The organism is Pseudomonas sp. FG43 (genome assembly GCF_057809175.1).
In genome coordinates this window covers 1-54,056 of record NZ_JBMDJL010000017.1, presented here as the reverse complement: position 1 = coordinate 54,056, position 54,056 = coordinate 1, and the positions used below count along the sequence as shown (strand labels likewise).

Below are 54,056 nucleotides of genomic sequence, written 5' to 3'. Positions count from 1 at the left end.
ATTCCGGGCCTGGAAAAGGCACTGGTCGGCAAAGACGTCGGTGACGAGCTGAAAGTCGCCATCGAGCCTGAAGATGCCTACGGTGAATACTCTGCCGAACTGGTCAGCACTCTGAACCGCAGCATGTTCGAAGGTGTCGATGAACTTGAAGTCGGCATGCAGTTCCACGCTTCGGGCCCTGACGGCAGCATGCAGATCGTGACCATTCGCGACCTGGATGGCGACGATGTTACCGTTGATGGCAACCACCCGCTGGCGGGTCAGCGCCTGAATTTCGAAGTCAAGATCGTGAGCATCCGTGATGCCAGCCAAGAAGAACTGGCTCATGGCCACATTCATGGCGAAGGCGGTCATCAGCACTGATTTGTGCTGCTAAGCTCAGGTAACTGACAAGGGCGCTCTGGCTGTTCTGCGATGACGACTTTCGTTACGCGGTCTGCCACGGCGCCTTTTTGGTTCGCTCGGGCTTCAGGGGGGAGGATTTCATGAGTGCTTTTCACGACATCACACTGAAGGCGCTGAACGGGCAGGAACTGCCTCTGGCGCCTTTGAAGAACAAAGTGGTTCTGGTCGTCAATGTGGCCTCCAAGTGTGGGCTTACACCACAATATGCGGCGCTTGAAAGCCTTTATCAGCTGTACAAGGACAAAGGCTTCAGCATTCTGGGCCTGCCGTGCAATCAGTTTGCCGGACAGGAACCTGGCTCCGAGCAGGACATTCAGGCCTTCTGCGAACTCAATTACGGCGTGACCTTTGCGCTGGGCGAGAAGCTGGAAGTCAACGGGGCGCAACGTCACCCGCTGTACCGTCTGCTGGCTGGCGAGGGGGCCGAGTTTCCTGGCGATATCACCTGGAACTTCGAGAAGTTTCTGGTCGGTCGCAATGGTGGCGTGATTGCCCGTTTTTCACCACGCATGGCGCCGGATGATCCTGCCGTTATTCAGGCAATCGAAAAGGCTCTGGCCTGACGTCATCGTACTGCGTTTGCCCGGCATTCAGCCCGAAATGGATTTGACGGTCTGGCCTTTGGCCTGTGCATCGTTGGCCGGGCAAGCGCTGAACAACTGCTGCTCGAACTGATCGATGATCGCCGTCCAGCCCTGACGACTTGCATGCTTGCGAGCATTCAGACGTACCCTGCGCAGGGCTTCACTGTCCTCTATCAGCCAGTGTGCGGCATCAATGAACGCTTCCTCATCACCGGGCATGGCCAGCGCGCCATTGTGACCGTGACGAATATGCTGCCCGGCAGCCGCCTCGTCGTAGGCGACCACACCAAGCCCTGATGCCAGCGCCTCAAGCACGACATTGCCGAATGTCTCGGTCAGGCTTGGAAAAAGAAACAGATCGCCGGATGCGTAATGCGCTGCCAGCGCCTCGCCGCGCTGCGCCCCGCAGAAAATCGCATCGGGTATCTGCTGTTCCAGAGTGGCACGTTGCGGCCCGTCTCCGACCACAATCAGTTTCAGGGTGCGCCGCGGATAGCTCTCTTTCAGTGTCTCGAAGCACGTCTTGAGCAAGCCGAGGTTCTTTTCCGGTGCCAGCCTGCCGACATGCAGGATGGCGGTATCACCCACCTGCAACCCCCAACTTTCGCGAAGCGCCTGCGAGCGTCTGGAAGGATGAAACAACTGGCTGTCCACGCCGCGAGACAACAACTCGATCCGCTCGAAACCACGCCGCTCCAGCTCCATCTTCTGGCTGATACTGGGGACAAGCGTCATGCGCGAGCGATTGTGGAACCAGCGCAGATAGTGGGTCAGCAAGCGGGTGATGAACCCCATGCCGTATTGCTGCGTGTATTGCGGGAAATTGGTATGAAAGCCACTGATCACCGCAATCCCCAACCGCCTGGCCGCTCGCAATGCAGAAAGCCCCAGCGGCCCTTCGGTGGCGATATACAACACGTCCGGGCGCCGCCGCTGCCAACGGCGCAACAGCTTGTGCATCGAAGACTGGCCCCATTGCAAACCCGGATAACCCGGTATCGGCCATCCCCGGCACAGCATCAGATCGTCGGCCGCAGTAAAACCTGCCTCATCACTCTGGCGAGGCCGAATCAGCTCGACCTGATGCCCGCGCAAACGCAACCCGTCACACAGCCGCCCCAACGTATTGGCGACGCCATTGATCTCGGGAGTGAAGGTTTCAGTGATAAGAGTGACATGCAGGATTTTGCTCATGAGAGCAGTCTCGGCTTGTTGCATGTCGGTTATGTGGCTTTTGGGTGATGGATTTGTGACGGGGGAGTTTGAAGGTTAAAGAAAGTCGGCTGTATGAGGTCTCCTTTTAAGAGCAAATAGGAGATTTCAACAAAGGTAAAGTTTGTTTTTTATAGGTACTACATTGTGCGGAGTTTTGATCTGGCAAAGGCGTAGGTTTTTTCTGTAAGTGTTCAATGTATTTGATTGAGTGTTGAAGTCGAGTGCTTTCTGAATAACGTCAGGCTATCGAGTTTCAAGTTCGATAGGCGAAGGCGGTAAGCCGGGTATACCGGTGATGCCTTCTTGATGTGAAAAATAAGGAAGCATGAAATGAAAGTTGACTATAAAAAGTTGAAGTGGATTCGCTCGGCCTTGGGAATTGTGCTGGCGCTTTCAGGGTATGTAGAAATGGCCATGGCTGGTAGCTATCAGTCCTCGGTGAATTTACCAACGGTTCATTCACGAGGGTATCTTTATACTGCCAATATTCCATTGCGCGGAGCGCCGCCAGAAGGTGCGTGGATCAAGAATGTCAGTTGGAACTGGAATGTGACGGGATGGCCGCGAGGGTTGGAGGTTAAATTGTGTCAGGTCAATAACTGCATTGATATTTCTCGTATGCGTGTCGGCTCTACCCAGGTTTTTAGAGGTCAGCTTGCCAATAGAGGTTTTTATTATTCAATCAAGGTGAGTGGTGCAGGCCCTGTGCCTGTCGCCGGGCAATTTGGCCGCATTACAGTAGATTGGTAATCACTATCCCCCTCTCAATCTGAGAGGGGGATGGCTTGCTACCAGTGGGCCATGTCTTTGAACTTCTGAGGAAGGCTGTCATTGAAATCCAGGATTTTCTCTAGGATTTTCGCAGGTGGTGTACCTTTAAAAAGCTCTGTTTCGTAAAGTTCTCCGCGAAGCTTTTGCACTGAAGACATCGTTTTTGCAAAATACAATCTTGTTTCGTCAGTGACTATCTGGCCGGTTGTGGTATAGCGGATGATTGGGTAGTCAGTAACATCAAATAACTCAAATACCAACGAGTTATAAGCGTACTCATATGCCATTTTTGCTGCTTGAGTCGGGTCCTTGCCGGCCTCGTCAAGGAGTTCAGACCGGAATGTTGATCCCTTGGGAAACGTGTCTCTTTTTCCTTGACTGACTATCGAACCCTCGTTCTGAGTCGCATCCAACACTTGCTTGAATGACATCCCTTCTTCAGTTTGCGCAGTAGCCGTGGCTTTTGATCGCGGGCCCAAGCAGGTGACATTGGGAAATGGCGAATCGGTATGAGTTTGCATTTTCCGACTCCGCTCAGGTTAAACAGCATCGTGCTTGAGTTGACGGCTCTGCTGGCTAGTCACTCTTTCCAGCGCTGCCGGCCTGGGCTCGAAGTCTTTGTCGTTGACGGCGGACTTCCTTTGTTCCGGGCTCATGTTCTGCAGGAAGTAAGTGGATCGTGGTTGCACCAGACGGGTCAGCGTTGCGGCTGAGGGAATGATTGCCGTGCCGGGGCCTTGTGCCGCTTTTTTAACGTCACTGAAAACCTGGGCAAAACGGCTGGAGCGCGGTTCTGGCATTTTTTCCAGCGCGGCAGGTTTGTAAGCGGTTTGTGTTGCGGCAGTTTTTGTTTTGACTTCCATGGTGTTGCCTCCTGTGGGTTTATTGCAGGAGAGCAAAGAGGGTGCCAGTTTTTATAATTTGTTTTTGACGGTGGGCGATGCTTAGTGTTTAAAGGGTTTTAATAAGTGTCCTACATAAAGATCCTACAGCTTGTTTTATATTGATATCACGGCAAGGTTTTTCCCATGGCGGTAATGTATTGCCAGTGGTTTTTTTAGTTGTTTTATAGGGGGGGTTAAAGCGTGTTCTTTTCATTGCGTAGGATATTTCTTTTTATAGGTTTCAGAAGCGCATCCATGCGCTCCTGTAAAAATCAGCGTTCTCTCACCCAGAACAACGTCGCCCCAGCCACTGCCGCTGGCATCATCAGGATATTGAGCATCGGTACCAGCAACGCCAGATAAACGATGCCGCCGAAGCTCAGGCTTTGCCAGCGCTTGCTTTTCAGCCAGTCGAGCATTTCGTTCCAGCCCAGCTTGTGGTTGTCCGCCGGGTAGTCGATGTACTGGATAGCCATCATCCAGATCCCGAAGAGCAGCCAGAGCGGGGCGGCGATCAGGTTGACCACCGGGATGAAGGACAGAATGAACAGCCCGAGCATGCGCGGCAGCATGTAGCCCAGCTTGCGAGCCTCGCGGGCCAGTGTGCGGGGGATCATGGCCGCCAGTTCGGCCCAACTGAAGTCAGGTGATTCATCCTTGCCACGAATCACGGCTTCGACTTTCTCGGATAGAAAGCCATTGAAGGGGGCGGCGATGATGTTGGCTATCATGGTGAAGGTGAAAAACACCATAAACAGCACCAGTGCCACGAACAGCGGCCAGAGGATGTAGTTCAGAAAGCTCAGCCAGTGCGGCAAGGTCGGCATGAAAGCATCGACCCAGATGCCGAACTGATGCAGGGCCAGATAGATCAGGCCACAGAACAGCACCAGGTTGATGCTCAGCGGCAGCAGGACAAACAGGCGCAGGCCAGGGCTGAGGACCAGTTTCAGGCCTTCTTTCAGGTATTGCGGGCCTGTGAGGGCAGGGGCGGGCATGGCAGCCTCCGAAAAATGGAAAACGCTCGACCTTACCGACTTTGCCGGGCGCTTGAAAGGGCTGTCAGCGGCTCATTGAGCGGTATCGGCATGGCCGTTGTGCATAGAAGTGGACTATGAGGTGGATTGTGAATCGATATTTCCTTACCCTTCTTCACCCCGATAGGCTCTGCATCACTTTCTTGACCTATCCTTTGCAACTCTTGATGGAGTCATCAATGAGGGTGCTGGTAGAAAAGGCATGACGGCTGGCCCTCAGGGCGTTGCCGATTACCAGACCTCGTCGAACATCTAGAGCGCGTAATGTGTTGCTGCGGCAGGGGCTCGCAGTTTCAGAACTTTCAGGATTGCCGAGCTACAGAGCACTTCCCCAAGTGTATCGGCAGTCCTTTTTTATCCAGCCGTTCCGACCGCGGCAAACCGGTCGGTCGATAGGAGTGTGTCATGTCCGACGTACGTCATTCCCGAGTGATTATTCTCGGCTCCGGCCCTGCCGGTTACAGCGCTGCGGTCTATGCCGCACGTGCCAACCTCAAGCCTTTGCTGATCACCGGCATGCAGGCTGGTGGTCAATTGACCACTACCACTGAAGTCGATAACTGGCCGGGCGACCCCCATGGCCTGACCGGTCCAGCATTGATGGAGCGTATGCGTGAGCATGCCGAGCGTTTTGAAACCGAGATCGTGTTCGACCACATCAATTCCGTGGATCTGGCTGGCAAGCCATTCAGCCTCACTGGCGACAGCGCGGTCTACACCTGCGATGCTCTGATCATCGCCACTGGCGCCAGCGCTCGTTACCTGGGCTTGCCGTCGGAAGAAGCGTTCATGGGCAAGGGCGTTTCCGCTTGCGCCACCTGCGATGGTTTCTTCTATCGCAACCGTGAAGTGGCTGTGGTCGGTGGTGGTAACACTGCTGTGGAAGAGGCGCTGTATCTGGCCAATATCGCCAGCAAGGTAACTCTGGTTCACCGTCGCGAGACTTTCCGTGCCGAGAAGATCCTGATCGACAAACTTCACGCTCGTGTGGCCGAAGGCAAGATCGAACTCAAGCTGAACGCAACCCTGGATGAAGTGCTGGGCGACAACATGGGCGTGACCGGTGCTCGCCTGAAGAACAACGACGGCACCAGTGACGAGCTGAAAGTCGACGGTGTGTTCATCGCGATCGGCCATACCCCGAACACTTCGCTGTTTGAAGGTCAACTGGCCTTGAAAGACGGCTACATGGTTGTGCAGGGTGGTCGTGAAGGCAATGCCACTGCGACCAGCGTGGAAGGTGTGTTTGCAGCGGGCGATGTGGCTGACCACGTTTACCGTCAGGCCATCACCTCTGCCGGCGCGGGCTGCATGGCTGCACTGGATGTCGAGCGTTACTTGGACGGTCTGGCGAACGCTTCGTTCTGATCTGCCCCGTAGGAGCGGATTTATCCGCGAAAATCTTCGCGAATGAATTCGCTCCTACGGCGTTATCAGCCCTTGCGCTTCAAGGGCTCACCTTCAAACTTCACACCGGCCAGGCCATGGGCGATCAATGCCCGGATATTGCCGTGGTCGTTGCCTTCTGGCGTGGCTTGTACCGAGCGGTAGTGCTCGCCGAAAGCCAGCAGGGTTTCTTCGTCACTCAAACCTTCCAGCAGGGCCAGGCCCAGTGTCTTGCACGAGCCTTCGTTCTGGCCGGCTGCGTTTTCGACGCTGCCGTTCTTGAACGCTTGAGGCTGATAGTCATAGCCCGCCGCAATGAATGCCAGGGTATCGGCAAAGGCGTGTTCGCCGCTCTTGAGGCTGGTACGCAGGGTGTTCAGATCAGTCATGCTTGGTTTCCTTGGCAAACGCCGCTTTCTGTTCGGCGCTGGCTTCTTTCTGGTATTGGGCTTTCCACTCGTTGTACGGCATGCCGTAAACCACTTCGCGTGCCTCGTCGAGGCTGACATCGATCTGTTTCTCGTCGGCAGCGGCCTTGTACCACTTGGACAGGCAGTTGCGGCAGAAACCGGAGAGGTTCATCAGGTCGATATTCTGGACGTCCTTGCGGCTGTCCAGGTGCGCGACAAGACGGCGGAAGGCGGCGGCTTCAAGTTCGAGGCGTTGTTGCTCGGTCATGATGGGCTCTGTTGGCTAGGGGGCAAGGGGAGGCAATGAGTCATTCACCGGATCTCCCTTTCTTCAAGTGTCGACCTCCATTGATGACGACACTGCTTCCTGTGGTGTATCGGGCTTCCAGCAAATAGAAGACGGCTTCGATCAAGGGCTCTGCGCCAGGCTCGAATTGCAGCAGCGCTTTTTTCAGCGTCTGGCGTCGATATTCCTCATCGCTGTCCGGTTTGAGGATCAGCAGCCCCGGCAAGATCGCGTTTACACGAATGTCCGGAGCATATTTCTCGGCGAACGACAGCACCATGTTTTGCAGGGCGGCCTTTGTGGCGGCATAGGCAATATGGCTTTTGCTGCCACGAGACGAGGTGTCATCGCATATGTGGATGATGTCGGTTTTTTCCGGGCTGGCCAGCAATTGGCCCAATGCCAGGTTCAGATGGTAAGGCGCTTCGACGTGGAGCTTGAACATGGTGTTCAGGTTTTCCAGGCTATCGTCCAGCCACAACGAGGCGTTGTGGATGATTGCGCGCAGGCCATCGTAGTTCGAGTTGATGTAGTCGATCAGCGCCAGACGATCCTGCTCCACTCCCAGATCGGCTTGAAACTGCACGATATCGGGATGAGGCGAGGTTTCTTTCAAGGTGCGGCTGACGCTGATGACGCTATAGCCTGCCTGTGCCAACCGTATGGCAAGTTCCAGGCCGACTCGTTGGCTGGCGCCGGTTACAAGGATCGTTTTATTCATGCGGTGCAGTTGGCTTCAAGGTTTTTCGAGCATAAAACCTGCCCGACTCAAAGGCCCAAGCATAACTGAAGTTATGCCAAGAGTGCGGGCAAGCTCTTGAAACCCGAGTTTTACACAACGCTATCTCAATTGCTGCCAACCGATTTACCTGTCGCTTCAGGCGCGGAAGGTATCTTGTTCAGCCAACTGGCCAGCAGGTGGGTAGACAGTGGAATGAACCAGTAAACCATCAGCGGCGTAAGAATCAGGGTGCTGATCATGATGCGTGGCGCCAGTTCCAGATGACTGAGCAACGGCCCCAGCAGGAAATTGAAGATCAGCGAGACGGGGAAGAAGGCCAGCCAGATGGCCACGGCCTGTTTCCAGCGCGGAGGGCGTTGGTTAGCCGTACCGAACCAGCCATCGATTCCGCTGACACGGCGCTCCGAAGGCTGGGCAAAAAGCCCGCTTCCACGCACCAACCATGAGCGTCGAGAGGCTGAGTGCTCCCATGCGTGCATGGTTTCGGCATCGGCGAAGCGGAAAATGATCTGGAATTCATCGTCCCCGGGAGGCGGCGCGAGGACACCGGAGCCCAGATAGCCGGGAAAATCGGTAGCAAGCTGTTCGCCTTCATGCAGCCAGGTCATGAGTTCCTGGTAACGGCCATGGGCAACGCGGCGTGCAACCATCAAGGTGACGGGATGGGTAGACATTGTGTATCTCCGATAGACGAGTGAGATTCCCGGGTAGGGAAGTCACATGACACGGCTCCGGGGTGGTGGGGCTGTGTCAGCTTCGTTTGAAAACAAGCAAGGATTGTTCCTGAAAACGCTGTAGGAAGCTATCTGAGGTTATCGGTGCATGGTGGGGTGCAGGCGTTGATGCTGCTTGTGCAGGTAGCGAAGCAAACGCTCCGCGTCTTCCTTGTTGTCCTGATTCAGTCGATAAGCCCCCATGCCGTTTTCAGTCACGCGCTCCAGCGTTCCCTTTATCGGAATCGGGGCGTTTCCCAGTGGATTGAACCAGGCGCTGAACTGCTTGGGCAATTTCCTCTGCTTGCGGTACTCAAGCAAGACACCCTTGAAAGACACCTCATGAATCCAGAGTGAAGTCAGCGAGCCCTTTTCGGTTTCCAGTGCAAGGGGCTCCGCGAGGATAAGGCGCCATGGACGGACCCGCGGACCCTCTTCATAGATGCTGGGTGTGCCGAGTTCCAGATGCAAGGCATGAAACTCATCCTCGACCAGATGCAGAGGGAAGTTCATTTGCTGATCTTCGAACTGTGCGTGGAGCGTCACCTGCTCATGGGCCGCCAGACGTGTCAGCAGGTTCTGGATCTGCACGCCGCCGTTCACCATCAGGCTGCGCGTACTGTCACGTACGTTGAGCCTTGGGTTGTGCTGCATGCTCTGGATGAAATCCAGTTCAGCCTGCGTGAGGATGGAATCGGGCTGCATGATGAACTCGTACGGACCGGTAGACGATGAGGAGAAAGACCGTAAATTCCCTGTTCTGTTCTGACCGTTCGTCATTTTTGTTCAAAATATTTCCCGGAAATTTTGCGGGAGTCCAGCGGATAGGCTACTGCTGCAAAATGCAATCTCAGTAGGCGGATCGATAAGGCATAATGTCCGACTCTTTTACTCTGCCACAGGATTTGTCATGAGAGTCGCTATCATTTCCGGCTCGGTCTATGGATCGGCCGAAGAGGTTGCCCGTCATGCAGGCGCGATTCTGCGCGATGCGGGCCATGAACCCTTGCACAACTCGCGCATCACACTGGCCGAGTTACAGGCTTTCGAGCCTCAGGCCTTGCTGGCCGTGACCTCAACGACTGGCATGGGTGAACTGCCCGACAATATCCTGCCCATCTACTCACAGCTCCGTGACAGTCTGCCTGCCTTCCTGAGAGGCCTGCCCGCCGGTGTGATTGGCCTGGGCGATGCCAGCTATGGCGATACTTTCTGTGGCGGCGGCGAACAGATACGCGAGTTGTTCGCCGAACTGGGCGCAGTTGAGGTGCAGGAAATGCTGCGTCTGGATGCGAGCGAAAGCGTTACGCCGGAAAGCGATGCCGAGCCCTGGCTGGCGGAGTTCATCAAGCATCTGGGGTAAGACCCTTATATTGAATTGGCGCGGGAATGTTCATGCATTTCAGCGCCTTTTAAGTGCAAGAAAGGCTTTTTCTTTTTGATATGTAAGATATATGTATTACATATGTAGGACGCGGATGGATTTTTATCCGGCTATCAATTGATATTCCCCAGCTCCGATATTCAAAGAGTGCCCACTCGATGAATAAGGAGTATCAAATGCCAAAGTCTATTGTTGGCAACCTGCCACAGTTTTCTATAAAAGCACCTCCCAAGAAAGAAGCCCCCAAGATAAACGCGCCCCAGGTCAGCCAGATCCTGAGCGAGGCCAGCAGCACGAACTTTGGTGCCATCAGCCTGCTGGTGATGGAAAAAAGAGGCATGAAGCCGCTTTTCAAGGGCTTCAATCCCGAGCAGATCACGCCCAAGGAACTGACGAGGGCGGGTATGAGGCTTTATAACGGCGGGTTGATCGATAATCACACGGCAGAGCTCTTGAGCCGTACCGGGGACGAGTTCGACAAGAAGGGCAAAGTTGTAAACCCGGACAAGCAAATAAATGCTCTGGAGTTTTTTGCCGAACGAATTGCCGAGATGAAAAGCAAGGCCTTGATGGGCGACCCTTATGCACAGATTCTGCTGCCCGATTACGTCAAGGCCATCCATGTCATGCAGAACCTGTACACCTTTGCTACCACCGGCACGAGCATGGAGGTGATGAAAATCAAGGAAGCAGAGAAACTCGGAAGGCCTCCCTTGATTCCGAGGCCTGACAAGTAAAAATATCAGGCCCTGCCGTCAATGAAATGCACTGTTGGGCGGTAGTTGGCTCAGCCTCTCCATCACCTTGAGCCGTTGTACAGGATCGTTACTCAGTAGCAGTGCATGCTCCAGGTCGAAGCGTTCGGCCTGCGGGCATTCAAGGGTCTGATACAGGCCGGCGCGAGCCAGGTGGTCGTGGCTGGTTGCATGGCCCAGTTCGACTATCCGGTCGGCATCCTTGAGTGCGGCAATGAAGTTGTCATTGACCAGATGCAAATGGCGCAAGTTACGTGACATGCGCTGCAACATATCCAGGGGGGTGGCACGGGCCATGTGCTCGACCCGCAGTTGCATGTCCGGCCCGAATTGGCGCACCAGCAGTTCACGGCAATCCTTGGGATAAAGCCGGCGCCCGCTGCAAGGGTCCAGCAGGTGATCGGCACCCGGCACGCGCAGCAGAAAATGCCCGGGGAAGTTGACGCCCTCCAGCGTGATGTTAAGGCGCCTGGCCAGCTCCATCGCAATCAGCGCAATCCCCAGTGGCTGGCCCTGACGGCGTTGCACGATCTTGTGCAGCAGGGCCGATTCCGGCTTGGGAGGGTTCCAGTCGTCCTGCTTGAACCCAAGGCTGTTGAGCTGCCGCAACAAGGGCTGCGCCAGTTCCGACTCAGGCAAGACCGGCAGGGCTGCACTGAGCTGGCGCTGCAACTGGTTGATCTCTTCTGTCGCCAGATGAGGCAAGAACTGTGGCTCATGCTCGGCCGAAATCCATAACGCGGCCTCGAACACTGAGGGTGGTGTGCGTTGCAGGCACGCCATGCAATTTTGTCGTGGAGTCATTGGCCACTCCGTGTGGGCTCGTTCGTCTGAAACACTCACAACCATGCCTTTTTTAACCCTGGCTGCGGCTTTCGTCCAGCGGTGCTTGCATATGCCTGAATGGTCAGTTGCTTTCCCCGGTAGCGCCTATACTCGCTTTATTAACAAGAACCGGGGAGCACTATTAAATGTTTGCTCTCATGCAACGGTCACGTACCGAAGCTCTTCATCTGGTCTGCGACCCGCAGACAGGTCTCAAGGCTGTCATCGCGATTCATAACAGCCGCCTGGGGCCAGCTCTGGGTGGATGTCGTTATATGACCTATCCAGATGAAGAGAGCGCCATCGAAGATGCTATCCAGTTGGCAAGAAGCATGAGCTACAAAGCGGTTCTCGCCGGCTTGCCTCTGGGGGGCGGGAAAGCGGTGATCATGCGGCCTCCACACCTCTACAGTCGTGCTGCTGTCTTTGAATCCTTTGGCCGCTTCATTGAAACCCTGGATGGTCGTTACATCACGGCTGTGGACAGCGGCACTTCCAGCGAAGATATGGACTGCATTGCCCTGCATACCCGCCATGTCACCAGCACCAGCGAATCCGGGGACCCTTCACCCTATACCGCCATGGGCGTCTTCGCAGGTATTCGCACCACGGCCATGGCGCGTCTGGGCAGCGATAATCTCGAAGGTTTGCGCGTTGCGATTCAGGGGCTGGGTCATGTGGGCTACGCCCTGGCTGAAATGCTTCATGCGGCAGGTGCCGATCTGTTGGTCAGCGATCTGGACAGCGGCAAGGTGCAACTGGCGATGGAGCAGTTCGGTGCTCACCCTGTCGCGTGCGAGGCTCTGATGAGCACGCCTTGCGACATCCTGGCGCCTTGTGCTCTGGGCAGCGCCTTGAACTGCCAGAGTGTGCCGCAACTGCGTTGCGCTGCCGTGGCCGGTGCCGCCAATAACCAGTTGAGCAGTCTGCAGGTCGCGGAGCAGCTTGAAGCACGCGGTATTCTTTATGCGCCGGACTATGTCATCAACTCCGGCGGGCTCATTTATGTAGCACTCAAACACAAAGGAGAAAATCAGAACGCTATCACCGCGCATCTTTTACGAATCGGACTACGATTGACGGAGGTGTATGCCCATTCTCAGGCCGAAAAGCGCTCACCCGCGTGTATCGCCGATGAATTGGCAGAACGCCTGTTGAATGTCGAATGACGGCCCACCATCCCGGTGCCTTTCGACCTGATCTTCGCAGCCAAAAGCCGCGAGTCATGATCATCACGCATACCCCGCGTGATAGGAGTAGCGAATGTCCAATAAGATCGAGCTTGCGTACACCCGTTACCTGGCCCCCGACGGTCGTTTGACCGGAGAGCTTCCCCCTTGGGCCGATGATTTCAACCTGCTGACCCGCCTTTACCGGCAAATGGTGCTGACCCGGCTTTTCGACCAGAAAGCCGTCGCCCTGCAACGCACCGGCCGCATCGGCACCTACGCGCCAACCCTTGGCCAGGAAGCCATTGGTGTTGCCATTGGCAGCCTGATGCATCCTGAAGACGTACTGGTTCCTTATTACCGTGACACCGCCGTGCAACTGATGCGTGGCGTGCGCATGGAAGAAATCCTTCTTTACTGGGGCGGAGACGAACGAGGCAGCGCCTATGCCGAACCTGCCGTGGCCCAGGACTTTCCCCTGTGCGTACCGATTGCAACCCAGGCCTTGCATGCCTGCGGTGTAGCCAGTGCGTTCAAGATCAGAGGCGAACATCGCGTGGCTGTTACCACCTGTGGCGATGGCGCGACCAGCAAGGGCGATTTTCTCGAAGCCCTCAATGTCGCGGGCGCCTGGCAATTGCCGGTGGTGTTTGTCGTCAACAACAACCAATGGGCGATTTCCGTTCCCCGGCGCATTCAGTGCGGCGCGCCGACCCTGGCTCAAAAGGCCATTGGAGCGGGGTTCCATGGTGAGCAGGTCGATGGCAACGACATCGTCGCCGTCTACGACCGCATTCAGATTGCCCTTGAACGGGCGCGCAAAGGTAAAGGTCCGGTATTGCTCGAATGCCTGAGCTACCGACTCGGCGACCACACCACCGCCGACGACGCAACCCGCTATCGTTCCGGCGAAGAGGTCAAGCAGGCCTGGCTGGAAGAGCCCGTCAAACGGCTGCAATCCTATATGGTCAGCCAGGGCGTGTGGGACGAAGGGCGCGAGCAGACCCTGATCAGCGAGTGTCAGGGCCTGGTGCAAATGGCGGTAGAAGTATTTGAAAGCACCGGCACCCAGTCTCCCGAGTCCGTCATGCAACACGTCTACGCCAAATGGCCCGCCGCGCTGGCGGAACAGCATGAGTGGTTCATGGAACGTGCTGCACGGCGAGCCGGAGGTGATCATCATGGCCAATGAAAAAGTCAGTCTGCTGGAAGCTGTGAACCTGGCGATGCACCGGGCCATGGCCGAAGATGAAAACGTTGTGGTGCTGGGCGAAGACGTCGGAGTGAATGGCGGCGTGTTCCGCGCGACTCAGGGGCTGCGTGACAGCTTCGGTTTCAAGCGCGTGATCGACTCGCCACTGGCTGAAACCATGCTCGGTGGCCTGGTGGTCGGCATGGCGGCTCAGGGTTTGAAACCCGTGGTGGAAATCCAGTTCATGGGCTTTATCTATGCGGCCATGGAACATCTGGTTTCCCACGCCAGCCGCATCCGTAATCGCACCCGTGGGCGCCTTTCCTGCCCGATGGTGCTGCGCACGCCAATGGGCGCGGGGATTCGTGCTCCCGAGCATCACAGCGAAAGCACCGAAGCCATGTTCGCTCACGTACCAGGCTTGCGAGTCGTCATCCCTTCGTCACCCGCCCGCGTCTATGGATTGTTGCTGGCGGCCATCGACGACCCCGATCCGGTGATCTTCCTGGAGCCGACCCGGCTCTATCGCATGAACCCGCAACCCCTTGTCGATGACGGCAAGCGTTTGCCGCTGGATAGCTGTTTCACCTTGCGTGAAGGCAGCGACATCACCCTGATCAGTTGGGGCGCCAGTGTGCATGAAACCCTGCAGGCTGCCAGTGCGCTGGCCGAGCGCGGTGTTTCGGCAGAAGTCATCGATGTGGCCTGCGTCAAACCCCTGGACCTCGACACCCTTGAAGCCTCCGTGCGCAAGACCGGGCGCTGCGTGATCATCCACGAAGCACCGCGTTCATGTGCCGTCGGTTCTGAAATCGCCGCCAGCCTTTACGAGCGGGCCTTCATGGATCTGCAGGCACCCATCCAGCGTGTCACTGCCCCGGATATTCCACCGCCGTTGTACCGGCTGGAACAGCTCTATATCCCGGCAGTTGAAGACATTCTGCATGCCTGCGACACCGTGCTCGATTTCGCCTGATGCCCAAGGAGGCTTGCGATGAAATATTTCAAACTGCCCGATCTGGGCGAAGGTCTGCAAGAAGCGGAAGTGGTTCAGTGGCACGTCAAGGAAGGTGACACCGTACATGCCGATCAACTGGTGGTTTCGGTGGAAACTGCCAAGGCCATCGTCGATATCCCCGCACCTTATGACGGCGTGGTGGCCAAGCTGTTTGGCGGCGACGGCGATGTTCTGCATGTGGGCGAACCCCTGATGGCCTTTGAAGGCGAGGGCGATGCGGGCACCGTAGTCGGACGCCTTGAAGGTGGTGGCAGCCAGGACGATCAGTTCTGTGTCGGTGCAGCGCCTTCGACCCGTGAACATCTGTCCGTAAAAGCCACGCCCGCAGTGCGCCAACTGGCCCGGCAACTGGGTGTGGAATTGAATGCCCTGGCTGGCTCAGGCAATAACGGCCTGATCACTCGCGCCGATGTCGAACGGGCGGCACAGATCGAACGCGACCGCTTTGGCGGCCAGCGCTTGCGCGGTGTGCGGCGCAGCATGGCGCTGAACATGGCCAAGTCCCATGCCGAAGTGGTGCCGGTGACCATCTTTGGTGATGCCGACTTGCATCGCTGGGCGCAGGCTCGTGATCCATTGATCCGCTTGGGCAAGGCCATGGCCGAAGCCTGCAAGGTGGAACCGGTGCTCAATAGCTGGTTCGACGGCAAATCCCTGTCGATCAAGCAGCATGAAACCCTCAACCTGGGTATCGCCGTGGACACGCCCGATGGCTTGTTCGTACCGGTGCTGCGAGATGTGGGCAACCGAACGGCGGCTGACCTGAAAGAGGGCATGAGCCGATTGCGAGCGGACGTAAAAGCCCGCTCCATCCCGCCGCAGGAAATGATGGGCGCAACCATCACCCTGTCCAACTTCGGCACCCTGTTCGGGCGTTACGCCAATCCGATTGTCGTACCGCCGCAAGTCGCAATCATTGGTGCGGGTGGCATTCGTGAAGAGCCGGTGGCCATGAACGGAGAGGTTGTTATCCACCCGATCCTGCCGCTGTCACTGACCTTCGATCATCGGGCCGTAACGGGAGGCGAGGCGGCGCGCTTCTTCAAGGCGCTGGTGGATGAGCTGGAGAAGCCGGAGTGATGGAGGTGTAACAGGTTGCATCTTTCGCGAATGAATTCGCTCCTACACGGATCGAATTCATTCGCGAACCCCCGATTCACTCGGTTTCAGCTTCGGTTTCACTCAGCAACTCATTCAAGGCATCCGGCTGGCTCTTGAAGGCGCGGGCGAAGATATCGCGGTTTTTCGCCATGTAAATCCCGGCTTCTTCAACCTGGGCTTCCGTCAGCGACGGCACGGCCTTGTTCAACACTGTTGCCAGCAACTCAGCGAGTTCAAGCATCTTGTCATGACGATCAGCTTCGGCTTTATCCATGAACAAACGCTCCAGATCTCGGCTGCTGCGGTATACCACTTCGACGGCCATTCACTACCTCACATGCCCTTGCGATAAATTTAATGAATACTGTATTTTTGTACAGTGTTTAGCATAAGCCAATCCGCTTCCCTTGAATAGTGGCCTTAAAACACATTTTTTGTCTGCCCGGTGTGCCTTGCGACAACCCGTCGCGCTCTCAACCATAGCCTATGGCCCTGTTCCTGCTTTAAAAAGCAGCAGTGCAGAGTGTCATGTGCATACAGCATCATCCGGTTGGTAAAAATTCAGGTTCAGAGGTAGAGCGTCATGGGAAACAAATGGGCAGAAAAGATGCGGCAAAAAGTGCATTCGCAGGCCGAATCGCTGGGGAATCTCTGTGTGGAGAGCTTCCACTTCCTGGCACTGTTCGCCATCGGCGCCATCACTGCCTGGGCATCGGTCGTCGCCTTCCTGGGCATGGTCGAGAAGGGCAACATCACGGTCGATGACATCCTGCTGCTGTTCATCTACCTGGAACTGGGTGCGATGACGGGGATTTACTTCAAGACCAACCATATGCCCGTCCGCTTCCTGATCTACGTCGCCATCACGGCACTGACCCGGTTGCTGATCTCGGACGTCTCCCACCACAACCCGCCGAGTATCGGAATCATCTACCTGTGCGGCGGCATCCTGCTGCTGGCGATTTCGATTCTGGTGGTGCGTTATGCGTCGTACAAATACCCGTCGGCGAAGATTCCTGATCCGTTCAGTAATGTGAAAGGGGCGGTGACGGAGGAGAAGGGCGAGGTTTGATTAAGGGCATTTGGTAGGAGCGAATTCATTCGCGAGAGGCCCGTACATTTGAAGAAGATTTATCGCCTTCAATGACGTCATCGCGGATGAATCCGCTCCTACTGCTGCTTTAAGAGGTTTCAGTCAGTACACATTTTTATGATTGCATCTTTTTGGGCAGGCTGCGCAGCTGCGTTTATGAGTTCTATACACTTTTCAAGCGTGCTGTATTTTTGTATTCCCTGCGTCAGATTTTGTGCGGCGACGCCCGTAGAGAACATTTTTCCAAGGTTTTGAGAAACACCTGATGTGTTTGTGCCGTTTACGGAGGAACTGAAACTGCCGAATACAGACATTGCGTCACGTTTCTTGATGTCGACGGAGTTGTTTAACTCTATTATTTTATTGTTTTCTTCGACTGTTAAGTTGGAGATGTTTTCTTTCAATGCCTCGGCGGATTCTTTTAAGGCAGTTTCATCGACTTTTTTGTTTTGTTCGATGCTCTCTTTTATTAAGGGAGCTGTTTCTGGTGACTGTTTTATTTTCTGAATGCTTTTACTGATTTCTTTGATGACAAGGCTGCCCTTGGGTGCCGTTTCAAGTGCTTTTAGCAGGGTGTTGTAGTTTTCGGATTTAAGCACCAGTGTTTTCAATTGGGCAATTTTTTCGTCTTTCTCTGATTGTATCTCTTTGATTTTTTCTACGATGGGCTTTTGCTCGGCTGTCAGTTTTTTTTCTGAGTTGCTGTGATTTTGCCCTTCGCCATAGGTGGCATATATATCTTTGACAAGTGTGTCATCCTTGGACCCTGTTTCCTTGGATACCGCAACAGGCACATAAGCCGCATCAATATTCTTGAACCCCACGTTCAAGCTGATACCTGCCGACTCAGTTGTCGGTGCTGAAATATCAATGCCCAGTACCTGTTTGGACGTATAGACCAATGGCGCTTGTTGCAATGGGGCACATCCGCTGATAAGAACGGTGGCAGTCAGGATGTATTTATTCATGTCGTGCTCCTTGCATAGGGTAAATGCATACGGTGTTCAGGTCAGTGTTGGCGGCTTCAAGTATTGCCCGCAGCTCCTTGACTGCTTCGGGAGATGGATTGATGAAAACAGCCCTGCAGTGTTCTTTTGAAAGTGTCAGATACGTTTCCTTGGCATAACCCAGCGATACGCCTGTGGGGCCATTGATAAGGCCGACTCCGGAGCTTTCAATGTAAACGGAGTCGTCAGGTGTCGGGGTTGTGAGGGTATATATGGGGAGGCCGAAGTGCTGTTTTACGAGTACTCCTTTTTCATGAATATTGATGACGCTGCAGCCGGAGGTGCTGAAAACAAGCAATAAAGATATTGTCGTTTTCAGTGTTTTAAGGGGCGGCGAATCGTACTGCATAGTGCATCCTTGCCGATAAGGGGCATCATATATTCTGTACAAGATGTTTTTATTGAGTACTCATCTGTTTTCGATTGATGACTAACCCGTATGCGACCTATCAAGTCTTGATGGTTGACAGATAAATGGCGTCATGAATATTCCCTTGGCTGCGCTCAATACATGCTCGTTATGTCAAAGCGTAAATAGGCGCGCATCCCCAAAATTGGCTAAAGTGGCAAATAGATATCACGACTGTGACGCATGAGGCATTTTATGGATAATTCCGGGCCTGAAGGATTAGGGACACTTATTGACGGTATTTATGATGCCGTGCTGGACAGTCGTCGTTGGGGTATGTTTTTAGAGGAGTTTTCTGGAAAAGCAGGGGTTTACAGTGAGCAGGAAATGCAGGTTATCGCGGCGTTGATGCCTCATATGCAGGCTGCGTTTGATTTGCACCGCCGTTTATATCACCTCGATGCTCTTGCCCAAGCCTCTGTCAATGTTCTGGAGAGCAGTTCGTTCGGTATCGTTCTGGTCGATGAGAGTACTGAAGTGTTGCACGCCAATACACTGGCACACAGTCTGGCAAGGGGTTCTGGGTTGTTGGCTATTGGTGACGATAATAGCGTCTGTGCATGTCTTGCGGCTCAGGATGCACGTCTGCAACAACTTCTGCAGTGTGCTGTTCGTACCAGTGACCAGATAGAGGGCGGAGGGTTACGTTTGCGTGGGCCTGATGGCAGGCAGCTTGATTTGGTCGTCACGGCTTTACCGCGTTGGCAGTCGACCTTTGGTGAGCGTGGTGCCGGTGCGATTTTTATCAGCAATCCAAACGCTACGATTGGCTCTTTAACGCACATGATGCGTGACCTTTATGGCATGACCCCAGCCGAAGCGCGTCTGACAGAAGCATTGGTCAACGGCCTGACCCCTCAGGAGTATGCCGAGCGCCAGCAGGTTTCACTGCATACTGTGCGTGCGCAGTTCAAGTCTGCTGCTGCCAGGGTTGGAACAACACGGCAGGTTGATCTGGTGCGTATTATCCTGACGGGGCCTGCCGTGTTGAGACGAAGGTGAGCCTTACCGTGGCTCAACCCGCTCCAACGACCGATCCAGTTCGGTTCGGGCAATGCCGATCAGGTGAACAACAGAAAAGGCCAGATCGCGTTTCGGGCCGTTGAGGCTGTCGCCGGATTCGTAGGCAGTAGCGGCTGCGCAGCGCAGCAGGTCGGAGACGTATAGCAGGGATTCTTCGAGAGAAGACGGCGGTGGATCGGGCGTTACTTTTTTCATGGCTAAGTCCTCGTAAGGCCACCTGCAAATCGCTGCTAAACGATTGAAGGTGGCAGCTTTGACGCGGGTTAGCAGACCGGGACTTAGCCAAAACCGGCGCACCCGAAGGTGCCCCACGCAAAGCCGCCATAGACGAGGCTCTTGCGTGACTAAGCTCTCAGGCTGCTAAACCCGATCACTGATGAGCAGTGACCGACACAGCCTAGAGAGCCAAAAACGCCCACGCAAGGGCATAGGATTTTCTAGGAAACTTCACGCGGATGAAAGGGAGAAGTCCGTAAGAAATGCCCTGCAATCAGGGCATTTTCGTTAGCGTAAGTAACACAGAGGACCTTAAATGCCCGCCGTCCGCTCATGGCGGTCTGGTCGCCAGTGACCGCCCGTAAGAATCGGCAACTGGCTGAGGGTGACGCCATCGGTCATGGCGGTGAGGATTTTCAGGGCGCTGTCGCCTCGCTCGATGGCGATGCCGAATTGCACGCTTTCTATGAGGCGGCGCAAGCGTTCGGGGTCGTTGCGTTGGGCGGCGCTGATCAGGCGCTTGGCGACTACGCCCTTTTCGTTCGACAGTGTCAGCATGATGCTGCCATCCAGTCCCTGGATGCTCAGATTCACCCGGTAATCGGGATGAAAGGTATCGGTGATCATCTGAAAAGGATTATCCATATCGTCTACCTGTCTATGTGTACTGCATAAGTTGACCGGGTATTAGTCCCTTTAGTTCTCAGTGGCTGACCATCGGCAAGATTTCTCTTGTGCTTGCTGATGGCAGGTTTTGCTGTCATCTTTCGCGTTAATGATAATTTTTCGTGTTTGAGAAGCATTGACGCATGCGCGACTTTTCCGCAGCTGATGACGACCTCATGTCTAGTCGTCGGCAGCAAATGACAGAGCTGTATAGTGACCACCACCTTTGGTTGCACAATTGGCTGCGAAAAAAGATTGGCTGCTCGCAACGTGCTGCGGATCTGGCCCAGGATGCTTTCGTGCGTATCCTGATGCTGGCCGAACCGCTCAACCTCAAGGAGCCGCGAGCGTTTCTTGCCACTACCGCGACGCGCTTGCTGATCGATGGCACCCGGCGTCGCAAGATCGAGCGGGCCTATCTGGATGCGCTGGCGCTGCATGCCGACGACGCCTGTACTCCGAACCCCGAAGCCATTCATGTCGCGCTGCAGATGCTGGAGCGAATCGCTCAAATGCTCGACGGCTTGCCTCCCAGGCCGCGTCAGGCATTTTTGCTGCACCGCCTTGAGGGTCTGACTTACAGCGAAATAGCCATTCAATTGGGTGTTTCCTCCAGCATGGTCAAACAATACATGGCCAGCGTGATGGTGCATTGCTACAAGACACTGCACGGTTCGGGCCATCTCTCGTGAGCGATGAGCACGAACCCAGCGAACGGATGATCAGCGAAGCGGCGTCCTGGCTTGCGCTGGTCAATGACGAGGCTGTCAGCACGGCTGATCGCCAGGCCTTCGATAGCTGGTGTGAAGCCGATCCCCGACATGCTCTGGCGCTGGCACGCATGCAGTCTTTATGGGGCAGTTTCGATGACTTGCCGGGCGAACCGGCCCGGCTCGCATTGCGTCAGACATTCCCGCATTCGGGGGTAAAAGCCTCTTTTCGAGGGTTGCAGGTCGTTGCGCTGCTGGGCGTTTTGATGGGCGGCTGGATGAGCGTCGAGCGCATGCCGATCTGGATGGCCGATCAGCACACGAATGTCGGAGAGCGTCGTGAGTTTTTGCTTTCCGATGGCAGTGAAGTGCAGCTCAATAGTGATTCGGCGCTGGATGTAAAATTCGACGGACGGCAACGCGAGCTTGAGCTGCTGCGCGGTGAACTGTGGGTTCAGGTTGCCAAGGATGCACAGCGCCCCTTTGTGGTGCGCACCGATCAAGGCACCATCACCGCATTGGGGACACGTTTTCTGGTGCGTCGTGGCCCTGAAGGGACCACGGTCAGCGTGCTGGAGTCTGCCATTGCGGCCAGGGCCAACAGTGCAGATGTCGTGAAAGTTGCGACTGGCCAGCAGGCCTTGCTCAAGGACGGAAGCGTGCAGTTACCCCGTTCGATAGGCAACAGCGACCCGGCGGCATGGACACGCGGTTTGCTCAAGGTCGATGACCGTCCACTGGGCGAGGTGTTGCAAACGCTGGCCGGTTACCGACACGGCCTGGTGCATTTCGACTCGAAAGAGCTGGAAGGAATGCGGGTTTCCGGTCTGTTCCGGCTGGATGACACCGATGCTGCGCTTGCCACGCTGAGCGATAATCTGCCGATCCGTATCGAGCGTTTCACTGACCTGCTGATTGTGGTGAAGCCGCTGCGCTGAAACAGAAAGGGCGGCTCTTTTCAGGGCCGCCCTTGGTTACGCGATCAATGTGTCAGAGAGTGGAAATCAGCCCAGTCGAGCGACTTCCTTTTCCAGTTCTTTCTCAAGGAATTCTTCCTCCAGCAGGGCGTCCGGGCTGACCGAATCTTCATCCTGGTCTTGGGGCAGTGGCGCGCCGCCACGTTTGCTGCGCAGTTTGCCCAACAGGTGTTCAAGGGCGTGATCGAGTTTTGCGGCTGCACCATCAACGGCCTGATCCACTGTATCGGCCTTTTGGGTGACGGAAATCGGTTGGTGTCCTTTTGGACGGGCTTCTATCTGGCAGCGGATGTCATGCGGACCTGGTTTTTCGCCGTTTTCATCGCTGAGGTGAACTTCGACGCGGGTTACGTATTCGTCGTAGCGTTCGAGCGTGCTTTCAATGGTGGTACGAACCCACTCCTCCAGTCGGATACTGCTTTCGATGTGATTATCGCTATTGACCTGGATTTGCATAGTTAATCCTTATTAGGGCTTGCTCGTGTGAGGCTCATTGATCGATTTCTTGCGGAGCTCGATTTCGTTTGCGCTCAAGCACAGTGTTGGCGCCAATGAGCCAACAATTCAACCCCTAAATGGAAGAAATATTTCGCAGCAAAAATATTGTTTGAATGCAATGGATTCTCATCCAGCATCGGCCTCTTGTATGACGGTGAACATTCGCGAGGGAAGCATGAATGCTTCTGACCTTTTCGCGACTGAAGTCGCTCCGAGGTGGGGTCCCGGGAGCGACTTCATTCGCGAATGCGTTCAGCCTTTAGAATGCGACGGACGTCTGCAGATACACGGTGCGCGGTTCACCCACGTACTTGCCGCGGTTGTTGTCATCGAACGAGCGGGTGAAGTATTCGCGGTTGAAGATGTTCTTCACGCCTACCGCCACGTTCAGGTCTGACAATTGCGGGCCGAAATCATAGGCAGCGCGGGTGCTGAACAGCATGTAGCCGGGGATTTTGCCGTTGTTGCCGCTGGCGCTTTCGGCCACGGTGTTGGCATTGTCGGCGAACTGGTCGCTCTGGAACGAGCTGTCCAGGTTCAGCTTCCATGGGCCTTCGGTGTATCGCACGCCCAGAGTGCCTTTGTGTCTGGACGAGAAGGGCACACGATTGCCTTTGTTCGGGCCATCTTCGCGGATGGTTGCATCCACAAACGCATAGCTGGCGTAAACCTCGTAGGCATCCAGTGCCGGGTTCAGGTCGCTCAAGGCATAGTTGATGCTGCTCTCGATCCCCTGATGACGGGTTTCGCCGCGAGCGATGATCCGGTTGTCGGTCTGGTTGGTGTCGTACTGGTTATCGAAGTTGATCAGGAAAGCACCGATCTCTGCGCGCAGCACGCCGTTGTCATAGCGGGTGCCCAGTTCCCAGGTACGCGCCTTTTCAGGTTGGACTTCGCCGCCGTTGACGCGGTTGGGCATCTGGCTGTATTGCACGCTGCCGAACGAACCTTCGGTGTTGGCGTACAGGTTCCAGGTGTCCGTCACGTGGTAGAGCACGTTCAAGGCTGGCAGCGCGGTGTTGTAGTCGCCCTGGTATTTGACGTTGGTCTGGTTGTTGGACTGCGCCGTGTCGATCATCTCGTAGCGAATGCCGGGCGTGATGGTCCATTTGCCGATATCGATGCGGTCATCGATGTAGAACGCCTTGGCATCGGTGTAGCCACGGGTGTCGCGGTCTTGCGTGCTCGACGTGCTGGGCATGATTTGCGACGCGGTGGTTTCGTTGTAGCGCACTTCGTGGCCGGATTCGTTGATGTAGCGATAGCCGATGCCCACTTCATGCCAGCTTTCGCCCAGTGCGAAGCCTTGAGAGAAACGGGTTTCAAAACCGCGAACCCAGTATTCGCGCGGTGACAGGGTGACGATGTTGCCCTGTTCCAGATAACCGCTGCGCAGGGTCTTGGTGAAGAAGGTGTTGGCGGTGAAAACCCGGGCGTCCTGCTCGTAGCGATAGCCGAAGTTGGCCAGGGTGCGACGGCCCCAGAACTTGTCTTTCAGGCGCGTGGATTGGTACGGGTCGGCATCGTAGTCCGCGACACTCAGGCCGCCGGGCATCTCGGCTTCACCTTCGTAATACTGCGCCATGGCGTTGAGGCTGTTGGCGTCGTCGATCTGGTATTTGCCCTTGAGAATCAGGTCGTCGATCTGGGTATCGCTGTGTTCGCGCCAGTCACTGCCGCGCACGCCGGAATACAGAATCGCGCCGCCCAGGCCATTTTCCGCCGTGCCGCCCAGCAGCAGGTTGCCGGTTTTCTTGAAACCGTCCTGGCTGGAAGACGGGCTGATTTCGGTCTGCACAGAACCTTTCATGGTGGGTTCATCCGGGATGGCGCGGGTCACGAAGTTGACGATACCACCGACGTTCTGCGGGCCATAACGCACGGCACCGCCGCCACGCACCACGTCCACAGCATCCATGTTGCCCAGGCTGATTGGCGCAAGAGACAACTGAGGCTGGCCATAAGGTGCGAACGGCACCGGGATGCCATCCATCAGGACCGTGGAGCGCGAAGCCAGGCGCGGGTTGAGGCCGCGAATGCCGAAGTTCAGCGCCATGTCATGGCTGCCGGTGCCGTTGTTTTCCGGTGCGTTGACGCCCGGGATACGGTTGAGCACTTCGCGGGCATTGGTGGAGCCGTTACGCTCGAATTCTTCACGACGAATCACGTCACGGGCACCGGGATGCTCGAAGACGTTGGTCTGCTGAGCTTCACCCAGCCAGTCACCGACAATGGTCGATGCGCCCAGCTCGACAGGCCCGCTGTCTGCCGCCCTGACCGGTTGCAGGGTAAAGCCGTTATTACCATCGGCCTGAGCCTGCAGGCCTGTGCCTTCCAGCAAGGCGGTCAGGCCTTGCTCGGGTGTGTACTGACCTTCCAGCCCGCGGCTTTTCAGGCCGCTGGTGACTTGCGAGCCATAGGAAATCAGCACGCCTGCTTCCCGCCCAAACTGGTTCAGCGCGGTTTCGAGTTCGCTTGGGGCAATGTGATAAGCCCTGGCTTCTTCGGCATGCGCCAGCGACAGACCGCCGAACGACAGGCTCGCGCCGAAAATGATATGCCGCAAGGTGCGAACCAGTGGTGACAGTTGGGGCGATCGGGTCGACATGCAGGAGTCCTTTGATCTGGAGGATTAGAGTTGCTTTCCCTGTCTGTCACGCGAGCGGTTGAAAACGGCTCACCGGATTTGAAAAAAAATTTGTGGCGGGGTTTTTCGCGAATGAATTCGCTCCTACGGATTTCGTAGGAGCGAATTCATTCGCGAAAAAAGGCTCACACTTTGGCCTGAACACTCACCCAATACCGGGTAAACCGCTGCACCCGAACGGGCAGGGCGACTTCCAGCATGTCCAGAATACGTTCGCTGTCCGCCAGTGGGTAACTGCCGGAAATCAGCAGATTGGCGACCTTTGCATCGCAGTTGAGTCGCCCGCGACGGTAGCGGCCCAGCTCTGCCAGAAAGTCCGCCAGCTTCATGTGCGAGGCGACCAGCATGCCTTCGGCCCACGCGCCTGTGCTGGCGCCTGTCGGGCGTACGGGGTCCCAGGCGTCGTGGCTGAAGGTCACTTGTTGTTTGGCCTGCAAGCGTAACGCCGGGCCGACATGACCGCTGGGGCTGACTTCGAGTGAGCCGGCCAGCACCGCCAGTTGCGTGCGGCCGTCCAGTTGCCGCAGGTTGAAACGGCTGGCAGTGGTCGAGGCATGCACGATGCCTTCGGCCGTCAGCAGGTTCAGTGGGCGCGAATCGGCTGCCGCTGTCATCAGAATCTCGCCTTGCAGCAGCTTGATGAGCCGTTGTTGGCTATCGAAGCGTACATCCAGGGCGCTGGCGGTATTGAGTTGTACCTGTGTGCCGTCGCTCAGGGTTTCTTTACGTTGTTCGCCCACGCCACTGTGCAGGTCGGCCAGCAAAGGTTGCAGCGTGATCTGGTCGCGTAATCCCCAGCCTGCCGCCGAACCGGCTCCCAGCAGGAGCAAGAGTTTCAGTGCGTGGCGGCGACTGCTGGAGGACGGCGCATTGAGCGCTGCATGAGCCAGAGGAGAGGACAACCCGCTCAAACGCTGGTTGACCCGCTGGATATGCGCCCAGGCGCGCTGGTGTTCGCTATTGCCGTTGAGCCACTGCTGCCAGGCCTGCTGGCGACGGGAGTCCAGGCCGCCTTCCTGCATTTCGATCATCCAGCCCACGGCCTGCTTGGCCACAGCGGGGGAAATGTCTGACTTGTTGAGGGATTCGGCATTCATGTTCATAGGGCGAAGTAACAGCGCAGCGCAGCCTTGTTCAGATGACGCTTGACCGTCGCGATGGAGATCCCCAGTTGTGAGGCGATTTCGCCATGGCTCAAGCCATCGACCTGAGAGAGCAGGAAAGCGCGCTTGACCGGAACCGGCAGGCCGTCCAGCAATTGATCCAGCTCCACCAGGGTTTCAAGAATGATTGCCCGGTCTTCCTCGGAAGGAGCCACGCACTCTGGCAGATCGGCCAGCGCCTGGTAATAGGCGCGTTCCAGATCCTGACGTCTGTAGTGATTGCACAGCACCCGCTTGGCGATGGTGGTCAGAAAGGCGCGAGGCTCGATGATCTGCGCTGTATCGCGGGCCAGTATCACCTTCACGAAAGTGTCCTGAGCCAGATCCGCCGCGCTATGCGGGCAGCCGAGTTTGCGCCGTAGCCAGGTCGTGAGCCAGGAATGGTGGTCCTGGTACAAACCTTCGACGGTATGACTGAGAGCGGGCTGGGCGGTGTGCATCGCGTAGAAAAATCCACGGGGACTCATTGATGGCGCAGATTCTGGCAGACTCTTTTGCATATGAGAATATTTATCATTAATATTGCGCTTTATTCTCGTGCCCAAGTACGAATTATCTGCTCGGTGGTCCGGTGACAGGGGATTTGTCATGCAGGCCCATGCTTTTTCATTGCCTTTCAAGATCGGGTAAAGGTTCTCGGATGCACGGCACAGCCCTCAACAGCTCAGCGGTCAATAAGCGCCCAGCGAAAAGCACCGGGGTGTCGGTTTCCTATCGGCTGGCCGTCACCTCACGTGCGCTGGCGGCGATTTTTGCGGGGTATCTGCTGGCATCGGTCACCAGCATCTGCATCGCTCAATGGCTGCCCATTCCTCGTGCCGAAGCGGTTGTCACCGGCATGATGCTTTCGTTCCTGGTGTATCTGGTGGCCGTGCTCTGGTGCTTTGCCTGCCGCACGGCCTTGCAGGCGTGGGTTGGCGTGTTATTGCCGTGTGCGATTCTGGGCGCCGCCTATGCCTGCGACCGGTGGTTGCTATGAAGGACGGCTTCCGTCAGGCCATGTCCTGGCTGCATACCTGGGTCGGGTTGCTGTTTGGCTGGCTGCTGTTCGCGATTTTCCTGACCGGGACGCTCTCCTACTTCAAGGACGAGATCACCCAATGGATGCAGCCGGAAATTGCAGCCCGTCCTGTGGATGCCGAGGCCAATATCCGTCTGGCGCAAAGCTACCTGCAACAACACGCGGCGGGTGCCACGCGCTGGTTCATCAATATGCCCGACGAGCGTTCGCCGGGCCTGATGGTGGGCTGGCTGCCTGAAGGTAAACCCGGTCAGCGCAACAACTTTGTACGCAAGGTGCTGGACACCCAGACCGGTGCCGAGGTGCAGGCGCGGGAGACTCGCGGCGGCGACTTCTTCTACCGCTTCCATTACCAGTTGCAGATGCCGCATCCATGGGGGCGCTGGCTGGCGACCATTGCGGCGATGGTGATGTTCGTGACGCTGGTGACCGGCATCATCGTTCACAAGAAGGTTTTCAAGGAGTTCTTCACCTTCCGGCCGCGCAAGGGTCAGCGCTCCTGGCTGGACGGCCATAACGCCCTTGGCGTGCTGGTTCTGCCGTTTCATCTGATGATTACCTACAGCAGTCTGGTGATCTTCATGTCGATGGTCATGCCTGCCAGCATTCTCACCAGCTACGGCAATGTGCAGGCGTTTTACAGTGAAGTCTTCCCCGGCTCGAACATGCCCAAGCCTGAAGGCCAGCCTGCTCAATTGCTGCCGCTCGCTCCGCTTCTGGCCTCGGCAAGCGAGCGATGGAATGGCGACCAGGTGGGGAGGGTGGTGGTCAACAATCCCGGTGACATCAATGCATCGGTGCTGCTGACCCGTGACGACAAAGGCAGCATCACGCCTGATCGCGGCGGCGCGCTGACTTTCAATGGCGTGAGCGGCGCCTTGCAGAACGAAACCCCTTCGCGTCCGGTGCCGATGCTGATTTCCAGCGGCATGTACGGCCTGCATGTCGGGCACTTTGCCGGGCCAACCCTGCGCTGGCTGTATTTCATCTTCGGCGTGGCCGGGACCGCAATGATCGGCACCGGGCTGGTGATGTGGCTGGGCAAGCGCCGTCTCAAGCATGCCAAGACCGGCGTGCTGCCCTTCGAGTTGCGTCTGGTCGAGGTGCTGAACATCGCCAGCATGTCGGGCCTGATGCTCGCGGTGGCGGCTTTCTTCTGGGCTAATCGGGTTCTGCCGGCAGGGTTTGCCGGGCGTGCCGGCTGGGAAGTGAATGTGTTTTTCATCGTCTGGGGCCTGTCGGTTCTGCATGCGGTATTGCGCAGCGGTCAGAGTGCCTGGCGTGAGCAGTTGGGATTGGGGGCGCTGTTGTTCGTCGGCTTGCCGGTGCTCGACCTGCTGACCGGCGCTCATTACCTGATTGCCGCGCTGCAACAGGGAAGCTGGGTGTTGCCAGCCTTCAACCTGACGGCTCTGGGCACCGGGTTGTTCCTCGGGTGGGCGGCGTTGAAGTTCAGGGCTGATCGTGCCGATAAGCCTGTGCGCAAGAATGCTCGCGCTCCTGCCATCCCGGTCAGCCGCCAGGAGGCCAACTGAATGTTGCTGGCCGCGTTGTTCTGCTACATCGGTTTTACGGCCTTGTGCCTGTCCATGCCACGACATTACGGCGAGTTGCTGAGTGGCCTGCTGACCGAGCGTCGCAGCCGGGCGCTCAAGCTGGCGGGCTGGCTTTTTCTGGCCGTCTCTTCGGTCGTTGCGGTCAATGATGCCGGTTGGGGGGTAGGCTTGGCGCAGTGGTTTGCGGTATTGATGATCAGCGCGGTGCTGCTGGTTTTTCTGATGCCTTTCAAACCTCACTGGATAGTGAAACTGGCCTGTTTCGGGCTGGTGCTTTGCCCGTTTGCTGTCTTTGATCTGTTGCCGGTTTAAGTCATCGTGATAATGCCCCCTGAGCCTGACCTGCCCGACATCGGGCCTGACGCCGACCCTTTGGGGGCCAGTGGTGGTCGTGCGCATTTTCTGCGGGTGTTTCTGTCCCAGCGTCCGCAAATGGAAGCGCTGGTCAGCCGCCGGGTAGGCTGTCGGGCCACGGCTGCGGATCTGGTGCAGGACCTGTTCGTGCGTTTCTGGCGTCGGCCTCTGGTGCAGGTCGAAGAACTGAGCACTTATCTGCTGCGCTGTGCGGGCAATATCGCCATCGACCATCTGCGCAGCGAAGGCGTGCGCAGCCGTATCAGCGAAAGCCTTGAGGCCGGGTACGACGACGTCAGCAACGACCCGCGTGCCGCGCTTGAGGCGAACAAAGATTTGCGCCACGTCGAGGCTGCCTTGCGCGGGCTGCCTGAGCGGACCCGACAGATTTTCCTGCTCAACCGCATTCACGGTCGCAAGTACGCCGAGATCGCCAAGGCCATGGGGCTTTCCCAAAGTGCCGTGGAAAAACATATGATGCGCGCCTTGCAAGCCTGCAAGGCGAGCCTGGAACAGGGCGCCACAACAGCAGGTTCCATCCGAACGAAGCCCGGAGACGCTCGTCGATGAATGCGTCCCCTGTTGTGTCTGCAACTGCGGCTCAGGATGAAGCCGCACTGGCCTGGCTGAGCGTGCTGCACGATCAGCCAGACTATGCCGATCAACTGGCCTTCAGCGAGTGGCTGCAAGCCGACCCTGCGCATGTCGAAGCCTATGGCAGGGCCCAGGTGTTGTGGGAGTTGAGCGAAGTCCCGGCTGCCCGACTCGCCCGCGAAGATGCCGCTGCACTGGATGCCTTGCTGCGCGCCATGGACGCACCTGCGCCACGTCGCAGCTTGCAGCGCTGGTCCGTTGGCCTGGCGATGGCCGCCTGCCTGATGCTGATGATTTCCATGGGGGCTGGCTGGCAGCCGCAGCGCTGGGCCGACGATTTTGGCGCGGATCATGTCTCGGCTCCCGGCCAGATCCGCACCCTGACGCTGGCTGATGAGTCCCAGGTCACGCTGGATGCCGACAGTGCCATTGCCGTGAACTTCAGCCATGGTGAACGTCATGTGCAGCTACGGCGCGGCGCGGCCTTCTTCAAGGTGACCCACACCGGCGAACCTTTCGTGGTCGATACCCATACCGGCGAAACCCGCGTGCTGGGTACCCAGTTCGAGGTGCGTCTGGAACCCGAAGGCGCGCAGGTGACTGTGTTGTCCGGTCGTGTCGGGGTCAAGGCGGCAAAGGGTGTGGAGCAACGGATTCTGGAAGCGGGTCAGCAAGTGACCTATGACGAAAAGACCACTTCGGCTCCGAAAGACATCGACAGTGAAAGCCAGTTGGCCTGGCGACAAGGCTGGCTGAATTACTACCGCACGCCTCTGGCCGATGTCATCAATGACCTGAGCCGTTATTACCCTGGCCGCATTGTGGTGCTTAACGATCAACTGGCCGCCAAACGCATCAGCGGTACTTTCCCCAGCAAGGACCCGCAGGCCGTATTGGCCGCATTGCAATCGGTGGTGGGGTTCGAGACTTACAGCATGTTGGGTCGGGTCATTGTTCTGCGCTGACGGGGTGGCAAACAGGAAATCCTCCACGGACCGGATTTCAAGGCGGCGAGGCGCAAGGCAATGAGCGGTTGGCTGGGCAGGACGATATTCGTGGCGGCGGGGATCTGTTTTCAGGGCGCTGTCTGTGCCGCGCAACAGACCTTCGACTTCTCGATTCCGGCCAAGCCCTTGCCCCAGGCCTTGAGTGAATTCAGCCGCGTCACCGGCCTGAGCGTGATCTACACACAGGACGCGCCTTACCGCATCGATGCTCCGGCGCTCCACGGGCAATTCAGCGCCGAGCAGGCATTGAGCACCTTGCTGAGAGGTTCCGGACTGGCTTATCGCCGCGCCAGCGATCAGACGTTTACCCTGGAAACACAACTGCCCGAAGCGGGCGCTCTCAATCTGGCGGCGACCCATATCGACTCTCGGCTGACGGAGCGCGGCAACTATCAGCCGCCTGCCAGCGCCTCGGTATTGCGCTCGTCGGGCTCCTTGCTGGAAACACCCCAGAGCGTCAGCATCGTCCCGCAACAGGTGCTGCGCGATCAGGTGCCGCGCAATCTTGATGACGCCTTGGGCTACATCAGTGGTGTCACCCAGGGCAACACGCTGGGCAGCACTCAGGACACTCTGATGAAGCGCGGCTTTGGCGATAACCGCGATGGCTCGATCATGCGCGACAGCATGCCGGTGGTGCAGGGCCGCAACCTGAACGCCACAGCCGAGCGGGTTGAAGTCCTCAAGGGACCGGCAAGCCTGCTCTACGGGATTCAGGACCCTGGCGGGATCATCAACGTGGTCAGCAAGCGGCCGCAATTGCAGGCCGGCAATAGCCTGACGGTCCGCGGCTCCAGCTATGGCGCAGGCAAGAATGGCAGCGGCGTGACGCTGGACAGCACCGGCCCCGTGGGGGATTCGGCGCTGGCCTGGCGGATGATTGTCGATCATCAGGACGAAGATTACTGGCGCAACTTCGGTGTTCATCGCGAATCGCTGGTCGCGCCGTCACTGGCCTGGTACGGCGAAGACACCCAATGGGTGGCTGCTTATGAGCACCGGGAATTTCTCTATCCCTTCGATCGCGGCACTGCTATCGACCCGGTGACCAACCATCCTCTGGATATCCCTGCCACACGTCGGCTGGATGAGCCTTTCAACAACATGGAAGGGCGCTCGGACCTTTATCGGTTCGAGGCCGATCATGATTTCAACGAGCGCTGGAAAGGTCATCTGGGCTACAGCTACAACCGCGAAACCTACGATGCCAGCCAGGTGCGTGTCACGGCAGTCAACGCCACCAATGGGACCCTGACTCGCTCCATGGACGGCACCAGGGGCGCGTTGGCCACTGATCGCTATGCCCTTGTGACCCTTGCGGGCGATGTGCAGTGGGCGGGCCTGCGACATGAACTGCTCATGGGCCTGGATGACGAATACCGCAAGGTCTATCGCTCCGACCTGATCCGCCAGAGAAGCCTGACCACGTTCAGTTACCTGAACCCGGTTTATGGTCAGGAAGTCGAGGGTACGACAGTCAGCGAAACGGACAGCGCACAGAGCGACATACTGCGCAGTCATTCGCTGTTCCTTCAGGACTCGATCCACCTGAACGAGCAGTGGATTCTGCTGGGCGGCGCGCGCTTCATGACCTTCGATCAGGTGGCGGGCAGAGGTCGGCCCTTCACGGTCAATACCGACACCAATGGCAGTCAGTGGATACCGCGTGCCGGTCTGGTCTATCGCTACACCGATCAACTGTCGTTTTATGGCAGCTACAGTGAGTCTTTCAAACCCAACTCCAGCATTGCACCGCTGACTGGCGGTTATGTGGTGGATTCCGGGACCTTGCCCGAGCGTGCCAAATCCTGGGAGCTGGGTGCCAAGTGGGATGTGCCAGGTGCCTTCAGCGCAACCGTGGCGTTCTACGACATCAAGAAGCGCAATGTGCTGGTGGCCAACTACGATGCCGTGACTGCCAATACGGTCTACAGCTCGGCGGGTGAAGTCCGCTCGCGAGGCATGGAACTGGACCTCAGCGGCCAGTTGAGCGAGCGCTGGAGCCTGATCGCAGGGTATGCCTTCACCGATGCCCAAGTGCTTGAAGACCCTTTGCTCAAAGGCAAGCAATTGCAGAATGTCGCCCGCCACAGCGGTTCTCTGTCGGCGGTCTATGACATGGGCAGCCTGATGGGCGGCGACAGCCTGCGGCTGGGTGCCGGTGCGCATTATGTGGGGGAGCGTGCGGGCAATCCGCTCAACGACTTCAACTTGCCGGCCTACACCGTCGCCGATGCCTTCGCGACCTACGACACACGGCTGGACGGGCAGAAAGTCAGGTTCCAGCTCAATGTCAAAAACCTCTTCGACCGCACGTATTACACCTCAAGCGTTAACCGCTACTTCGTCTCGGTAGGGGATTCGCGACAGGTGCAAATCTCCACAACGCTGGAGTTTTAACACCTACTGTAATGCCGATCAGCTAAGGCATACATATCACCCGTGGAGGGACCTTGGCCGCGACGACTTGCTTACAGGCAATACATTTTCAGCGTCTGAAACCGAGCTGTCGCGGCCAAGGCCCCTCCCACGGATTGTGAGTCAAACCATCAGATTTTTGAGATCAGCCTCATTCCTACGCGGTGAGGGCTTGTCGGTATTCTCCGGGTGTTGCCCCGATGGCCTGGCGAAAGCGGTTGCTGAAATGACTGGCGCTGGCAAAGCCGCAGGCCAGGGCGACATCGCCCAGTGGTTGGGCTGTGTGGCGCAGCAGGTGGCGGGCATGAGACAGGCGACGGGCCAGCAGGTATTGGTGCGGCGGCAGGCCGAAGCTTTCGCGGAACATGCGGGCGAAATGGTATTCGGACAACGCACAGAGCCCGGCCAGTTGCCCGAGGCTCAACGGGTCGGCCAGATGCATCTCGATAAAGTCCACCAGTTGACGACGCAGATGCGGCGCCAGCCCGCCTTTGAGACGCAACCCTTCCCGCAACCCGACCTGACCGAGCAGGGCATGGCTGAGCATTTCATGGGCCAGGCTGCTGGTGAGCAAACGCTCGGCAGGTTCGGCCCAGTTCATCCTGATCAACGTCTGAAAACGCCCGGCCTGTTCGGCATCCTCGACAAAGGTGCTCTCCTGCAACTGCATCTCACGGGGCTCGCGGTCCAGCAGGGTGACGCAACCCAGTGCGAACTGCTCCGGGCTGACATACAAATGCGCCAGACGGATCTCGCCATTGATGACCCAGGCGGATTCATGACCTGCCGGCAGCGTGCAGAGTTTGCCGGGCGCGCCTTTTTCGCCGGGTCGATCACGACGAAAAGTGCCCGTGCCATCGGCGATATAGCACGACAGCGTGTGATGGGTTGGCGCGTGATATTCCTGTGAGTCGTGCCGGTTCTGCCACAGCGCAGCCGTCAATCCATCGCCCAGCACCGCGCTCTGCTCCAGGCGGGCATGTGGCGAGCTGTTCAAGGCCTGAAAGACCTGAATGGATTCAATGGGCGGCATAACGACTCCTCTAGGTCTTGCATCCTACTCGCGCGCGATACGGCTGCCATCACCTGCACGATCAAATGCGCAAGATTGTGCAAGCGACGCCGATGGTCCGCCCGCAGACTCAAGGCTCATTGAGGAGCTGCGTCATGAATATCTCGCTGTATCTGTTGACCGTCCTGATCTGGGGGACGACCTGGATTGCCCTGAAACTGCAACTGGGCGAGGTCGCCATTGCGGTGTCCATCTTCTACCGCTTCAGCCTGGCGGCCTTGATCCTGTTTGCGATGCTATTGCTCAGCGGGCGTCTGCAACCGGTCAATCGTCGCGGGCAGTTGATCTGTCTGGCGCAGGGCTTGTGCCTGTTCTGCATCAACTTCATGTGCTTCTACACGGCCAGCCAATGGATCCCCAGCGGTTTGATCGCCGTGGTGTTCTCGACCGCGACCTTATGGAATGCGCTCAATGCACGGGTTTTCTTCAAGCAGAAAGTGGCACGTAACGTACTGGCGGGCGGTGCCATGGGGTTGACCGGGCTGGCGTGCCTGTTCTGGCCTGAACTGGCCGACCACAGTGCCAGCCGCGAGACCTTTATCGGGCTCGGGCTGGCGCTATTGGGAACCTTGTGTTTCTCGGCGGGCAACATGCTGTCGAGCCTGCAACAGAAGGCCGGGTTGCGGCCCTTGACCACCAATGCCTGGGGTATGTTCTACGGTGCGACGATACTGGGTGTGTATTGCCTGTTCAGCGGTGCGCCGTTCGTTTTTGAATGGAATACCCGCTATATCGGTTCGCTGCTGTATCTGGTCATACCCGGCTCGGTCATCGGTTTCACGGCCTACCTGACACTGGTCGGACGCATGGGGCCTGAGCGTGCGGCTTACTGCACCGTGCTGTTTCCGGTGGTGGCGTTGAATATTTCGGCGTGGGTCGAAGGCTACCAATGGACAGTGCCCGCACTCTTCGGGCTGGCATTGGTGATGCTGGGGAATGTGCTGGTGTTCAGGAAGCCGAAAGAGCTTTCGCAAAAAGAGTCATTGGTATATCCAAACGCTCCGCTTCGCGACTGAAGTCGCTCCTACGGTAGGAGCGAATTCATTCGCGAAAAGGGTTTTAACCCTTCCAGACCTGCGGATTGACCAGGTCCTGTGGCCGCTCACCCAGCAGCGCGCTGCGCAGGTTGTGGTAGGCACGATCTGCCATGGCCTGACGGGTTTCGTGAGTCGCCGAGCCGATATGCGGCAAGGTCACTGCATTGCTCAGGCTGAACAGTGGCGACTCACTCAGCGGTTCTTTCTCGTACACATCCAGACCGGCACCGCGAATGGTGCCGTTCTGCAAGGCTTCGATCAGCGCCGGCTCGTCGACAATCGGGCCGCGCGCAATGTTGATCAGGATTGCGCCGGGCTTCATCAGCGCCAGTTCACGGCGGCCGATCAGGTGGCGGGTCTTCTCGCTCAGCGGCACCACAAGGCAGACGAAATCCGACTCGGCCAGCAATTGATCCAGTGTGCGGAATTGAGCGCCCAGCTCTTGCTCGACTTCAGTCTTGCGGCTGTTGCCGCTGTACAGAATCGGCATGTTGAAACCCAGGCGACCACGACGGGCAATGGCGGCGCCGATATTGCCCATGCCGACGATACCCAGCGTCTTGCCATGTACATCGGTGCCGAAATGAGGCGCTTCGATGCTGCGCTTCCAGTTACCGGCCTTGGTCCAGGCATCCAGCTCCGCGACACGACGGGCACTGCTCATGATCAACGAAAAGCCCAGGTCGGCGGTGCTTTCAGTCAGCACGTCCGGGGTATTGGTCAGCAGGATGCCGCGCTCGCTCAGGTAACCGACATCGTAGTTGTCGTAGCCCACCGAAATACTCGATACCACTTCCAGTTTCGTGGCCCCTTCAAGCTGCTCGCGCCCCAGTTTGCGGCCTGCCCCGATCATGCCGTGGGACTCGGGCAGCGCTTCGTTGAACTGGGCATTGAGGTCGCCCAGTTTCGGGTCTGGCACGATCACGTTGAAATCTTGCGACAGGCGTTCGGCCATTTCAGGGGAGACACGGCTAAAGGCGAGTACGGTTTTTTTCATTGGGGCAGTCACTCTTGAGCGGTTGAATGAGTAGCACGCTAACATTCTTGTCGGCCCTTGGGCAGCCGGTTTTGCACACGCAAACTCTCAAGCCAGCGATTTCATCGAATGAATATGCAGATCTGCTTCGTCGGCGGCGAGGATTTCAGGCAGCGAACCACGCAGGTATTCGACCCAGGTCTTGATCTTCGCATCCAGATACTGGCGCGACGGGTAGATGGCGTAGAGGTTCAGCTCCTGGGAGCGATAGTCGGGCAGGACCCGCATCAAGGTGCCGTTACGCAACCCGTCGATGGCCGAGTAGATCGGCAGTATGCCGATGCCCATGCCGCTGGAAATAGCGGTCTGCATGGCATCGGCAGAGTTGACCAGCAGGGGCGAGCTGTTGATGGTGACCATTTCCTGGCCTTGTGGGCCGTCGAACACCCATTTTTCCAGCGGGAACACCGGGCTGACCAGGCGCAGGCAAGCGTGGTTCAGCAGGTCGGCTGGCGTGTAGGCCATGCCGAAGTTCTTGATGTAGGCCGGCGAGGCGCAAACGATGCTGTAAGTGATGCCCAGGCGTTGCGACACAAAACCTGAGTCCGGCAGTTCGCTGGCCAGAACGATGGACACGTCGTAGCCGTCTTCAAGCAGGTCCGGCACGCGGTTGGTCATGGTCAGGTCAAAGGACACATCCGGGTGGCTCTGCCGATAGCGGGCGATGGCATCGATCACATAATGCTGGCCGACACCGGGCATCGAATGCATCTTGAGCTGGCCGGTCGGTCGGGCGTGGGCATCGCTGGCTTCGGCTTCCGCCTCTTCGACAGAGGCCAGAATCTGTTCGCATCGCAGCAAATAACGCTTGCCGGCTTCGGTCAGGGCAATACGGCGGGTCGTGCGGTTGAGCAGGCGTGTCTGCAAATGCGCTTCGAGGTTCGAGACGGCCCGAGAGACGTTGGCGGTGGTGGTGTCCAGTTGTGCTGCGGCTGCGGTAAAGCTGCCCGCTTGCGCCACACAACAGAAGGCGCGCATGTTTTGCAGAGTGTCCATGTGCAATTCTCTGAAGGCATGTCAAATTGTGACATGAAGTTACTGGCACATGGCAAGGGATTATCACCGTTTCTGTAATAAAGAATCACATATTCGCCAGCTTATCGCCGTGCAGGCCGCCCCCTAGAATCGCGCCACTCAATAGCGCTTCATTTCCAGTCGGGAACTCGCAGCTGTGCCGCGTCGCATCATTTGGGGCTTCAGGCTCCTCAGTGTCTGGGTTGTATCGTTAACTATCAGCGGCTGTATCGGAACCGACGGAATCACCTCACAAGGCAGGGCATTGCCCCTCGACAGCCTGGCCACCGATCAGGCTATCCAGAGCGCTGCCATGGACGCCAACTGGCCTGACGCTCAGTGGTGGCGTGCCTATGGCGACCCCCAGTTGAACCGCTGGATAGCGCTGGCAACTCAGGGCAGTCCGAGCCTGGCGATGGCTGCCGCGCGCGTGCGCCAGGCAAAAGCGCTGGCCGGGATTGCCGAATCCGCCGAAGGTCTGCATGTCGACAGCAGTGCCAATCTGGCGCGCCATGACTGGCCGACCGATCAATTCTATGGGCCTGGCGAACTGGCCAATACTCGCACCTGGGACAACAATGCATCGCTGGGTTTGAGTTACGCCCTCGATCTTTGGGGCCGCGAAAGCAACGCCAGCGAACAAGCGCTTGACTTGGCGCACATGAGTGCGGCCGAGCAACGTCAGGCCCAACTTGAATTGCAGGAAAATATCGTCCGCGCCTATATCCAGCTGGCTCTGCACTACGCCCGGCTGGATATCGTCGAAGCCACGCTGGCCCAGCAGAAGCAGATTCTCGATCTGGCCCAGCGTCGTTTGAAAGGCGGCATCGGTACGCATTTCGAGGTCAGCCAGGCCGAAACACCTCTGCCGGAAACCCATCGGCAAATCGACGAGCTGGAAGAAGCCATTGCGCTGGAGCGTAATCAACTGGCCGTTCTGGCGGGCAAGGGGCCGGGTGAGGGCGCTGGGCTGCTACGCCCGAGCCTGTCGCTGCACACCGCACTCAAACTGCCTTCGGCATTGCCTGCGCAACTGCTGGGCCAGCGCCCGGATGTGGTTGCCAGCCGCTGGCGTGTCGAGGCGCAGGCGCGTGGAGTCGATGTGGCGCATGCGGGTTTCTATCCCAACGTCGATCTTGTCGGCAGCCTTGGCTATATGGCCACGGGCGGCGGGATGCTGGAGTTTCTGACCGGCAGCAAGCTCAGCTATAAAGCCGGCCCGGCAATCAGCCTGCCGATCTTCGACGGTGGACGCCTGCGAGCGGAGCTGGGCCAGGCCGTGGCGGGTTATGACCTGGCCGTGGCCCATTACAACCAGACACTGGTGATGGCCCTCAAAAGCATTTCCGATCAGTTGATCCGCCGTGCCTCCATGGACAAGCAGCAGGTGTTCGCCGCCGAGTCCGTCGCGGCAGCCCAGAAGACCTATGACATTGCCTTGATCGCCTATCAGCGCGGCCTGACCGACTACCTGAACGTGCTCAATGCCCAGACGCTGTTGTTTCGTCAGCAACAGATTCAGCAGCAGATCGAAGCCGCTCGCCTGAGTGTGTACGCCGGGCTGGTGGTGGCGCTGGGCGGCGGGCTTCCTGATGAATAAAACCTCACCTCGTGGGAGCGGATCGGGCGGCGCTCCGCTTATCTGCGAAGACAGTATTCCAGACGCTACATCTTCAGCAGGCTTACCGGGGCCTTCGCGAATGAATTCGCTCCTACGGCTTCTGGTGCGAGAGCTCAATAGTTGGGCGCGTAGCGACGGGGTCACCTGGATCTATATCTTCAAGGTGTTGATTGCCGCGTTCCTCACTTACTGGCTGGCGTTGCGCCTGGAGTTGCCTCAACCGCGCACGGCCATGATCACTGTGTTCATCGTCATGCAGCCACAGAGCGGGCATGTGTTTGCCAAGAGCTTCTACCGTCTGCTCGGCACGTTGGCGGGTTCGGCCATGATGGTGCTGCTGATGGCCTTGTTCGCACAGAACTCGGTGCCGTTTCTGGGGTGCCTGGCGCTGTGGGTCGGGATCTGTTCGGCAGGCGCAGCGCGTTATCGCAACTTTCGGGCTTACGGTTTTGTGCTGGCGGGTTACACGGCAGCGATGGTCGGCCTGCCCGCACTGGCTCACCCGGAGGGCTCGTTCATGGCAGCGGTCTGGCGGGTGCTGGAAATCGCTTTGGGTATTGTCTGCTCCACTGCCGTGACGGCGGCGATCCTGCCGCAGAGTTCCGCCGCTGCAATGCGCAACGCGCTGTATCAGCGCTTCGGTGTGTTTGCCCGTTTTGTTGTGGATGGCTTGCGTGGCGTCAGCGAGAGGGATGCCTTTGAAACCGGCAACGTGCGCTTTGTCGCCGAAGCCATCGGCCTGGAAGGGATGCGCAGCGTAACGGTGTTTGAAGACCCGCACATGCGCCGCCGCAACGGGCGGCTCAATCGCCTTAACAGCGAGTTCATGGCCATTACCACGCGCTTCAATGCCCTGCATCAATTGCTGGCGCGGCTGCGAGCCAGTCAGGTGAATTCAGTCATGAACCGGGTCGATCCGGGCCTCAATGCCTTGGCCCAATTACTCGATGCATTTGCTGACCGGTCCCTGACCATTGGCGATGCGGCAGTGCTGGTGCAACGTCTGGAAGTCTTCAAAACCGAACTGCCCGACCTGGTTCGCAGTATGCGTACCGAGCTTGAGCAAAGCGGGCCGGATGAAGCCGAGTTGCTGGATTTTCACACGGCTTTCGAGTTGCTGTATCGCCTCGTCAACGACCTGCATGACTACGCCCAGACCCATGCTTCACTGGCTGATCACAACCATGTGCGCGAACAGTGGGAAGAGTCGTTTGTGCCGCGCACCAGTTGGATGACTGCCTTGGCAGCCGGTGTGCGTGCGAGCACAGTCGTAGCGTTGTTGAGTGCGTACTGGGTGCTGACGGCCTGGCCCAGCGGCGCGATCATGACCCTGGCGTCGGCTGCGACCGTTGCCTTGTCATCCACCACCAACAACCCGCGTCGCATGTCGTTCCAGATGGCATGCGGCACCTTGCTGGGCGCGATCCTGGGCTTTACCGAAACCTTCTTCATTTTCCCGCACATCGACGGCTTTCCATTGCTGTGCGTGTTTCTGGCACCGGTATTGGTGGTCGGCACCTTTCTGGCTTCGCGTCCTCAATGGGCCGGTTATGGGCTGGGCCTGCTGATCTTTTTCAGCATCGGCTCGGTACCGGACAACCTCACACTCTACAACCCTTACACCTTCATCAACGATTACATCGCCATGGTCGTCGGCATGTTGTTCTGCGCCGCAGCAGGCGCAATCATCCTGCCGCCCAACAGCCGCTGGATGTGGGAGCGCCTCAAGGACGCCCTGCGTCGGCAAGTGGTATTCGCCATCAGCGCACCATTGCCTAGGCTGGGCTCCAGCTTTGAAAGCCAGACCCGCGACCTGATGCATCAGGCTTATGGTCTGGCGGTCGGCAGGCCTGAAGTGCAGCGTGAACTGCTGCACTGGATGTTTACGGTGCTGGAAATCGGCCACGCGATTATCGAGCTGCGCCGCGAGCAGGCCATCCTGCCGATTCATCCCAGCTACGCCGAGTATCAGTCCTGGCGCATTGCGATCCGGGTCATGGGGCGTTCACTGATCCGCCTGTTCATCCAGCCCGATGCCAGCAACCTGGAGCGCTGCCTGGTGGCGGTCGATCACGCCATCAGTTGCGTACAAATGACCGATGAACCCTTTGCCTCACACTTCGACACCTCAGTGCTGCGCCGGGTCAAAAGCTACCTGCATTTCATCCGCACCTCGTTGCTGGACCCGCAATCGCCACTGGCCGTGCATGGCCGCCCACAAGGAGTCGTCCATGCCTCGTGAAATCGCGTTCCACGGCCTGTACATGCCGAGCATCACCCTGATGTTCCTGATTGCGCTGGTACTGGCCTGGGCGCTGGACCGACTGCTGGCCGGGTTCGATCTGTACCGACATTTCTGGCACCCGGCGCTGCTGCGCCTGAGCCTGTTCACCTGCATTTTTGGCGCTCTGGCGCTGCCCTTTTATCGTTGATGCCCGGTTCGAGAACCTCTGGATGAAAAAGCTCTTCAGTCTGATCGCCACCTTGTTGGTCCTGGCCCTTGCCATCTTCATCGGCCGGACCTTGTGGGTGCACTACATGGAAACACCCTGGACCCGCGATGGTCGGGTGCGTGCCGATATCATCAACGTCGCGGCGGAAGTGGCCGGCACCGTGATCAATGTGCCGGTACGTGACAACCAGCAGGTGAAAAAGGGCGACCTGCTGATGCAGATCGACCCCGAACATTACCGGATTGCGGTCAAGGAAGCAGAGGCTTTGCTGGCCTCGCGCAAGGCCACCTGGGAGATGCGCAAACTCAACGCCAAACGTCGCGCCGATATGGACAACCTGGTGGTCTCCACCGAAAACCGCGACGACGCCAGCAACATCGCCACCTCGGCCCTTGCAGATTACCAACTGGCCCAGGCTCGTCTGGAAGCGGCCGAACTCAACCTGTCACGCACTCGTGTGCTGGCGTCGGTTGATGGTTACGTCACCAACCTCAACGTCCATCGCGGCGACTATGCCCGTGCAGGCGAAGCGAAGATGGCTGTGGTCGACATGAATTCGTTCTGGGTCTACGGCTTCTTCGAGGAAACCAAACTGCCCCACGTCCACGTGGGTGACCCGGCCGAGATGCAATTGATGAGCGGCGAAGTGCTCAAGGGCCATGTCGAAAGCATCGCCCGCGGCATCTACGACCGCGACAACCCCCAAAGCCGCGAACTCATCGCCGACGTCAACCCGACCTTCAACTGGGTCCGCCTCGCCCAGCGCGTACCGGTGCGTATTCACCTGGATCAGGTTCCTGAAGGGTTGCTGCTGGCGGCGGGGATGACGTGTACGGTGATTGTGGCACCCGAAAAGTAGTAGCGAATTTATTCGCGAACAGGCGCGTGAAAGTGATGTCGGCCATGACGTGTGGCCCCCAAAGCGTTGTTTGTTACTCAGTGTGTAGGTGAAAACTCTAGCTGGCGGTTGGTGGCAGCGCTTTGTCAAACAGGCGAGGAATGATAGTGTTCAGTAGTTAACGAGCCTAATAAGGATATCCTCAGTGCTACGTCCTTTTTTAATTGCCATGCCCGCCATGCTGATGATGGTTGGATGCAACGCCGAATCTGGTCCATTGCCGAAGAGCCAAAGTCTCACGCCAGAGAAAGTCGCTGCCATCGCTGCCAAGATTAATACCCAATATCCGGATCTTTCCAACGAGTTACGCGGCAATGTACTCAGCACTGTGGTGAAGTCGATTGACAATATGGTATTTGTCGAGGGCGGCCAGTTTGATATGGGGGACTTTGGATGGATCTGCGAATATGACGAAAAGAATGTGTGCGAGTGGCCTTGTGGAGTTGCGCCGGAGCGGATGTGTAATATCAGCCCGAGTGGTGATGATGATTTTGTTCATCCTGTTAAATTGAGTAGTTACTATCTGTCGCGCTTTCAAACGACACTGGGGGATTTTGATTTGTTTTTTATAGCAAATCGGAAACCACTGTACGATCAGGAAGATCGAAAGCGAGAGGATCTCAAACGTTTTTATAAACCCAATCTGCCAGCGCCTACTAAAAGTTGGCAGGAAGCCAAGGATTACTGTCAATGGTTAGGCAAGCTAAGTGGCTATGCGGTTGACTTGCCCACAGAGGCTCAGTGGGAGTATGCCGCTCGTAGCCGGGGGCAGCATTTATTATTTCCAACAGATAGCGGCAGCCTTGATTACGGGAAAAATTTCCCTGAACCGGATGAAGAGGATAATTTTCCTGTAGATCGCTTTGCTCCTAATTCATTGGGGATTGCTGGGCTTTCAGGTAATTCGACCGACTGGGTCAATGACTGGTATGGCGCGGATTACTATAAAAACTCTCCTCTTAATGATCCCCAAGGCCCACCATCAGGCTCTCAAAGGATTAAAAGGGGCTCCGATATTTCAGAGGGACCTTTAATTGCTGCTCCAATTGTTCGACGCTGGGCTTCGAGTCCTGTTCAGGAATATCACTATAGCTCTACGAGTTTTCGATGTGCTATCCAGTCAGGTGAGCGACTCTGACTAATGGGCAGTAAAGGCGCCCAAGGCGCCTTCACTTAAGCAATACCATCAAATAAATTGCTTTGTCTTGCAGCTATCAGTGTTCTTTCTTTTCTCCAAGGTAGGCCTGGGGTCCAAGCAATCATTCCGATTTGCCTGGTCGAAGAGTTAATGTTGATTGCTGCTAAGGTTCCAATGAATTTATTGAACTGCTGCTGTTCCGCACCGTCTAGCAAAGCATTCAGGCGATCCAGGCTTTCCATGGCATTGACCGTACTACCATCTTTGGAACAGTGTTCCAATACTTCAATGAAATGCCGCCAAGTGGTTAAGTGAGATAGCAATAGCACGACGGCTTTTTCCTGATCTTCTGCCCAGCTCTCCACGAAACTTTCAGTCAAAACATATAGCATGGGGCCAATCGTTTCCGGCGGCAAAATGTTAAGAGGAATTTTCTTTCCATTAACATTGATCGCCTGATTAGCCAGCAAGTAATTTGCCAGTGTTTGTGCTTCTTGTTTGGTCGCTTCTCGGCGCGACCACCATCTGCTCATCTGAAGGCGGCCGTCCGAAAAGGCTTTCTTTGCTGCTGTCGCTGGATGAGTTGCGATCTGAAACAATCCCCTGGCCATGTAATCAAAGGCTTCTTTGGTGATGGATAGCTGATAATGGAAGTCAGCTTTTGACAGTGCATTACAAAAGACATAGGCCAGTTCACCAATCTTTTCTATATCAACAGTCGTACCAAATCCACCACCAGCACCAGGGCCAAAAACCAGACTCGCTTTACAGTTGATAGCCAGGCGGTTTTCCCGAATATCAATCCCGAAATCAAAGCTGGCTCCAACACCCAAGGCAACGTTACCCTCTGCTTTAATCTCGACCAAGCTAGCCCAGTCCGTACTGCCACTGTCATTAGCCTGGCCAGCGGTAATTTTACCAACCCCTTGTTTGGTCGGATCAAGCCACTTCAACGTTCCGGTTACGGTGCCGCCACCTTGCAGGCCAGCAAAGGCGTTGCCTTTCAAACCCAGGCTACCACCGCGTTTTCTATCTACATCCAAGCTTGGCGGACTGAGTAACGCAGTAGCACCTGAGTTTTCAACTTCCACAGGTTTGTATTGGGCCTTAACTCCAGCTTGTCCCTGTGCGGTGGCCCCAAGGAAGCAGGAAAGCTCAACCTTGCCGTCAAGGCGGAATATACCAATTTCGCTGACCACCTCCTTGCCTTGTGCATTGCGGTACGGCATGCGCACGACATAACCGCCTTGGTCAGGAAAGAAGCTTTTCAGCGCTACGGAGCCTTCAGCCAGAGAGATCGCGGCGCTGCCTTTTACGCCTATCTCGACGTTGCCTTTGCCTGGTTCCCAACTATTGATTCCAGCGCTAGCGCTGGCTGCGAAGCGGAAAGCATGGGCTTCTGCGGACACGGCATACTTGGCAGAGTCTGCTTCGTTGGATGTCCACGAGCATTCCTTATGAAGTGCGTTTAGAAGGTTATCGTCTTTGCTTGTCCAGCTAGCGAACTTGGCTTCCAGGCTTCCTAATGGGCTGGTTTTTCGGCTGTCATCGACGGCGGTACGGATATCTTTGATCAGCTCTTTGATCAGATTCTTGTCAAGCGGCTTGCCTTGGATAACGTTGGTATTGACCTTCACTTTCCAGTCGAGCTGTTGCCGGTAAACCATCGGAATATAATGTCGACGACTAGGATCGCTAAGGGAGATAACTTCGATGACGGTAACCCCTGTTCTTACTTGGCGACCTGTTTGGCTTTCTGTGCCGCGACCTCTGCCATGTTTGAGATCAGGTGCTGCGCCATTGGCACTTGTGGAGCTTTCGCCTGCCTCGGGTTTGCTGACTGCGGCAATTCGGGTACGAAGCGACTTAATCTGAGCATTGAGTTCGGCTACTTTCTTTGCTTGCAGGTCTCTCCAGTTACTCTCTAGATAGCTGCCCTCAAGCGCGGCTTTTGGCGCATAACGCTGATACCAGTCACGCGCCTGTTGTACCGTTGCCAGTTGTCCCTGCAAATCTTCCTGGCGGTCGATGGTGGCTTTGGGTTTTTCCGCTGGCGGCTCGGATCGTTGTAAAAGACCAGCCTCTTCAGCCTTCGAGTTCCAGGCGTCTTTGACACAGTTGCTGCAAGAGCAGCTGGCTTTAGGGTCTTTGATTTTTGCGCACTTGCTGGCTTCAGTAGCTTTCGCCAGATTTTGATGTAACTCGTCCATGAGTTTTTTAACGATATCAGTCTGCTGCTTCAGAGCTTTGGACTCTTGTTCCGTCAGGATGTAAAAGTGTTGTTCGCCGGTGATATGCACCACATCAACCAGTTCGTCTTTGCACTGAGCTGCGCCTTTGACATTGGTAGTGCTCTGGTTGTCTGCGTGTTTAGGCGGTGGAAGGGGTTTGGTTGCGGCATTGGGCAACTTTATCACCCAACCGGGCTTGATGAAGTCAGGGTTGGTGATATTAGGGTTTAGTGCCTGCAAATCCGACACCGAGCATTTGTTGGCGGCAGCTATGTGGCTGAGGGTATCGCCGCTCTTAACGGTATAGGTGTTACTCATTGCTCATCGTCCTTATGTTTCACAGGCTTTCCAGTTGAGCCAATTTGTCTCCAAGAGCTACGTCGCTTCGAGCCAGCACTTCGGCATCCGGAGAGCGCTTCCAGAAACTGTCGCCGCGACCGATTGCCAAGCGTAGCCAACGCTCCTGATCGGCAATCTGCTCGTAGCCTATTTCTTTACCGGCCAGCAACTGGCGGTAAACGAACGCTACTGGATCTTCTGCTGGTAAGGCATCGCGGTAGTCCTCGGCAAAGCGTGTAGCAATGACCTTCAAACGACCCTGCTCAATCAACACTTGCCGTTCAGAGCTCAAATACAACCATGCTGTAGGTTGCACTGTTGTTGTGAGGCTCTGGGGGGGATTTGCGTAATACCGCCAGCCGATTTCGTTGCGCCAAGCCAGGGCGGTAAACGGACCGATGAACTGCGCCTGTTCGGCCTCGCTGAAACTGAGCAGCAGTGGCTCCAGCCAGCGCGGATCGTAAAAACGCATCATTTGTTGCGGTTCATCGTCCGTTCTTACGGTAAGCAGACTACGCCAATGTTCAATACCCTGATCAAGTGATGCTGAACTGCTCAACCAGGCAACGCACCCGGCATCTTCCTGTTCAAGCAGGGCGGCAGCAAACTCCTGTGACATGCTCTTTGCAGGACACAAGACGATGTAAGGACCGTTTGGTTGGAGGTCGGCATATGGTGTGTTGATGAATAGCGGAATGCAGTTAGGGCTCGCTTGGTTCTCACCCTGAAATAAGTGGTTCAGGAGATCCGCGTCAAAGCTGCTATCTAGAATCAGGCACATTAGGCCGGATGAAGCTGATTGTTTGAATGGGGAAGGTATGGCGTCGATCATGTTGTCGCACCCGCTTGGTGGATAGGGCAATGGCCGGATGCGTCAAGGTGGCACGATGGGGTTGGTAGCAATGCTCCGGCTTTTGACTGCGCCTTAAAGGAGGCGAGTGAAGGTTTCACGACTTGCCCAGCCTTATCCGCATCCGCCTGCTTCAACGGCCCCGGCAACAACGGCGCTGCACCCGTCCCGCTGCCCGGGCTACCACCAGCATTGACGTTGATCACCGGCCCGCTCAGGGTCACGCCGCTGGCGTCGATCTTGATGAAGCTGCCACCGGCTTTCAGGGTCAGTTCGCTGCCGGCTTCGAGCACGAGTTTCATGCCGCTGCTGACGTGGATTTCCTGGCCTGCATTGATGAACTGGCCGGTGCCTATCTTGATGTGCTGATTAACGGCCACCGTTAAATGGTCATTCGCCTTCGTCTCGACCTTCCGGTCTGCATAGACCGTGTGATGCTCCTCAGCCTTGAACTCGCTGTAGCTGTTCTGCTCGACGGTGTCATGGCGCTCGTTGCCGACACGGATCTTCTGATCGTTCTCGATGTTCTCGTCCCAGTCGCGCTGGGCGTGGAGGTAGATCTGTTCCTGGCCTTTCTTGTCTTCGATGCGCAGCTCGTTGTAGCCGCCACCGCCCGGTGAGCTGAGGGTCTTGAAGGTGCTGCGGGTCTTGTTCGCAGGCAACTCATAGGGGACGACGTTTTCCTTGTGGAACAGGCAGCCGGTGATCAGCGGTTGGTCGGGGTCGCCTTCCAGGAAGGTGACGAGCACTTCCATGCCGATGCGCGGGATGGCGATGCCGCCGTATTGGGCGCCGGCCCAGGCGGAGGAGACGCGCAGCCAGCAACTGGTCTTGTCGTCGGCCTGGCCTTCGCGGTCCCAATGGAACTGGACTTTGACGCGGCCGTATTGGTCGCAGTGGATCTCTTCACCTTTCGGCCCGGTGACCACGGCGCTCTGGCTGCCGAGGATGCGCGGCTTGGGGTGGCTCAGCGGCGGGCGGTTCGGCACGTCCCAGGGCGTGGCCTGGAAACGGTTGCGATAGCCCTGATGGAAGTCGTCCTTGAGCGTCGTCGTGTCACTGCTGACCGACTCCTCCAGCACTTGCGGCTGTTTGCCTTCGTGGAAGATTTCCGTCAGCAGCCACAGGTCGTTCCATTTGGCCTTGGGGTGTTGGGTCAGGGCAAGGAAGTGGCCGCTGACCAGCAGCGGCTGATCGCTTTTGCCTTCGGCGAGCTGGTAGTCGCTGCGATGCCTTTCAAGGGCGCGCCTGGCCAGGTGCTTGCCACGCTCGCGGTCCACGAAACGGCCCGGATAGTCGTAGTCTTCAAGGTCGGGCAGGGCGTCGCCACGGTTTTCGCTTTCCAGCGTCAGGCGTGGTTTTTCAAAGTCGTAGTCGCGGCGGGTGGTGCGGCTGGTGCGAGTCTCCAGGCGCATGTCGAAGCGCTTGATCACCGGGTCGTTGGCGACCATGCCGGAGTCTTGCTGATAGGCCACGGGTGCGAGTTTCGGGAACACCGTCTGGTCATCGCCGAACACCAGCTTGTGGCCCGTGCTGCTGTGCTGGAAGTGGTAGTGAATCCCTTCTTCCTCGCACAGGCGCTGGATGAAGTGCAGGTCCGATTCATCGTATTGAACGCAGTAGATGCGCTCGGGATAAACCGACCCGACTGTGAATGCGTAGGCGTTGCTCTGGATGCCATGTTCTTCAAGGACCTGGGCGATGATTTTCGGCACGCTGAGGTTCTGGAAGATACGTTGGTTGATGCGGTGCGCCAGGTAGGACAGCTGCGGGCGCAGGGTCACCGAGTAGCGGGTCAGGCGTTTGCCGGAGTCACCCTGGGCGGCGCGATAGATCTGGCCATGAATGCCACTGCCGTCAGGCGAAAGTTGCAGGAAGGCCGGTTTGTGCAGGAGCGTTTCGAGGTCCAGGGACGGCTGCTCACTGACCAGTTCGACGTCGAACACGAACGGTTGGCTGATGGCTTCCCGCCCGGTGAGGGACAGGACCTGAAGGTCGCTGTTGAGTCCTTCTATGGTCAGGCTGAAGTGAGTCTGATTGGCCGGCGCGAACATCCCTTGTTCCTCAATTCTGGAAGAGCGTAAACAACATCGACCAGCAGAAGCTGGTCGATGCTTGAAGCGTCAGCCGTTATCAGGCGACAGGCGAGCGCCAGTCATCGGAGCCCGAAGTACCGGACACTTCGTGGGTCCAGGTGATTTTGCGGTAGGTCATTTCGATGTCTTCCAGGTGCGTGAAATGAGCGTTCGCAGGGTCCTGGCAGTTGTGCATGTAGTCCTTGGAGCTGACGAGGATGGCGTCTTCCAGAACGGTGGTGTAGTAGTGCTCTTGAGTACCTTGAGCGGAGGTGCGGAACCATTTGATTTCGACTTTGCTCAGGCGCTCGCCGGAAGTCAGTGCCGCTTGCAGCAGAGGCGAGGACTTGTCGAACACTTTGGTGATTTTCACAGGTTTGTGAACGCGCTGGCCGGTAGGCTGGCCGGACTGAGGGTCACGCGGGATGATCACGTCGTGATGGAAAGCCTGGACCATTACTTCGTCTTCGTGGCCTTCCTGAAAGGTGTTGCCCACGGAGTCGGCGGTGAATGCGCCGGCAGTGATCAGGCCTTGTTTTTCGCCAGTGATGGACATGTACGCGGGTGTAGCCATGGGTGCTCTCCTTGCTGAAACATTGAGTGTCCCGGGAGGCGAATTCGCCAGGTGGGTGGCGATTACAGATCAAGCTTCGTGCCAGATAATATATTTGCTATATAAATCAGATAGATAAGTGTTTTGTTGTCGGGTTTTCATGATTTTCACATGGAAAACCCCTTAAAAGTGCGCAAGAAGTTGCGCAGTGGTGCGCAACTTCTTGCGCACTCGTCTGTGAGCTTTTAATTACAAGGGTTGTAGAGGTCTATCCACAGGATATGCACAAAAAAGTGCGCAACTTCTTGCGCATAATGGCTATGTGGCATGTCTCGTCGTGGGAGTCAATTCCTGCGCGAAAAAACCACTCGGTTGTACGAGAAATCGAGATCTGTTCTGTATATCCCTTTGAGAATTATCACGCCCGCTGGCGAGTCATGGGAGAGTTGGTTCGAGGGAGAAGGGGGCAGCCCGTACGCGAGTTCACAACACCTTGTCCAACCCGAAGCGCTTCCTCAACCCTCCCTCCAATAACCCTTTGGGCAGCAGCCATGACATCAGCGGCAAGACCCGCGAGCCGTTGCCCAGGCGCAGCAGGCGGGGCGGGTTTGTCTGCTGGATGGCCTTGAGCAGTTCCCGGGCGAAGTCGGTAGCGGGTGTCGGGTTGTCCTGGGAGGCTTTGGCTCTGGCGCGAATGCCTTCGCGGATGGGCCACCATGGGGATTGTTCGCTGATCAGTTGCTCGGCTTCATGAGTGGCGTTTTTCGCGAAGCTTGAGGCGATGGCGCCGGGCTGCACTTCCATGACCTGAATCGAAAACGGTGCCAGTTCCAGACGCAAGGCATCGCTCAGTGCATGTACCGCTGCCTTGGATGCGCAGTAGGCGCCGGCAAATGGCGTGACCAGCACCCCCGAGACGCTGCCGATATTCACCACCAGCCCCTTGCTGCGCCGCAATGCTGGAAACAGTGCTCGGGTGACGCCGACCACCGAAAACACATTGGTCTCGAATTGCCGTTGCATGGCTTCGACGCCACCGTCGAGCAGTGGCCCCATGGCGCCATAACCGGCGTTGTTGATCAACACATCCAGCCCGACGCCTTGTTGTTCAAGGTCGGTGGCCAGAAGTTCAAGGGCGGCGCTGTCGTTGACGTCCAGTTGCACGGCGCTGAAACCGGCAGCGTTTAGGCTGGCGACGTCTTCAGCCTTGCGCGCCGTGGCCCAGACTTGATAGCCCGCGTTTTTGAAAGCGTCCGCCAGAGCCCGGCCAATGCCGCTTGAGCAGCCGGTGATAAGTGCTGTGGGCATTTGGTTTTCCTTAATCCGAGAAGCTGCCTTGTAGATGTTCGGGACGAAACTCCAGGCTTTGTGGGCGATAGCCCGGCCGCAACGGCGGCAACGGCAGGCAGTCCTGCCACTGACTGCCCGGCTGCAATACACCGGGGCCACTGTAATGCGGTGCAGTGTAGGCATCTTCAGCGAGGTTCACGGTATCGCCGGGTGCATAGGCCGCCACGCGCCAGCGTAGTTCGCGCAGGGGAACCGTGTTGGTATTGTCGATGAGCACCAGCAAGGGTTTGCCTGCCGGGCATTGTTGCGGCGCGTAATCCAGACGCAACCCCAGGCGCTCCAGTTGACGCGCTTCGCGGCTGTCCTGCCAGATCACGACGGTAGCGACTACCCCCAGGCCTGCGGCAGCCGCCAGTGATACCGGCAAGGCCTTTGCCGGATAGCGCAGCAGCAGGATGAGCCAGGTCAGGATAAGCACAATACCAATCAGCATGATGTGCATCTCGTCAGCATGGAAGCTGGCATCGTACCGAAAGGCAGGTGGGCTTTACCAATGGCAGTCATGAATGACGGGATATTCTGCCTGTCCCTGTTGTGTCGAGGTTAATTCTTCAGGTCGCAGCCTAGACAATGCTGTACTCGATGGACTCTTTGCCCGCCACCCAGATATCAGGCGTTATGCTGAGAAAGACCTGAATCCTGGCCTTGTCGCCAGGCTTGAACGCCTTGAGGATTTCGTTCTGTTTGACGGCATCAATCGAATCTTTTCCCTGTTCAAGGTTGAGCCGGGTCGAGATGATTTTGCCACTGTTGTCCGGGGTGGAGAATGTCATCAACACTTCATGGAATGCCCCGTCCTCGAAGCCCGGTAGTACAAGCGTGAACCCTTTGTTGGCGATGAGGGCGCTCAGTTCTGCGCGCTCGTTTGCTTCGCGTATATAGGGCTGTGTGACAGACTCGGAGACGGCCCCGTCACTCAACGGTATTGTGAATTGTGTGGTTTCAGATGGATTTTCGGGGGTGTTGATCTCGACCGTTACGCCAGTAACGTCTATGCCTTCGCTGCTCATTTTTGACTGTCCTGAAAGATAGAGTGTTTTTATAGGTGTGTTATATCGATTGGTAATTACGTGCTGTCTTATCGCTACTCTCGTGTCGAGAGGCTTAAGCAAGCCCGGTAACTTTCAGTCAAGCCTGTTTGCCGAGGCTTATGACATGGGGCGACGAGTGGGGGAGTATGTGTGGCTACAAGCTACAAGCTACAAGCTACAAGTTCGCAATTGGCTTGAGGCTTATAGCTTGAAACTTGACGCTTACCTGCCACTTGTCCGGGCCAGGCTTTTACCCATTGCAGGGGTGAGTGGCTAGATAGCCCGAAGGATTCCTGACCTGTTAACTATTCACGCGGCAGCATTTAAACGATGTTGTACTCGATGGAGTCTTTACCGGCCATCCAGATGTCACCATAGACCCTGAGAAACACCCGGATCCTGGCTTTGTCTCCGCGCTTGAACGTGCCGGTGATTTGGTCTTTTGTCACGGTATCAATCGAGGCCTCCCCTGATTTGAACGTAATCAAGTTCGAGTTGATATTAGCGCTATAGTCCAGTGTGGAAAAAGTCATGATCAGCTCATCAAAGATCTCTTCCTTGAAGGCCGGAAGTACCAGAGTGAACCCTCTGTTTGCAATGCTGACATCCAGTTCTGAAGTTTCGTTTGCCTCGCGTACATAAGGCACCGTGATAGCCTCGGAGGGAGTGGCGTCACTCAGTTGGATTTGCAGGTTTATAACGTCTGATTTGCTTTTGGTAGTGCTCATTTAATTTCATCCTGAAATAAATTTATAAAAGGTATATGGGTTTTTAATGCGGGGTGGTAGGTGTCTATTTGATGGCCAGATGTTACTTCCATGTCATGATGTTTGAACAAGGTTAAGAGTGTCTTGAAGAATATGTCTACTGTTATTTGTTACAGGAGGCGACAGACGGATATGTATAGAATTAATGGTTTCAAGGCGTAAGGTTTTTTGAGAAATAAGTTACAGATTGTAATTTCGGGCAGCACGTGAGTAAGTTGCTTGAAACTTGAGGCTTATAGCTTGCCGCCTAAAACTCCACCTATCCGAAACTTTCTCTGCGCTGGCAACCGCTGAACTAGCCTTCATGCAGTGACTGGCAGAGGTTCACGCCATGGATGGCTTATCCGCAGATCTACATCGAGACACACCGACGCTCGCGGTCGTTGATCCGCGGCGTCTGTCTGTGCGCTCCGTTGCCTGGTACCGCAAGCAAGCCAATGATGCGCCTGCCTTGCGTATCAATCGCTCGCTCTTTGATCCGGCTGGCCGGCCGATTGGCAGCCACGATCCCAGGCTCTGGGAAGAAGGCGCGCCAGCCAATCTCGTCAATGTTCATTCCCTCAGTGCTCAAGTGCTGGCCAGCGAAAGCGTCGATGCCGGTTGGCGGGTTTCGTTGCTGAGCGAAAGTAGCGAAGTGCTGCAAGCCTGGGACAGTCGAGGCACTGTCCGGCGTGTGGAATATGATGAACTGCTCAGACCAACAGGTGTTTTTGAAAATGACCGCTGCATTGAGCGTCTGGCGTATGGCGATGTTGATTCAGTTCCCCACAACCAGTGCGGCCAGTTGATTCGTCACGACGACCCGGCAGGCACGTGTTTGAATATCGAGTTTGGCCTGACCGGCGCAGTGATCGAGCAGACGCAGCATTTTCTCAAGGACTTCACCGGCCCCGACTGGCCCGAATCGCTGTCAGAGCGCGACGCCTTGCTGGAATCCGGTAGCGGCGCGACCACGAGCTGGGCCTATAACCCGCTCGGCGAGGTCATCGGGCAAACCGATGCGCAGGGGAATGTTCAGCGCTTTGCCCAAACGGTGGCAGGTGAGTTGCACTCCTGCCATTTGCAACTCAGCGGGCAGCCTGAGCAGATACTGGTCAATGAGATTCTCTACGACGCTCAAGGCCGTGTGGAGTCGGAAACGGCAGGTAATGGCGTAATCACCACTGCTCGGTATGGTGATGAAGACGGCTGGCTGCTTGAGTTGAAAGCGATACGCAGCGCCGGTGAGTTATTGCAGGGCCTGGCTTACGACTACGACCCGACGGGTAATGTCATCCGCATCGAAGATCGTGCCCAGCCGATCCGGTACTTCGCCAATCAGCGCATAGAGCCGGTTTCAACGTATCAATACGACA

The 54,056-nt window shown here is 56.8% G+C and carries 56 protein-coding genes and 1 pseudogene (1 of these 57 running past the window's edge); 27 read left to right on the top strand and 30 right to left on the bottom strand.

What is annotated here, in order from left to right; genetic code table 11:
• Positions 1–363, top strand: partial view of an FKBP-type peptidyl-prolyl cis-trans isomerase gene (locus ACODS3_RS19020; protein ID WP_201006570.1) — the 3' portion only. It extends 123 nt beyond the left edge of the window; the window shows 363 of its 486 coding nt (coding positions 124–486); its start codon lies beyond the left edge, outside the window; its stop codon occupies positions 361–363.
• A gap of 122 nt (positions 364–485) precedes the next feature.
• Complete coding sequence (locus ACODS3_RS19015; protein WP_201006571.1) at positions 486–968, top strand: glutathione peroxidase; 483 nt, start codon at positions 486–488, stop codon at positions 966–968.
• A gap of 27 nt (positions 969–995) precedes the next feature.
• Here ACODS3_RS19015 and ACODS3_RS19010 read toward each other — a convergent pair whose 3' ends face one another.
• Positions 996–2,183 (bottom strand): glycosyltransferase family 4 protein, encoded by a 1,188-nt coding sequence (locus ACODS3_RS19010; protein WP_201020028.1) that lies wholly within the window; start codon positions 2,181–2,183, stop codon positions 996–998.
• Between the two features lie 351 nt (positions 2,184–2,534).
• Between ACODS3_RS19010 and ACODS3_RS19005 the strand changes: the two genes are divergently transcribed.
• Positions 2,535–2,954, top strand: coding sequence for a flagellar protein FlhE (locus ACODS3_RS19005; protein ID WP_489035742.1), 420 nt, complete (start codon positions 2,535–2,537; stop codon positions 2,952–2,954).
• A gap of 38 nt (positions 2,955–2,992) precedes the next feature.
• Here the strand turns inward: ACODS3_RS19005 and ACODS3_RS19000 are convergent, their stop codons facing one another.
• From ACODS3_RS19000 to cysZ, 3 genes are all read right to left on the bottom strand, one after another.
• Positions 2,993–3,496 carry a hypothetical protein gene (locus ACODS3_RS19000; protein WP_489035740.1) on the bottom strand — a complete coding sequence of 168 codons (504 nt, stop codon included), beginning with the start codon at positions 3,494–3,496 and terminating at the stop codon, positions 2,993–2,995.
• Positions 3,497–3,514: 18 nt separating this feature from the next.
• Entirely contained in the window at positions 3,515–3,838 is a 324-nt protein-coding gene (locus ACODS3_RS18995) for a hypothetical protein (RefSeq protein ID WP_304575803.1), read from the bottom strand.
• A 293-nt stretch (positions 3,839–4,131) separates the two neighbouring features.
• A complete protein-coding gene (gene cysZ / locus ACODS3_RS18990; protein ID WP_201020026.1) occupies positions 4,132–4,857 on the bottom strand; it encodes a sulfate transporter CysZ in 726 nt (241 codons plus the stop codon).
• A 444-nt stretch (positions 4,858–5,301) separates the two neighbouring features.
• On the opposite strand from cysZ, the gene trxB reads away from it, so the two are divergent.
• Positions 5,302–6,264 (top strand): thioredoxin-disulfide reductase, encoded by a 963-nt coding sequence (gene trxB, locus ACODS3_RS18985; protein ID WP_304575804.1) that lies wholly within the window; start codon positions 5,302–5,304, stop codon positions 6,262–6,264.
• Positions 6,265–6,329: 65 nt separating this feature from the next.
• Here trxB and ACODS3_RS18980 read toward each other — a convergent pair whose 3' ends face one another.
• The 5 genes from ACODS3_RS18980 to ACODS3_RS18960 all read right to left on the bottom strand — a co-directional run bounded on the left by ACODS3_RS18980 (position 6,330) and on the right by ACODS3_RS18960 (position 9,138).
• A complete protein-coding gene (locus ACODS3_RS18980; RefSeq protein WP_221577978.1) occupies positions 6,330–6,671 on the bottom strand; it encodes a HopJ type III effector protein in 342 nt (113 codons plus the stop codon).
• Positions 6,664–6,960, bottom strand: a complete 297-nt coding sequence (locus ACODS3_RS18975) for a DUF1244 domain-containing protein (protein WP_025258657.1) — start codon at positions 6,958–6,960, stop codon at positions 6,664–6,666. The genes ACODS3_RS18980 and ACODS3_RS18975 overlap by 8 nt, the downstream gene beginning before the upstream one ends.
• Before the next feature lie 40 nt (positions 6,961–7,000).
• Positions 7,001–7,699, bottom strand: a complete 699-nt coding sequence (gene folM, locus ACODS3_RS18970; RefSeq protein WP_201020023.1) for a dihydromonapterin reductase — start codon at positions 7,697–7,699, stop codon at positions 7,001–7,003.
• A gap of 125 nt (positions 7,700–7,824) precedes the next feature.
• Positions 7,825–8,394 (bottom strand): putative antibiotic biosynthesis monooxygenase, encoded by a 570-nt coding sequence (locus ACODS3_RS18965; RefSeq protein ID WP_201020022.1) that lies wholly within the window; start codon positions 8,392–8,394, stop codon positions 7,825–7,827.
• Between the two features lie 138 nt (positions 8,395–8,532).
• On the bottom strand, positions 8,533–9,138 hold the full coding sequence (locus ACODS3_RS18960) for a hypothetical protein (RefSeq protein ID WP_201020021.1): 606 nt from the start codon (positions 9,136–9,138) through the stop codon (positions 8,533–8,535).
• A gap of 205 nt (positions 9,139–9,343) precedes the next feature.
• Between ACODS3_RS18960 and ACODS3_RS18955 the strand changes: the two genes are divergently transcribed.
• Positions 9,344–9,796 carry a flavodoxin gene (locus ACODS3_RS18955; protein ID WP_201006592.1) on the top strand — a complete coding sequence of 151 codons (453 nt, stop codon included), beginning with the start codon at positions 9,344–9,346 and terminating at the stop codon, positions 9,794–9,796.
• Between the two features lie 197 nt (positions 9,797–9,993).
• Complete coding sequence (locus ACODS3_RS18950) at positions 9,994–10,554, top strand: hypothetical protein (RefSeq protein WP_201020020.1); 561 nt, start codon at positions 9,994–9,996, stop codon at positions 10,552–10,554.
• A gap of 18 nt (positions 10,555–10,572) precedes the next feature.
• On the opposite strand, the gene ACODS3_RS18945 is transcribed toward ACODS3_RS18950, so the two are convergent.
• Positions 10,573–11,376: a SirB1 family protein gene (locus ACODS3_RS18945; RefSeq protein ID WP_201020019.1), complete on the bottom strand. Its 804-nt coding sequence runs from the start codon at positions 11,374–11,376 to the stop codon at positions 10,573–10,575.
• Positions 11,377–11,543: 167 nt separating this feature from the next.
• Here ACODS3_RS18945 and ACODS3_RS18940 point away from each other — a divergent pair, with 167 nt between their 5' ends.
• The 4 genes from ACODS3_RS18940 (at position 11,544) to ACODS3_RS18925 (ending at position 15,856) form a co-directional block, all read left to right on the top strand.
• Entirely contained in the window at positions 11,544–12,566 is a 1,023-nt protein-coding gene (locus tag ACODS3_RS18940; protein ID WP_489035737.1) for a Leu/Phe/Val dehydrogenase, read from the top strand.
• 94 nt (positions 12,567–12,660) lie between these two features.
• Positions 12,661–13,758, top strand: a complete 1,098-nt coding sequence (gene pdhA, locus ACODS3_RS18935) for a pyruvate dehydrogenase (acetyl-transferring) E1 component subunit alpha (RefSeq protein WP_201020017.1) — start codon at positions 12,661–12,663, stop codon at positions 13,756–13,758.
• Positions 13,748–14,734 (top strand): alpha-ketoacid dehydrogenase subunit beta, encoded by a 987-nt coding sequence (locus ACODS3_RS18930; protein ID WP_489035797.1) that lies wholly within the window; start codon positions 13,748–13,750, stop codon positions 14,732–14,734. Before pdhA ends, ACODS3_RS18930 begins: the two co-directional genes overlap by 11 nt.
• Positions 14,735–14,752: 18 nt before the next feature.
• A complete protein-coding gene (locus tag ACODS3_RS18925; RefSeq protein ID WP_201006597.1) occupies positions 14,753–15,856 on the top strand; it encodes a dihydrolipoamide acetyltransferase family protein in 1,104 nt (367 codons plus the stop codon).
• Between the two features lie 76 nt (positions 15,857–15,932).
• Here the strand turns inward: ACODS3_RS18925 and ACODS3_RS18920 are convergent, their stop codons facing one another.
• On the bottom strand, positions 15,933–16,202 hold the full coding sequence (locus ACODS3_RS18920) for a YebG family protein (protein WP_025258668.1): 270 nt from the start codon (positions 16,200–16,202) through the stop codon (positions 15,933–15,935).
• A gap of 258 nt (positions 16,203–16,460) precedes the next feature.
• Here ACODS3_RS18920 and ACODS3_RS18915 point away from each other — a divergent pair, with 258 nt between their 5' ends.
• Entirely contained in the window at positions 16,461–16,949 is a 489-nt protein-coding gene (locus ACODS3_RS18915; RefSeq protein ID WP_025258669.1) for a phosphate-starvation-inducible protein PsiE, read from the top strand.
• A 119-nt stretch (positions 16,950–17,068) separates the two neighbouring features.
• Here the strand turns inward: ACODS3_RS18915 and ACODS3_RS18910 are convergent, their stop codons facing one another.
• Positions 17,069–17,938 (bottom strand): coiled-coil domain-containing protein, encoded by an 870-nt coding sequence (locus ACODS3_RS18910; RefSeq protein WP_304575807.1) that lies wholly within the window; start codon positions 17,936–17,938, stop codon positions 17,069–17,071.
• Positions 17,931–18,326 (bottom strand): hypothetical protein, encoded by a 396-nt coding sequence (locus ACODS3_RS18905; RefSeq protein ID WP_304575808.1) that lies wholly within the window; start codon positions 18,324–18,326, stop codon positions 17,931–17,933. The genes ACODS3_RS18910 and ACODS3_RS18905 overlap by 8 nt, the downstream gene beginning before the upstream one ends.
• A 255-nt stretch (positions 18,327–18,581) precedes the next feature.
• On the opposite strand from ACODS3_RS18905, the gene ACODS3_RS18900 reads away from it, so the two are divergent.
• Positions 18,582–19,388 carry a helix-turn-helix transcriptional regulator gene (locus ACODS3_RS18900; protein ID WP_304575809.1) on the top strand — a complete coding sequence of 269 codons (807 nt, stop codon included), beginning with the start codon at positions 18,582–18,584 and terminating at the stop codon, positions 19,386–19,388.
• A gap of 3 nt (positions 19,389–19,391) precedes the next feature.
• Here ACODS3_RS18900 and ACODS3_RS18895 read toward each other — a convergent pair whose 3' ends face one another.
• Positions 19,392–19,604 (bottom strand): DUF6124 family protein, encoded by a 213-nt coding sequence (locus ACODS3_RS18895; RefSeq protein ID WP_095067161.1) that lies wholly within the window; start codon positions 19,602–19,604, stop codon positions 19,392–19,394.
• 333 nt (positions 19,605–19,937) lie between these two features.
• Entirely contained in the window at positions 19,938–20,270 is a 333-nt protein-coding gene (locus tag ACODS3_RS18890) for a DUF3509 domain-containing protein (RefSeq protein WP_095067160.1), read from the bottom strand.
• A gap of 164 nt (positions 20,271–20,434) precedes the next feature.
• On the opposite strand from ACODS3_RS18890, the gene ACODS3_RS18885 reads away from it, so the two are divergent.
• Together ACODS3_RS18885 and ACODS3_RS18880 are read left to right on the top strand one after the other, a co-directional pair.
• Positions 20,435–20,983, top strand: a complete 549-nt coding sequence (locus ACODS3_RS18885) for a sigma-70 family RNA polymerase sigma factor (RefSeq protein ID WP_200986434.1) — start codon at positions 20,435–20,437, stop codon at positions 20,981–20,983.
• Entirely contained in the window at positions 20,980–21,939 is a 960-nt protein-coding gene (locus tag ACODS3_RS18880; RefSeq protein WP_304575810.1) for a FecR family protein, read from the top strand. The genes ACODS3_RS18885 and ACODS3_RS18880 overlap by 4 nt, the downstream gene beginning before the upstream one ends.
• A 66-nt stretch (positions 21,940–22,005) precedes the next feature.
• Here ACODS3_RS18880 and ACODS3_RS18875 read toward each other — a convergent pair whose 3' ends face one another.
• The 4 genes from ACODS3_RS18875 to ACODS3_RS18860 form a co-directional block, all read right to left on the bottom strand.
• Positions 22,006–22,434 carry an HPF/RaiA family ribosome-associated protein gene (locus ACODS3_RS18875; RefSeq protein WP_025258680.1) on the bottom strand — a complete coding sequence of 143 codons (429 nt, stop codon included), beginning with the start codon at positions 22,432–22,434 and terminating at the stop codon, positions 22,006–22,008.
• 301 nt (positions 22,435–22,735) lie between these two features.
• Positions 22,736–25,084, bottom strand: a complete 2,349-nt coding sequence (gene fecA / locus ACODS3_RS18870) for a TonB-dependent Fe(3+) dicitrate receptor FecA (protein ID WP_489035735.1) — start codon at positions 25,082–25,084, stop codon at positions 22,736–22,738.
• Between the two features lie 164 nt (positions 25,085–25,248).
• On the bottom strand, positions 25,249–26,226 hold the full coding sequence (locus ACODS3_RS18865) for a FecR domain-containing protein (protein ID WP_489035733.1): 978 nt from the start codon (positions 26,224–26,226) through the stop codon (positions 25,249–25,251).
• Entirely contained in the window at positions 26,223–26,726 is a 504-nt protein-coding gene (locus tag ACODS3_RS18860) for a sigma-70 family RNA polymerase sigma factor (protein ID WP_304576127.1), read from the bottom strand. The genes ACODS3_RS18865 and ACODS3_RS18860 overlap by 4 nt, the downstream gene beginning before the upstream one ends.
• Before the next feature lie 200 nt (positions 26,727–26,926).
• Here ACODS3_RS18860 and ACODS3_RS18855 point away from each other — a divergent pair, with 200 nt between their 5' ends.
• The 6 genes from ACODS3_RS18855 to ACODS3_RS18830 are packed head-to-tail and all read left to right on the top strand — an operon-like array spanning position 26,927 to position 33,218.
• Positions 26,927–27,265, top strand: a complete 339-nt coding sequence (locus ACODS3_RS18855; protein WP_304576128.1) for a DUF3649 domain-containing protein — start codon at positions 26,927–26,929, stop codon at positions 27,263–27,265.
• A 20-nt stretch (positions 27,266–27,285) separates the two neighbouring features.
• On the top strand, positions 27,286–28,842 hold the full coding sequence (locus tag ACODS3_RS18850; RefSeq protein ID WP_489035795.1) for a PepSY-associated TM helix domain-containing protein: 1,557 nt from the start codon (positions 27,286–27,288) through the stop codon (positions 28,840–28,842).
• On the top strand, positions 28,843–29,175 hold the full coding sequence (locus ACODS3_RS18845; protein WP_201007305.1) for a DUF3325 domain-containing protein: 333 nt from the start codon (positions 28,843–28,845) through the stop codon (positions 29,173–29,175).
• A gap of 12 nt (positions 29,176–29,187) precedes the next feature.
• Complete coding sequence (locus ACODS3_RS18840) at positions 29,188–29,787, top strand: RNA polymerase sigma factor (RefSeq protein WP_201020006.1); 600 nt, start codon at positions 29,188–29,190, stop codon at positions 29,785–29,787.
• A complete protein-coding gene (locus ACODS3_RS18835; RefSeq protein ID WP_489035731.1) occupies positions 29,784–30,776 on the top strand; it encodes a FecR family protein in 993 nt (330 codons plus the stop codon). Before ACODS3_RS18840 ends, ACODS3_RS18835 begins: the two co-directional genes overlap by 4 nt.
• 60 nt (positions 30,777–30,836) lie before the next feature.
• Positions 30,837–33,218, top strand: a complete 2,382-nt coding sequence (locus ACODS3_RS18830) for a TonB-dependent siderophore receptor (protein WP_489035730.1) — start codon at positions 30,837–30,839, stop codon at positions 33,216–33,218.
• A gap of 175 nt (positions 33,219–33,393) precedes the next feature.
• On the opposite strand, the gene ACODS3_RS18825 is transcribed toward ACODS3_RS18830, so the two are convergent.
• The gene (locus ACODS3_RS18825) at positions 33,394–34,269 is read right to left on the bottom strand and encodes a helix-turn-helix domain-containing protein (protein WP_201007313.1); all 876 of its coding nucleotides are present in this window, start codon (positions 34,267–34,269) and stop codon (positions 33,394–33,396) included.
• Between the two features lie 134 nt (positions 34,270–34,403).
• Between ACODS3_RS18825 and ACODS3_RS18820 the strand changes: the two genes are divergently transcribed.
• Complete coding sequence (locus tag ACODS3_RS18820; RefSeq protein ID WP_304576132.1) at positions 34,404–35,324, top strand: DMT family transporter; 921 nt, start codon at positions 34,404–34,406, stop codon at positions 35,322–35,324.
• 43 nt (positions 35,325–35,367) lie between these two features.
• On the opposite strand, the gene ACODS3_RS18815 is transcribed toward ACODS3_RS18820, so the two are convergent.
• Positions 35,368–36,342: a 2-hydroxyacid dehydrogenase gene (locus ACODS3_RS18815; RefSeq protein WP_489035729.1), complete on the bottom strand. Its 975-nt coding sequence runs from the start codon at positions 36,340–36,342 to the stop codon at positions 35,368–35,370.
• Positions 36,343–36,429: 87 nt separating this feature from the next.
• Positions 36,430–37,377 carry a LysR family transcriptional regulator gene (locus ACODS3_RS18810; protein WP_201007318.1) on the bottom strand — a complete coding sequence of 316 codons (948 nt, stop codon included), beginning with the start codon at positions 37,375–37,377 and terminating at the stop codon, positions 36,430–36,432.
• Between the two features lie 175 nt (positions 37,378–37,552).
• Here ACODS3_RS18810 and ACODS3_RS18805 point away from each other — a divergent pair, with 175 nt between their 5' ends.
• The 5 genes from ACODS3_RS18805 to ACODS3_RS18785 all read left to right on the top strand — a co-directional run bounded on the left by ACODS3_RS18805 (position 37,553) and on the right by ACODS3_RS18785 (position 43,505).
• Positions 37,553–38,995 carry an efflux transporter outer membrane subunit gene (locus ACODS3_RS18805; protein WP_038399753.1) on the top strand — a complete coding sequence of 481 codons (1,443 nt, stop codon included), beginning with the start codon at positions 37,553–37,555 and terminating at the stop codon, positions 38,993–38,995.
• Positions 38,996–39,095: 100 nt separating this feature from the next.
• Positions 39,096–41,258, top strand: a complete 2,163-nt coding sequence (locus tag ACODS3_RS18800) for an FUSC family protein (RefSeq protein ID WP_489035728.1) — start codon at positions 39,096–39,098, stop codon at positions 41,256–41,258.
• A complete protein-coding gene (locus tag ACODS3_RS18795) occupies positions 41,248–41,448 on the top strand; it encodes a DUF1656 domain-containing protein (RefSeq protein ID WP_095067151.1) in 201 nt (66 codons plus the stop codon). The genes ACODS3_RS18800 and ACODS3_RS18795 overlap by 11 nt, the downstream gene beginning before the upstream one ends.
• Positions 41,449–41,470: 22 nt before the next feature.
• Positions 41,471–42,328 carry an efflux RND transporter periplasmic adaptor subunit gene (locus ACODS3_RS18790; protein ID WP_489035727.1) on the top strand — a complete coding sequence of 286 codons (858 nt, stop codon included), beginning with the start codon at positions 41,471–41,473 and terminating at the stop codon, positions 42,326–42,328.
• A 184-nt stretch (positions 42,329–42,512) separates the two neighbouring features.
• Complete coding sequence (locus tag ACODS3_RS18785; protein ID WP_304576136.1) at positions 42,513–43,505, top strand: formylglycine-generating enzyme family protein; 993 nt, start codon at positions 42,513–42,515, stop codon at positions 43,503–43,505.
• A 35-nt stretch (positions 43,506–43,540) separates the two neighbouring features.
• Here the strand turns inward: ACODS3_RS18785 and ACODS3_RS18780 are convergent, their stop codons facing one another.
• The 8 genes from ACODS3_RS18780 to ACODS3_RS18745 all read right to left on the bottom strand — a co-directional run bounded on the left by ACODS3_RS18780 (position 43,541) and on the right by ACODS3_RS18745 (position 52,662).
• On the bottom strand, positions 43,541–46,054 hold the full coding sequence (locus ACODS3_RS18780) for a LysM peptidoglycan-binding domain-containing protein (RefSeq protein ID WP_304576137.1): 2,514 nt from the start codon (positions 46,052–46,054) through the stop codon (positions 43,541–43,543).
• A gap of 19 nt (positions 46,055–46,073) precedes the next feature.
• Positions 46,074–46,907, bottom strand: a complete 834-nt coding sequence (locus ACODS3_RS18775; protein ID WP_304576138.1) for a DUF4123 domain-containing protein — start codon at positions 46,905–46,907, stop codon at positions 46,074–46,076.
• Complete coding sequence (locus ACODS3_RS18770) at positions 46,904–48,979, bottom strand: type VI secretion system Vgr family protein (protein ID WP_489035724.1); 2,076 nt, start codon at positions 48,977–48,979, stop codon at positions 46,904–46,906. Before ACODS3_RS18770 ends, ACODS3_RS18775 begins: the two co-directional genes overlap by 4 nt.
• A gap of 79 nt (positions 48,980–49,058) precedes the next feature.
• Complete coding sequence (locus tag ACODS3_RS18765; RefSeq protein WP_025258081.1) at positions 49,059–49,574, bottom strand: Hcp family type VI secretion system effector; 516 nt, start codon at positions 49,572–49,574, stop codon at positions 49,059–49,061.
• A 462-nt stretch (positions 49,575–50,036) separates the two neighbouring features.
• Complete coding sequence (locus ACODS3_RS18760; protein WP_489035722.1) at positions 50,037–50,861, bottom strand: SDR family oxidoreductase; 825 nt, start codon at positions 50,859–50,861, stop codon at positions 50,037–50,039.
• A 10-nt stretch (positions 50,862–50,871) separates the two neighbouring features.
• Positions 50,872–51,336: a multidrug transporter gene (locus ACODS3_RS18755; protein WP_095067213.1), complete on the bottom strand. Its 465-nt coding sequence runs from the start codon at positions 51,334–51,336 to the stop codon at positions 50,872–50,874.
• Between the two features lie 130 nt (positions 51,337–51,466).
• A complete protein-coding gene (locus ACODS3_RS18750) occupies positions 51,467–51,913 on the bottom strand; it encodes a hypothetical protein (RefSeq protein WP_025258707.1) in 447 nt (148 codons plus the stop codon).
• Positions 51,914–52,257: 344 nt separating this feature from the next.
• Entirely contained in the window at positions 52,258–52,662 is a 405-nt protein-coding gene (locus tag ACODS3_RS18745) for a hypothetical protein (RefSeq protein ID WP_025258708.1), read from the bottom strand.
• A gap of 370 nt (positions 52,663–53,032) precedes the next feature.
• Here ACODS3_RS18745 and ACODS3_RS18740 point away from each other — a divergent pair.
• Positions 53,033–54,056: pseudogene (locus tag ACODS3_RS18740) on the top strand (RHS repeat domain-containing protein); the annotation flags it as partial.

What these genes read in the sequence shown, in the direction of transcription:
- ACODS3_RS18930 (WP_489035797.1), top strand. Translation starts at nt 13,748, where the DNA reads ATGGCCAATGAAAAAGTCAGTCTGCTGGAAGCTGTGAACCTGGCGATG.
- ACODS3_RS18860 (WP_304576127.1), bottom strand. Translation starts at nt 26,726, where the DNA reads ATGCACACCGCCCAGCCCGCTCTCAGTCATACCGTCGAAGGTTTGTAC.
- ACODS3_RS18975 (WP_025258657.1), bottom strand. Translation starts at nt 6,960, where the DNA reads ATGACCGAGCAACAACGCCTCGAACTTGAAGCCGCCGCCTTCCGCCGT.
- ACODS3_RS18900 (WP_304575809.1), top strand. Translation starts at nt 18,582, where the DNA reads ATGGATAATTCCGGGCCTGAAGGATTAGGGACACTTATTGACGGTATT.
- ACODS3_RS18830 (WP_489035730.1), top strand. Translation starts at nt 30,837, where the DNA reads ATGAGCGGTTGGCTGGGCAGGACGATATTCGTGGCGGCGGGGATCTGT.
- ACODS3_RS18750 (WP_025258707.1), bottom strand. Translation starts at nt 51,913, where the DNA reads ATGAGCAGCGAAGGCATAGACGTTACTGGCGTAACGGTCGAGATCAAC.
- ACODS3_RS18995 (WP_304575803.1), bottom strand. Translation starts at nt 3,838, where the DNA reads ATGGAAGTCAAAACAAAAACTGCCGCAACACAAACCGCTTACAAACCT.
- pdhA (WP_201020017.1), top strand. Translation starts at nt 12,661, where the DNA reads ATGTCCAATAAGATCGAGCTTGCGTACACCCGTTACCTGGCCCCCGAC.
- ACODS3_RS18795 (WP_095067151.1), top strand. Translation starts at nt 41,248, where the DNA reads ATGCCTCGTGAAATCGCGTTCCACGGCCTGTACATGCCGAGCATCACC.
- ACODS3_RS18825 (WP_201007313.1), bottom strand. Translation starts at nt 34,269, where the DNA reads ATGCCGCCCATTGAATCCATTCAGGTCTTTCAGGCCTTGAACAGCTCG.
- ACODS3_RS18835 (WP_489035731.1), top strand. Translation starts at nt 29,784, where the DNA reads ATGAATGCGTCCCCTGTTGTGTCTGCAACTGCGGCTCAGGATGAAGCC.
- ACODS3_RS18855 (WP_304576128.1), top strand. Translation starts at nt 26,927, where the DNA reads ATGCACGGCACAGCCCTCAACAGCTCAGCGGTCAATAAGCGCCCAGCG.
- fecA (WP_489035735.1), bottom strand. Translation starts at nt 25,084, where the DNA reads ATGTCGACCCGATCGCCCCAACTGTCACCACTGGTTCGCACCTTGCGG.
- ACODS3_RS18850 (WP_489035795.1), top strand. Translation starts at nt 27,286, where the DNA reads ATGTCCTGGCTGCATACCTGGGTCGGGTTGCTGTTTGGCTGGCTGCTG.
- ACODS3_RS18840 (WP_201020006.1), top strand. Translation starts at nt 29,188, where the DNA reads ATGCCCCCTGAGCCTGACCTGCCCGACATCGGGCCTGACGCCGACCCT.
- ACODS3_RS18950 (WP_201020020.1), top strand. Translation starts at nt 9,994, where the DNA reads ATGCCAAAGTCTATTGTTGGCAACCTGCCACAGTTTTCTATAAAAGCA.
- ACODS3_RS18775 (WP_304576138.1), bottom strand. Translation starts at nt 46,907, where the DNA reads ATGATCGACGCCATACCTTCCCCATTCAAACAATCAGCTTCATCCGGC.
- ACODS3_RS19005 (WP_489035742.1), top strand. Translation starts at nt 2,535, where the DNA reads ATGAAAGTTGACTATAAAAAGTTGAAGTGGATTCGCTCGGCCTTGGGA.
- ACODS3_RS18845 (WP_201007305.1), top strand. Translation starts at nt 28,843, where the DNA reads ATGTTGCTGGCCGCGTTGTTCTGCTACATCGGTTTTACGGCCTTGTGC.
- ACODS3_RS18895 (WP_095067161.1), bottom strand. Translation starts at nt 19,604, where the DNA reads ATGAAAAAAGTAACGCCCGATCCACCGCCGTCTTCTCTCGAAGAATCC.
- trxB (WP_304575804.1), top strand. Translation starts at nt 5,302, where the DNA reads ATGTCCGACGTACGTCATTCCCGAGTGATTATTCTCGGCTCCGGCCCT.
- folM (WP_201020023.1), bottom strand. Translation starts at nt 7,699, where the DNA reads ATGAATAAAACGATCCTTGTAACCGGCGCCAGCCAACGAGTCGGCCTG.
- ACODS3_RS18955 (WP_201006592.1), top strand. Translation starts at nt 9,344, where the DNA reads ATGAGAGTCGCTATCATTTCCGGCTCGGTCTATGGATCGGCCGAAGAG.
- ACODS3_RS18885 (WP_200986434.1), top strand. Translation starts at nt 20,435, where the DNA reads ATGCGCGACTTTTCCGCAGCTGATGACGACCTCATGTCTAGTCGTCGG.
- ACODS3_RS18980 (WP_221577978.1), bottom strand. Translation starts at nt 6,671, where the DNA reads ATGACTGATCTGAACACCCTGCGTACCAGCCTCAAGAGCGGCGAACAC.
- ACODS3_RS18800 (WP_489035728.1), top strand. Translation starts at nt 39,096, where the DNA reads ATGAATTCGCTCCTACGGCTTCTGGTGCGAGAGCTCAATAGTTGGGCG.
- ACODS3_RS19015 (WP_201006571.1), top strand. Translation starts at nt 486, where the DNA reads ATGAGTGCTTTTCACGACATCACACTGAAGGCGCTGAACGGGCAGGAA.
- ACODS3_RS18905 (WP_304575808.1), bottom strand. Translation starts at nt 18,326, where the DNA reads ATGCAGTACGATTCGCCGCCCCTTAAAACACTGAAAACGACAATATCT.
- ACODS3_RS18790 (WP_489035727.1), top strand. Translation starts at nt 41,471, where the DNA reads ATGAAAAAGCTCTTCAGTCTGATCGCCACCTTGTTGGTCCTGGCCCTT.
- ACODS3_RS18745 (WP_025258708.1), bottom strand. Translation starts at nt 52,662, where the DNA reads ATGAGCACTACCAAAAGCAAATCAGACGTTATAAACCTGCAAATCCAA.
- ACODS3_RS18820 (WP_304576132.1), top strand. Translation starts at nt 34,404, where the DNA reads ATGAATATCTCGCTGTATCTGTTGACCGTCCTGATCTGGGGGACGACC.
- ACODS3_RS19010 (WP_201020028.1), bottom strand. Translation starts at nt 2,183, where the DNA reads ATGAGCAAAATCCTGCATGTCACTCTTATCACTGAAACCTTCACTCCC.
- ACODS3_RS18815 (WP_489035729.1), bottom strand. Translation starts at nt 36,342, where the DNA reads ATGAAAAAAACCGTACTCGCCTTTAGCCGTGTCTCCCCTGAAATGGCC.
- ACODS3_RS18890 (WP_095067160.1), bottom strand. Translation starts at nt 20,270, where the DNA reads ATGGATAATCCTTTTCAGATGATCACCGATACCTTTCATCCCGATTAC.
- ACODS3_RS18755 (WP_095067213.1), bottom strand. Translation starts at nt 51,336, where the DNA reads ATGCTGATTGGTATTGTGCTTATCCTGACCTGGCTCATCCTGCTGCTG.
- ACODS3_RS18865 (WP_489035733.1), bottom strand. Translation starts at nt 26,226, where the DNA reads ATGAACATGAATGCCGAATCCCTCAACAAGTCAGACATTTCCCCCGCT.
- ACODS3_RS18920 (WP_025258668.1), bottom strand. Translation starts at nt 16,202, where the DNA reads ATGGCCGTCGAAGTGGTATACCGCAGCAGCCGAGATCTGGAGCGTTTG.
- ACODS3_RS18765 (WP_025258081.1), bottom strand. Translation starts at nt 49,574, where the DNA reads ATGGCTACACCCGCGTACATGTCCATCACTGGCGAAAAACAAGGCCTG.
- ACODS3_RS18760 (WP_489035722.1), bottom strand. Translation starts at nt 50,861, where the DNA reads ATGCCCACAGCACTTATCACCGGCTGCTCAAGCGGCATTGGCCGGGCT.
- ACODS3_RS18875 (WP_025258680.1), bottom strand. Translation starts at nt 22,434, where the DNA reads ATGCAAATCCAGGTCAATAGCGATAATCACATCGAAAGCAGTATCCGA.
- ACODS3_RS18925 (WP_201006597.1), top strand. Translation starts at nt 14,753, where the DNA reads ATGAAATATTTCAAACTGCCCGATCTGGGCGAAGGTCTGCAAGAAGCG.
- ACODS3_RS18940 (WP_489035737.1), top strand. Translation starts at nt 11,544, where the DNA reads ATGTTTGCTCTCATGCAACGGTCACGTACCGAAGCTCTTCATCTGGTC.
- ACODS3_RS19000 (WP_489035740.1), bottom strand. Translation starts at nt 3,496, where the DNA reads ATGCAAACTCATACCGATTCGCCATTTCCCAATGTCACCTGCTTGGGC.
- ACODS3_RS18965 (WP_201020022.1), bottom strand. Translation starts at nt 8,394, where the DNA reads ATGTCTACCCATCCCGTCACCTTGATGGTTGCACGCCGCGTTGCCCAT.
- ACODS3_RS18960 (WP_201020021.1), bottom strand. Translation starts at nt 9,138, where the DNA reads ATGCAGCCCGATTCCATCCTCACGCAGGCTGAACTGGATTTCATCCAG.
- ACODS3_RS18770 (WP_489035724.1), bottom strand. Translation starts at nt 48,979, where the DNA reads ATGTTCGCGCCGGCCAATCAGACTCACTTCAGCCTGACCATAGAAGGA.
- ACODS3_RS18810 (WP_201007318.1), bottom strand. Translation starts at nt 37,377, where the DNA reads ATGGACACTCTGCAAAACATGCGCGCCTTCTGTTGTGTGGCGCAAGCG.
- ACODS3_RS18915 (WP_025258669.1), top strand. Translation starts at nt 16,461, where the DNA reads ATGGGAAACAAATGGGCAGAAAAGATGCGGCAAAAAGTGCATTCGCAG.
- ACODS3_RS18910 (WP_304575807.1), bottom strand. Translation starts at nt 17,938, where the DNA reads ATGAATAAATACATCCTGACTGCCACCGTTCTTATCAGCGGATGTGCC.
- ACODS3_RS18945 (WP_201020019.1), bottom strand. Translation starts at nt 11,376, where the DNA reads ATGACTCCACGACAAAATTGCATGGCGTGCCTGCAACGCACACCACCC.
- ACODS3_RS18780 (WP_304576137.1), bottom strand. Translation starts at nt 46,054, where the DNA reads ATGAGTAACACCTATACCGTTAAGAGCGGCGATACCCTCAGCCACATA.
- cysZ (WP_201020026.1), bottom strand. Translation starts at nt 4,857, where the DNA reads ATGCCCGCCCCTGCCCTCACAGGCCCGCAATACCTGAAAGAAGGCCTG.